The following is a 56,799-nucleotide window of genomic DNA, read 5'->3' as shown; positions in this document are numbered from 1 at the left end:
CCGCGCCGCTTGCGGCACGACTATCCAGGCCACCGTTTTCCAGGTGCTGAATCCCAGGGCCTGGGCCGCCCGTATCTGCCCCTGGCGGATGGAGAGCAGCGCCCCGCGCACATATTCGCTCTGGTAGGCCGCCGTACACAGGATAAAGCTTGTAAGGGCGGCTCCATACGGTGGAAAATAGATGCCGAGCTTGGGCAGGGCGTAATAGATCATCATCAATTGTACCAGCAGCGGCACGCCGCGCACGATAGCGGTAAACCAGTCGCCCACGCGGCGCATCCAGCGCGGGCCGAAGGCGCGGGCGCAGCCCAGCAGCACGCCGCCCACAAAGCCCAGGCTGCCTGCGGGAATGATGAGCGCCAGGGATACGAGCAGACCCCTGTTAAGGGCGGGGATAAGCTCGTGGCTGAAAAAGGCCGTGTCCAGCACGCTAAACCCCCATCTCCAGCAGGCGCTGGCAGAAGTCGCGGGTGCGCGTGGCGGAGCCTTCAGCCAGGAGAACCTCGGGCGCGCCCTGTTCAATCAGCTTGCCGTGTTCCATAAAAATGATCTCTGTGGCCAGAGCGCGGGCAAATTCCATCTGATGGGTAGCCATGATCATGGTCATGCCCCCGCTGGCAAGGTCGCGTATGACAGCGAGCACTTCGCCCACAAGTTCCGGGTCCAGCGCCGATGTCGGTTCGTCCAGCAGAATGACTTTTGGGTCCATGGCCAGGGCGCGGGCCATGGCCACGCGCTGTTTCTGGCCGCCGGAAAGCTGGGCCGGGTAGAGCAGGGCGCGGCGGGCCAGGCCGACGCGCGCCAGTTCCTCATGGGCGCGGGCTTTGGCGTCTTTGTGGTTCATGCCGCGCACCTTGCGCAGGGCAATAGCCACGTTTTCCTCGGCTGTAAGGTGATCGAACAGGTTGAAGTCCTGAAAGATCATGCCCACCTGAGTGCGAAAGGCGCACAAGGCGGCCTTGCTGGCGCGGTCAAGGCGCTGGCCTTCAAGATAGATATCGCCTTTGTCCGGGGGGATAAGACAGTTGATGCTCTGCAGCAAGGTGCTTTTGCCGGCGCCTGAAGGCCCGATGAGCACCTTGAGTTCGCCCCGGCGCACCGAAAGATTGCAATTGTCCAGAATGGGCTTGCCGCCCAGCTTCTTGGAGATGCCTTCAACACGCAGAATCGCTTGTTCGTCCACATTCATGGCTTATCCCGCACCCGTGCCTTCCATGCCCATGCCCGTGGAATATCCCGGTACATGAACTCTTTTTTCCAGACGACGCAGAAGTTTCAGCACCGCCAGTGTCAGCAGAAAATAAATGCAGCCCGCCGCCGCGTAAAGGGCCAGATGCTCGTGCGTGCGCGCGGCCACAAAAGACGTTCTTGCCATGATATCCTGTGTGCCGAGAACGTAGCAGATGGCCGAGTCTTTGAGCAGAATGGAAAATTCGTTGGCCCAGCCGGGAATGGACAGGCGCATGGCCTGGGGCAGTATGATGCTGCAAATACCCGTGCTTTCACCCATGCCCAGAGCGCGTGCCGCGTTGAGCTGTCCCTGGGGCAGGCTTTCAATGGCTCCCCGGAAGATTTGCGACTGGTAGGCCGTGCTGGTGCAGCCAAGTACGAGGCAGCATATAAGAAACGGGTCTGCCGGCAGCCCAAGACTGATGAAAAAACCGTAGCACAGAAAAAGCAGCACAAGAATGGGTACGCCCCGGAAAAACCACACATAGAGCGCGACCAGACGGCGCAGCCAGGGGCCGCCGTAAACCTGGGCCACAGCCATAGGAACGCCGAGCACAAGGCCCATGGCGAGAGAAATGGTCACGTTGCCCACCGTGACTATGCAGCCGGCCAGCATGGACGGCAGGGCGTGGTAAACTACTGAAAGTGAGTCCATATGCGGGGTTTTGCCGTAGGTTGGGCAGAACAGCGCGGACCGCCGGAATAACCGGCGGTCCGCGCCTGCCGTTCAGCGCTTTCGCGTTGCTTATTTATTCAGGTATTTTTTCTGCAGTTCCTGCCAGTACGGATCGGCCATAAGCTTTTTGTAGCCTTCATTGATGAGCTTGTGCAGGTCTTTATCGCCCTTGCGCATGGCTACGCCGAATTTGTCGGGTTCGCCGTGGACACCGGCCTTTTTGACGGCACGGCCTTTGGCAATGGCGTCGTCGGCGGGCAGTTCGTCCATAAGGGCCACTTCAATGCGGCCGTTGAGCAGGTCTTCCACAGCCAGGGGGGCGGACTCGTAGAAGCGCAGTTCAAAAGGATACCCCTTTTCCTGCTGTTCCTGCTTGATGGCGTTGGCTTCAGAGGTGCCGCGCTGCACGCCGAGCTTGACCTTTTTGGTCAGGACGTCCTGCGGGGTCAGCGTGGAGTCGGCGGGTACGATAAACACGCGCGAAACCGTCCAGTACGGTTCGGAAAATTCCACGACTCTGGCGCGCTCGGGCGTGATGCTCATGCCGGAGTCCACCATGTCGATCTGCTTGGCCACAAGGGCGGGAATGATGCCGTCCCAGGCCATGGGTTTGTGCGTGATTTCGAAGCCCATGGTCTTGGCTATCCAGTTGAGCGAATCCACGTCAAAGCCGGCGGGCTGGCCGGTTTTTTCATCCATATAGGCGAAAGGCGGATAATTGGGGTCAATGCCGTTCACATAGCTTTTTTTGGCAAAAGCGGGCACGGCGGCCATAACGGCAGCCAGCAGGGCGCAGACAAGAAATTTTTTCATGCTCGTTTTCCCCCTCGGAAATAGCAGTGGCCTTTATACGGCAGGACCGCGAAAACAGTAGCGGCAGCCGCTGAAAATGGATACGCGCCCCGTGGTTCAGGCCGCGGGGTACGCGAGCGCACACAGGCAGGGCGCATGCCCTGCCGCCGCGCTGGCTACGGCAAAACAAGGATTTTATCTAACAGAAGCTGTGCCGTGACGCAAGCCGACCGGGATGGATTGTTTTTTGCCGTTTGCAGAGGGAACGAATATGGGATAATAATATGGTTTAAAGCATGGTGCGATGCTCCAGGCCTGTTGCAGACCAAAACAATCAACCCCGGTGGTTTTGCCGCGCAAGCGGCACTGTTTTTTCCGGGATGGGTGCCATGAAAAAAACCTCGCGCTGGGTTTACCTCGCCTCTCTTTTCGGTATTTCCGCCCAGAAATTTCTGCTGTGTCTGTTTGACCTGCTGGCCCTTCTGGGGACCGCTCTTGTCGTGCTTCTTGGCAGAGCCGCTTTTGGCGGCCTTGATCCCGCACTGTATCACTGGGTTGTACCCATGCTTCTGCTCGGCCCTGTTTTGGGAGCCGGACTGGGGCTGTACCAGACAGTGAGCCTTGCGCCGCACCGTGAACTCAAGGCACTGTTTCAACTGACAAGCCTTCTGTACGCCATTATTCTGGCAGTGCTTTTTCTGTCCAAAACCGGCGATGCCTATTCGCGTATTGTCATTATGGGCAGCTGGGCCGCCACTCTCTTCAGCATGCCGCTCATGCGCAGCTTGTGCCGCCGCCTTTACGCGCGGCGGCGCTGGTGGGGCAAACCACTGGTTATTTTTGATCATTGCAGCGAAGGGCGCGAGCTGTGGCGCTATCTGAAGCGTCATCCCGACAGGGGGCTCAACCCGGTGGCCATTTACGATCTGCCCGAAGCCCCGGAGGAGATGCGCCGTCTGTTTGCCTCTGTTTCCTCCCGGCAGCCCAAGGCCATGGCCCTGCTGTTGCAAAAGGTGGGCAAGGCGCAGGATGTGGACGTGATTACCGAGGCCAGCCGGTATTTCAGCAGTACCCTTGTGGTTCCGGCCTTTGGCGGCAGTTTTCGCGTCCACTGGCTGACGCCGCGTGATCTGGGCAATGCCGTGGGGCTGCTGGTACGGCAGAACCTGCGCGACAAGCGCCGGCTTTTTGTCAAAAGATGTCTGGATATCGGCTTGTGCCTGCTTGGTTCGGCCCTTTTACTGCCTCTTGGGGCTGTTCTTGCCCTTATTATCAAGCTGGACAGCCCCGGGCCGGTTTTTTACCGCCAGACGCGCATCGGGCGGGGCGGCAAGGATATCCGGATATTCAAGTTCCGCACTATGGTGTGTGATGCGGACAAGGTGCTCAAGGATATGCTGAGCAGCGATGCCACCCTGCGCGCAGAATGGGCCTGCGACCGCAAGTTGAAATGTGACCCGCGCATTACCCGCGTGGGCCGTTTGCTGCGCAAGCTCAGCCTTGACGAACTGCCGCAGCTCATCAACGTGGTGACGGGCGATATGAGCCTTGTGGGGCCGCGCCCCATCGTCAGGGGCGAAGTGAAAAAATACGGCTCTGTATTTGACGAATACTGTATGGTACGGCCCGGTATTACGGGGTTGTGGCAGGTTTCCGGCCGCAATAACACCACCTATGAGGAGCGCGTGAATTTTGACCAGTATTATATTAATAACTGGTCCGTATGGATGGATCTGTGGATTCTGTGCAAAACCGTGCCTGTGGTTATTCTGGGGCAGGGAGCCTACTGATGGGTGAGCGCGGTAACAGATTGAACCGCTTTCTTGACCGGTGGGCGGGCATCCCGCTGACCGTCTGCACGGCGGGGCTGCGGGCCGTGGCAGGAACAGCCAGGCTGAACATGCCGTCCGAACCGCAGCGGGTAGGATTTCTCTGCCTTGGCGCCATTGGCGACCTGCTGCTTTTGTCATCCCTGATTACGGCCTTGCGCAGGCGTCTCCCCCATGCGCGCTTTTATCTGCTGACCACCAGCGGGAACGCCGCTACGGCATCGCTGATTCCAGGTATTGATGAAAGCGCCTCCTTTGGTGTGCGCAAGGTTCCGGCCATGCTGGACTGGCTGCGCGGGAAAAAGCTGGACATGCTTTTTGACAGCAGCCAGTGGCCCCGGCTCGGGGCTGTGCTGAGCAACCTGTCAGGAGCGCCCTGCACCGTGGGCTTTGATACCCCGGGGCAGAGCAGGGCCTACGGTTACTCGCACAGGGTGCCGCACTGCGCGGACAGGCACGAGGTGGAAAATTTTCTGGCTCTGGGCAAAGCGGTGTATGACGATCTGGAGGGTGAGCCATGCCTTGCCCTGCCTGTTGAGGCGCCAGCGGATGCCGCCAAGGCCGATCACATGCTGGCAGAGCTTGCGGGAGCACGCCTTCCGCGTATTTATCTGCACATGTGGCCGTCGGGCATTCATGCCCGGCTCAAGGAATGGCCTTCGGGCCACTGGGCGGCTCTGGCCCGGGAACTGGCCGGGCGCGGCTTTCAGGTCTGCCTCACCGGGGCGCCCGGCGATGCCGCACGAAACGCGGCTTTTCTTGTGGCTCACGCGGACTGTCCCGCCGTGTCCCTGGCGGGCGACCTGTCGCTTGCCGGGCTTGCCTGGATGTTTTCCAGGGCGGCAGCGGCTGTTTCGGTCAATACAGGAACCATGCATCTGGCGGCTCTTGCCGGTGCGCCCACAGTGGGGCTGCACGGGCCTACCAATCCTCTCCGCTGGGGCCCCTGGGGCAGGCAGGTGCAAAGTCTGCTGCCGCATTCGGGGGCCTGCGCCTATCTGAATCTTGGCTTTGAATATCCCGAACCGCCGGTGACCTGCCTGGAGAATCTGCCCGTGAGCGACGTGCTGGATGCGCTGGAGCGCATGGGCGTGCGCGGACCCGCAAATCTTTGAAGCTGGATGGCTGGCTGCACAGGGATAAACAGCAAACAGCCCGAGAGTCTTTGACGCTCCCGTTTATGAACAGTGCCAGGCAGGCAATATGCAAAGGCCCCGGAACGATTCCGGGGCCTTTGGTCTGTGTGGTCTGAGGTGTGGGAGGCTTAAAATTCCGGCACGTCCGCCGGTTTGCCGTCCTTGATTTTATCAAGGTAGACGGCCCAGGCCTCGCCTATGGCAAAAAGCCGTTCTTTCGGTATGGCCTTGCTGTCATAGAGAATGAGCACGGAGCCGCTTACAGGATTGCATTCCACAGAGTTTACTCCGGCAATGGTCTTCATGCGGGCTTCGGCAAGCGCGGCTACGGATTCGTTGCGGAGGGCGGGGTGGCGTATGCGCACTCTTCCGTCCACAAAACTGCGTACATATTTAAGAAGATGCAGAGTGTTCAAAATGGCTCTCCTCGCCCGGAAGGGCCTTTTTGGGCAAATGCGGTCGCATGGCGTTGAGCGCCACGCCCAGAGTCGTGACATTATGCAGCAGGGCTGAAACGCCGGGGCCGATGATCATGAAAAGTCCGCCCACAAGAAATGCGCTATTGAGCGCCAGCGTGGATACAAAGTTGAAGTGTATGCGCCGCAGGGTTCGCCTGCCCAGCAAACGGGCATTGACAATCCCTTCAAGGCTGGGATGGGTCAGCAGCACGTTGGCTACCTCGCGGGCCAGATCTGTACCGTCGCTCATGGCAACGCCCACATGTGACGCTGAAAGGGCAGGGGCATCGTTGATGCCGTCGCCCACCATGAGCACCTTGCAGCCCTGATCGGTGAGATCTTGTACAATGCGGGCCTTGTCTGCGGGCAGCACCTGAGAGCGGTACTCGTTAATGCCGACACTGGCGGCCACGGCGCGCGCGTTGCGTTCATCATCTCCGGTGAGCATGAGTATGCGCCCGAAGCCCAGGCCGCGAAGCTCTTCCACAACGCGCGCGGCTTCCGGACGCAGGGGGTCTTCAATGGAGACCATGCCCGCGAGCTTGCCGTCTTCGCTCATGAAAAGCAGCGAACGCCCCATGGCTGTCTGTTCTTCTATGCTATGCTGCAAGGGGCCGAGGTCAACGCCTTCGTCATGCTCGATGTAGTGGCGACTGCCCACGCGCATTTTTTTGCCGTAAAGGGAAGAAGCCACGCCGTGCGCCACAAGGTATTCCACATGGGCGTGTTCTTCTTCGTGTTTAAGCCCTTCCTCATCGGCTTTGCGCACCACGGCGCGCGCCACGGGGTGGGGAAAATGCTCTTCAAGGCAGGCCATGACGCGCAGAACTTCGGTGCGGTCAAAGCCCGGTGCGGGAAAGATTTCCACAACCTTGGGGCTGGCCTGGGTAAGCGTGCCGGTTTTGTCAAAGACAACGGTGTCGGCCTCATTGAGGGCTTCAAGGTAGCGTCCGCCCTTGATGGCCATGCCGTGGCGCGCGCCTTCACGCATGGATGCCAGCACCGCCAGCGGCGTGGCCAGCTTGAGCGCGCAGGAGTAATCCACAAGCAGCACAGAGGCCGCGCGGCGGAAGTCCCGCGTGAGCAGCCAGACCACGGCGGCCAGGCCAAAGGTAAAGGGTACGGCCATGTCTGCCAGGCGTTCGTATTTACCCTGTATGCCCGCCTTGAGCGTTTCCGACTCTTCAATAAATTTGACAACCTGGCGCAGGCGCGTGCCATCGCCCACATGCTTGGCACGGATGACAAGGCGGCCTTCCTCGACCACGGTGCCTGCAAAAACAGACGCTCCCACCGCCCTTCTGACGCCGAGCGGCTCTCCTGTCATGGAGGACTGGTTGACTACCGCGCAGCCTTCTTCCACCACGCCGTCCACGGGGATGCTGCCGCCGTCGCGTACAACCACAAGGTCGTCTTCTTTTACCTGGGCAAGGGGAACGGATATTTCCGTTCCATCAACGAGCAGCCAGACATTTTCCACATTAAGGGCGAGGCTTTCGGTCAGCGTGGCCATGGAGCGGCGGCGGGTCCAGTACTCCAGCGTTTCGCCCAGGCCAAGCAGCAGGGTGAGCAGGCTCACCGTGCGGAAGTCGCGCATGATGAGCGAAGCGCCAATGGCTGCCGCGTCGAGCACATCCACATTGAGCGCACCGCGCAGAACGGCCTGTATGCCCTTGAAAAGAAATGGCACAGCGCTGACTACGCTGTTGACGATGCGCAGGGCCATGGGCAGCAGGGGGCGCACAAAAACGTACTGAAAGACCGGCATAAGCCCTTCGGTAAGTGTGGCTTCGCCGGGGCCGGGAGCGTCGCCATCGGCGGTATCCATATGCGCCAGCGGGCTTTGCTCGTCGCCGGCGCCCACGAGCAGGGTCAGGGCGCTCTCGCGGCTTTGCCGGTCTTCATAGAAGAACAGCAGGCTGCCCAGGCGCGGTGTAACGCGCGCCACAATAATGCCGGGCAGGGTGGACAGGGCTCCTGCCAGTGCTTCGGCCTGCGCAGGATTGAGAGGGCAAGAGGCGCGCACGCGCATTCTGCCGGAATCGGGCGTGGCTATGCCACACAACTCATGGACAATATAAAAACGCATGCGCGCTCCTGTTCCATAAATAAAGCAAAGACTGCAAACCGCGGGGTGTGTGGCCATCGCCCGAAGAAGGGGCGGCATCGCCTGAAGGGAGCCGGACAGGCCGGGGCGCGTCGGGCGTTTTTGACCGGGTATTTCTGTCAAACAGTAATAAAGTGCGCGGACGTAAGTCCGCGCAGGGCAAACGCCTTACCGGAGGCAAGGCCGATTGCGTTAAGCTTCAGCAGCGTCCTTGCCGGCCTTGCGTTTTTCAGAGGCCAGGCGTGCTTCGGCGGTGAGGTCTTCCACATCTTCCTTGAGGGCTTCAACCTTGGTAAGCAGGGCGTCTTTGACGTCAATGCCGCGGCTGATAAGGTCAGTAGCCAAAGGCTTGAAGTCGACCTTGCCGCGATTTGCGGCAGCAACACCTACAGCGCCGACGATCAGGCCGCCCAGGAACCACAGGCCGCATTTAAAACCGCTATTCATAACTAACTCCTTTACGTGTTTGCACTATGCCGTATTTCCCGACGGGCAGGTGGCCGCCCCTCGGATATCGCTCGTGTCCTTGCCGAAAAATACGGCAGGCAGAAAAACAGTATAATAAAAGAAGTCCGATGAAAAGTCTGTAAACGACCGAAAAATGCGGTCGCTTGCGATGGGCTTCGCAGCCGCCGGGCGCGGTTTCAGCCATATTTTACAGCATGACCGGAGGCCCGGCTTCTCAGAAGCGCCGTGTGGGATGGCTGTTAGTTGCCGGAGGCCGTCAGATCAACCTTGATGTAATCCGCTTCGCTGTTGCGCAGGGAAATGGTCACCCCGGAAAGGCGCAGGGCTACGGGATCTTTGAGGGGAGCCCGCCCGACGACAGAAACTGTTGTTCCGGGGATGAGCCCCATGTCGCGAATGCGGCGGTTCATTTCACCAAGGGCTTCTACAGCGGCAATTCTGCCCTTCTGGCCTACCTGCATCTGACGCAGATTGACAATCTGGCTCATGCGTGTTCTCTCTTTTTTAGCATTACCGGGTAATGCATCTGAATACCATTCAGGCCACAGGCTCATGCCGCAACCTGATGCGGCGCTTGCGCCATATGGCGTTTTTTCAGGCTTGACAGCGATCTTGCTCCCAATAGGCAGACGTGTCAAGAGAAAAGAAAGTCAATTTCAACCGGAGTTCTTAAGCCCCGTATTCGCCAAGGAGAGAGCATGCAGCGACCATATGTTGCACATCTGATGGAAGGCAGGGCACGGTTGCGCCATCCGGCTCTGGCCGATGCTGACGCGCGTGAGACTGCACGAGTCTTGCTGCTGGATGAGGCGGGCGTTTGCGAAGTGCGCCCCGGTACGGAATCCTTGCTGCTGATTATGGATTCCGGTACGGACTTTGCCGCCGTCTGTCTGCGGCTGGAAGAAAAAATTCCGGGGCTTCTGACGCCCAGGGCCGAGGCCGCCGCGGCGCGGAGAGCCGAAAGACGCGCGCGTTTCGCCGCTGCGCAGGGCAAAGGCAAAGGTCGCAAAAAAGAGAGCCGCGGATACGGAGACATGTTGGGAGACGTGCGCCTTCCCGGTTTTTTGCAGGCCTTGGGCAAGGGCAACAGCAAAACCAAGATTATGGGCGTCAGCCCGCGTAAATTTGAGGTACGCACCATGCTTGGCGCGGGCAGCCTGTGTCTTTTGTCCGGGCTGGCCGGGGGCAAGGCCCTGTAGGCCTGCTTTCCAGGAGCCTGAAACAGGCGGGTGCTGCCGGATATGAGGGCAGCGCCGTAGTATCATGCCAAAGATCTGAGGCCGGAGCGCACAGCGTTCCGGCCTCAGATCTTTGCAGTATTATCGCAGTATTATCGGTCAGGCGTCTGCTTTGACGGCTTTTTCCCCTTCAGGGGCGTCTTCCATTTCATGACGTCCGGCCATGAGATTGCGGTGGCCGGAGATGATTTTGGGTATGACATCGGGTTCGGCCAGCGATGTGGTGTCGCCGATATCCTCGTAGCTGTCGCCAGCTATTTTTCGCAGCATGCGGCGTATGATCTTGCCGGATGTGGTTTTGGGCATGCCCTCCACAAACTGTATATATTCCGGCGTCGCCAGAGCGCCGATATCCCTGCGCACGGCCTCGCGCAGCTTGGCGCGCAGGTCTGCGCTCCAGGGGACCTCATCGCGCGTGACCACGTACACATAGATGCCTTCTCCCTTAAGGGCGTGGGGCATGGGAACCACGGCGGCTTCGCCCACCTCGGGGCAGGCGGCCAGCACTGCCTCTATTTCGGCGGTGGAAAGGCGGTGGCCGGAAACGTTGATGGAATCGTCAATGCGGCCAAGTATCCAGAAGTAGCCGTCCTGGTCGATTTCGGCGGCGTCGCCCGAAGAATAGCAGCCGAAGCGCGAAAAGTAGGATTGGTACTTTTCTTCATCATTGAAAACCCCCTGCATCATGCCCGGCCAAGGGCGACGGATCACAAGGTGGCCCGCCTTGCAGTCTGCCTCGGGTTCTTCGCCGTCGCGCGCGGCCGAGCCCATAACGGTGGCGTCAATGCCGGGCAGCGGCTTTGAGGCGGAGCCGGGTTTGAGCTTTGTGGCGTAGGGCATGGGAGCGATCATGGCGCCGCCGGTTTCCGTCTGCCACCACGTATCCACTATGGGCAGTTCGCTGCCGCCGATATGTTTGTGGTACCAGTGCCAGGCTTCAGGATTGATGGGTTCGCCCACGCTGCCGAGAATGCGCAGGCTGCGCAGGTCGTAACGCTCTGTCCACGCTTCGTTCATCCGCATGAGAGAACGGACGACCGTGGGCGCTGTATAAAGGATGTTGACGCGGAAGTTTTCCACAATGCGCCAGTACCTGTCCGGATAGGGCCATGTGGGTATGCCCTCGAACATGAGGGTGGTGGCCCCCAGGGCCAGCGGACCGTATACGCCGTAGGTGTGCCCGGTAATCCATCCGGCGTCGGCTGTGCACCAGTATACGTCGTCATCGCGCATGTCGAAGCACCACTGTGTGGTGTGAGCCGCATAGGTCAGGTAGCCGCCCGTGGAATGCATCACCCCTGTGGGCTTGCCCGTACTCCCGCTGGTGTGCAGCAGAAAGAGCGTATCGTTGGCATCCATAGGTTCGCAGGGAAAGTCGGGGTTAAGGGTAAAATCGTCAATAAGGTCATGCCACCAGATATCGCGGTTGCGTTGCATGTTGACGTTTTCAAGCCCCGCATGCCTGACCACCACCACATGGGCCACAGAGGGGCATTTTTCCAGTATGGGGTCAAGGTTGGCCTTGAGGGGTTTGAACTTGCCGCCGCGCACAGCCGCATCGGCCGTGATGACCACGCGCGCCTTGCAGCCCTGTATGCGGCTGCGCACGCCCCCTTCCGCATAGCCGGAAAAGATGGCCGTGTGTATGGCGCCTATGCGGGCGCAGGCCAGCATGGCAATAAAAAGCTCAGGTATCATTGGCATATACAGGGCAACATGGTCGCCTTTGCGTATGCGAAGTGAGCTCATGGCATGTGCTACACGGCAGACCTCTGTATAAAGCATCTGATAGGTGTAGCAGCGCACATCTGTTTCTTTTTCGCCTTGCCAGATAAGGGCAGCCTTGTTGCGTCTGCCCGAAATCAGGTGTCTGTCGATGCAGTTAAAGGAAGCATTGAGTTTTCCACCGGTAAACCACTGGTATTTATGGTTTGCTTCATCAGCTTCCAGTACTTTGTCCCAGCGTTTGAACCAATGGATCAACTGCGATGCTCGCGCTCCCCAAAAGTCATTGGGGTCTTCCAGAGCGCGGCGGCATAGTGCGTTATACTCTTCCGGGCCGCAAACCCAGGCAGACGTCTTGCCGTGCTCTGGTGGAAGATAGCTGCGATTTTCATTCAACAGTGTCGTGATCCGTTCCTGAGACATGATCCAGCCTCCATAATGCATAAAACAGTAAAATGAAAAGTTAAGACTTTGCCATGATACATGCGTAAAGAGATTTTAAATAACCGTCAAGAGGCAAGTACCTGTTTGTGCTTTCAGTCATAGTTGTGAAAAAAATATCAATATTGCAAAAATTTGATATTTTTTACGGAGGCTGGCTGATTGTAACGCCGTTACAATTGAAGATTTTTTTCACAATATGGGGGCAAAAAAATATAACTTTTTAAAGCAGACACGTGAAAGCGGGCAAAACCTTTTATGCGGAAAATAGTATTTTACTCCGTGCACCGTGGAGCATTGTGCCGTTAGGCAGTGCGGTGGGGCGGAGTGCGTTGCCCGGATGGTCTGAAGGGCCTGGCCAGGAGCAGGAGGTTCAGGTGGGAGGAAGCCGGGAAGTTGCAGCGCAGGGTGGCCGGGAAGGGGATGATGGGCGTGCACTGTGGTTTTTGCAGGCTGGCCGGGGGCCAAAGCCGGTCGGTCTCATTGCGGATGGGACACGCCGGCAGTGACAGGGGCGTCCGGGGTTTGGCCGGTATGCGGGCGGGAATGCCCCGCGATATGGGCCGCGATGCGGATCGGGATACGGGACTGGGATGACGGGCAGTGTTTGCGTCCGGCGGGAGCAGCGCAGCGGCAATGTGGGGCATGGCAGACATCTTGATGGCAACACACCTGCATGGCGTCAGGTGTTCGAGGGTACGCCAATGCCGGGCTGCCTTGTCCGGCGTAAAAAGGGCAGGTAAGCCAACTGCCCGGCAAAAGAAAAAACTGTCCCGTGCGCGGTCGTATACGGATTTTGCGTGGTCCAGCCCTGTTGCGGGATACGTGCCTTCCTGTGCGCGGATTTTTACTCTGCCTCTGGTCCGCCGCCGGGCAGCATGAGGCCGCGATGCAGCAGCAGGGCTGCCAGTTGGGTAACGGGCAGGCCCACAACCGTGCTCCACGAGCCTTCCACCCTGTCCACAAGAAAAGCCCCTTGCCCCTGAATGGCGTAGGCTCCGGCTTTGTCGCACGGCTCGTCTGTGGCCACATAGGCGCGCAGCACAGATTCAGGCCAGGGATGGAAAAAAACACGGCTTGCGTCGCTGAACACCAGTTCTTCCGTTTCGGAGGTGGCGCTCCCCGTCGTGCCGGTTTGCGTTGCGTCTGCTGCCGCCTGTCGTGTGCCGGGCAGCAGCAGGCAGACGGCGCTGATGACTTCATGCCCGCGCCCGGAAAGACGGGTGAGCATGTTCAGCGCATCCTGCCTGTCGCGGGGTTTGCCCAGAATGTCGCTGTCCACGGCGACTACGGTATCGGCAGCCAGAATAATGTTTTTTTCGTGCAGTAAAGATTGCCCCTGACCGGCAAGAAGACCGGCTGCCGCATGGGCTTTGGCAAGGGCCGCGCGCCGCGTATAGGCATCGGGCGATTCTCCGGGGCGGGGCGAAGGCTCTGCCCCGGCAGGGCTGGTCAGCTCAAAGGAAAGGCCCCATTCGGTGAGAAACTGGCGCCGCCGGGGTGAGGCCGAGGCCAGCACAAGCCTGTAGCCAGGGGCCAGAGAAAAAAGAGCGGAGCGTGGGGTGCGGTTTTCTGCCATGTTACTGTCTGTACTTATACGCGGGTTGTACCGGGCTGCCCCGGTTGAAGGCGTGAGCGGAGGTTTTATGCCTTGCTGGCGGCCGGGGCGTGACGGAGCACTTCGTGGTCCTGCATGTCCAGTACGCGAAAAACGCCGTCCTCATAAAAGCCGTAGCTGCGCGGCGAGCCGCCCTTGGGCAGCGAGAGGGAGCCGGGATTCCAGAAGTGCAGGCCGTCCAGGGTTTCTCCCCTGGGGATGTGGGTATGCCCGCGCAGAATGACCGTGCCGGGCTTCAGACCGGGGCAGGGCGGATTTTCCGGCAGATGATGCCCGTGGCTGGCGAAAATATGCAGCCCGTCAGCTTCAAGCCATGCGGTTTCGGCCACGGGAAAGGGCAGAAGGGTCAGATCCACCTCGGCATCGCAGTTACCGCGTACGGCGCTGACCGGACAGGGCAGGGACGAAAGATCGGGCATTTCGCGCAGAACAGAGGGGGTGTCATACCCCTGGGGCAGGGGGTTGCGCGGACCGTGATAAACAAGGTCGCCCAGAAGCACCAGCAGGTGGGGTTCTGTCTGTCGGGCTTTTTCTATCAGAAAGCGCAGGCTTTCAATGGAGCCGTGCAGGTCCGAGGCAATAAGCAGACGCATCAGGAGCGCTCCCTTGCCTCAGGGTGGCGGGCGTTCCAGGTGGGCCTGTCTTCGGCTTCTTCCACCAGCATGACGGGGATGTCTTCCCGCACGGGGTATACCACCTGACAGGCTGCGCAGGCAAAGCCTGCCACGGCTGTATTTTCTTCCAGGGCCGTGAGGCTGCCAAGGCATTTGGGGCAGGCCAGGATACGCAAAAGTTCTTCTGTATTGATGGGCATATGTATTCCCTTTTCATATGGGCTTGGTTCGTTATGGCCCGACAGTGTAACGTGATGCCCCCCTCAGTTCAAGGCTTGCACCCTATTGATATTTTGCGCTATCAATAACAGTCATCCCTCAAGGTAGTATTTTATGGAACTGGTTGATCTGCATACCCACACCAGGGCGTCCGACGGTACTGACTCTCCGGCGCAATTGATGGCCAAAGCCGCTGAGGCGGGCCTTAAAGCTGTTGCCGTGACAGACCATGATACGCTTGCCGGTCTGGACGAGGCCGCTGCCGCCGGGCGTGAGCTGGGGGTGGAACTCATACGCGGTTGCGAAATTTCCACAAACACAGAACTGGGCGAATTGCATATTCTGGGCCTGTGGCTGCCCGAACAGCCCGACGCCCTGTTGCAACAGCTTGCCTTTTTGCGTGAAAAGCGCGGTGAGCGCAATGAGGGCATTGTGCGCAAGCTGCAAGACCTCGGGCTGGATGTCAGCATGGAGGAAGTGCTGGCTGCGGCCATGGGCGAAAGCGTGGGGCGGCCCCACATTGCCGATGTGCTGCTGCGCAAGGGCTACGCCAAAAACATACGCGAAGTGTTCAAGGAATATCTGGGCAACCACGGCAAGGCCTATCTGCCCAAAGAAGTGCTGGAGCCGGAGGAAATCGTGCGGCTGCTGGCAGACCTTGGCGCTACAGTGAGCCTGGCGCATCCCCTGCTGTGGAAAGCGCCGACCGGCTGGCTTGAAGCGCAGGTAGCACGCCTCAAGGATTGCGGCCTGAACGCCATTGAAGCGTGGCACAGCGAGCATTCAGAAGCGGATGTGCGCACATGTCTGGCCCTGGCCAGGCGCTTTGACCTCGGCATCAGCGGCGGGTCGGACTATCACGGCGTCAACAAGCCCGCCATTCAGCTTGGGCGTGGCTACGGCGGCCTGCGTGTGGGCATTGGCGTGCTGGATGACCTGCGTGAGCGCCGCATAAAAATGGGGCTGCCTGTCTGATTTGCAGCATTACGCTGCGTTGATGCTGTGCTCGCAAGTAGTGTCTCTGCCGCCTGCGCGATGAACTGAAGCCAGTATTTTCATTTTTCTGCCGCCACCCCTCTTGCTCATGCCTTGCGAAAAAATGCCCGGCGCGTTACAGCGGGCATAAGCGCCGTTATACATTTGCCGTATTTTTCCGGCCGGAACCCGCGGCAGGCCGCGCCCACACCGGCCGGTTTCATGCATAGTCTTTACCGGGACATTCGGACATGCGAATTTTACACAAGCAGCAACACGTGCCGCCCCTTGACGGCCCCCGTCTTGAACCTCATCCGTTCCGTACTGCGGGCGCTGCCCCCAACAAAAGCAGCGGTGCGCCGCTGGTTCCCGGCAGCCGCCGCGAACGGGGGCTTGAGGCCCGCCGCGCGGCTCTGGCCGCGGAAGCCCGCGGAAAGGCCGATGCCGCCAATGCTGTGGGTGAAGGCCAGCAGCCAGGCCCCGGCCTTCATGACGCCTTTGAATTCCGGCAGCTCGGCAAGGAAGATTTTGAACAGTTCGAGGCGCTGTTGCGCTATGCTTTTCAGGTAAGCTCGTCCGAGATGGCCCGCATCGGCTGGTCGGAAAAAGAGATGAAACAGTCCAAAAAGCCCATTTTTGAAGCTTCGCACGTGATGGGCTGGTTTTATAAGGGCCGCCTGGCTTCGCAGATCGTCATCTATCCGATGGAAGTGAACGTGCAGGGCGAAATATGCAAGATGGGCGGCATTACGGGGGTGGCTACCTATCCCGAATATACGGGACGCGGCCTCATCCATTCGCTTCTGGGCAAGAGCCTCGAGCACATGCGCGCAGAGCAGCAGATCATTTCCTACCTTTGCCCCTATTCCATTCCCCTGTATCGCAAACATGGCTGGGAAATTGTTTCGGACAAGATGACGTTCACCATCAAGGATACCCAGCTTCCGGCGCGGCGGGCCGTGGATGGCCTGATAGAACGTGTGGATATCGAAAATGAAGACCTGCACAGGGTCTACAAATATTTTGCCCTGCAAGAGCACGGCGCGCTCATACGCGGCGCACTGGAGTGGGAAGAATACTGGCGATGGGATTCGGATGACGTTATGGCGGCGGTGTACTACGGCGCTGACCGCAAGCCGCTGGGCTACGTTGTGTACTACATTGAAAACGAAGTTTTCAGCATCAAGGAGATGGTCTACCTGAATCAGGAGGCCAAGTCCGGCATCTGGAACTACATCAGCGCGCATTTTTCCATGATTACCAGGGTCGAGGGCGTCAACTACACGGGCGAGGCCATTGCCTTTCAGTTTGAAGACAGTGAGATTGACGAGACCATCCAGCCTTACGGCATGGCCCGCATAGTGGACGTGCAGCGTTTTATGGAATTTTACCCCTACCAGTTCAGCGACCCCAGGCTTACGCTGGAATTTGAAGTCAGGGACCCCATTGCCCCCTGGAATAACGGCATCTTCCATATGAGCTGGCAGGAGGGAGAGGCCGTTTGCGAGCAGGTCTCCACATTCCGTTCAGGCCACCGCATCGGTCTGGATATCCAGACACTGACCACTATGTTTATGGGGTACAAGCGGCCGACATATCTCTATAACAATGACCGCATTGATATGGACTATCACCTGCTCAAGACTCTTGAGGCGCTGATTCCGCCGGACAAACCCTATTTTTCAGACTATTTTTGATATTTGAGGGCATGTATAAGAGCATTTTTTTGCTAACGATATATGTTCTCAAAACTTCACGGCGCGCACTATGGTGTGCGCCTTTTTTATGGCTGTGTCTTTAAAGCAGCTTGCTTTTGAGAACATATAGTTTCAATGGTTGATATACGTCAGATTCGGCGCTAACAGCGCAAATAACTTACGCTTGCGCCTTTACGGTGGGCATCTGCTCACGCAGCCGCCAGAGCCATTTTCAACGTGAAGATGTTTTAATGCTGCGCTGTGCGCGCTTGCAGATGCGCGCTGTAGCCTTGCAGGGGCTTTGGGCCAGCCAGCGGGCGCAGACGTCCTGCACCCATGCGGGCTGCGATTTGGCTGCATCGTTGAGCCAGTTGCCCACGCTGTCCTGCACGTAAACTGCCGGGTCTGCGTGCAACGGCTCCAGCACGGGCAGGGCAAGGGCCGGGGCCTGTTTGAGCTTTTCCATATGACTGCACCAGACCCCGCGCGGACGTATGCTTTCGCAGGCAAAGCGGCGCACCCGTTCCGAGGGATCGGTGGTCCACTGAACAAGGTGCGCCACGGCAGGTTCAAGATGCTCTGTAATATGCGGGCGCAAGGCCATCCATGCCCATTCCCGCACGCCAAAATGACCGTCGTCGGCCAGGGGACGCATGTTTTCAAGCCGTTCTTCTATGCTCAGGCCCGGAATAAGCGCCTGGGCGAAGCAGCCCCAGCCGCGCACGGTGTCTGAAGTGTGCGTTGTGACCTGATCCAGGGCGTCCGGCCCAAGGGTTGCATATACCAGATCCGCAGCCAGGCGCATGCGCTTGGAAATGCCTTGGGCTGCCATTTTTTGCAGGGCTGCCACTCCCTCTGCGGGGACGGACGGCAGGGCCGCCGCCATGAGGGCGGCAAAGTCCACGGCAAGGGCTTCGCCCAGATTGCTTGAGGCGGCCTGCCCGCTGTTGAGCAGGTGTACTCTGTGACTGTCTGTTGTCGTCATATTTTTCCTGGCAGGTTGGGGGGAGGGGATGGCTTCGCGCGGCGGTGTGTACCCGTGAAGGCCGCAAGGGCGGCCAGCGCTGAGCGCTGGATGTGCTCGCCATGCGACTGCGTTGTATAGCGCCGGAGCATTTGCTGCTGAAATGCTCCGGCGGTGCAAAAAGTGGAGCGATGACGCCGGACCTTGCGAGGGCGGATCTGCCCGGCGCGCATGGGTACGCCCGGCGTCGGGTGAGGGCGCTTTACGGCGAAACCGCCCTACACCTGGATGGCTGATTCAAAAAAGGTCCGGTAGGCCCGCACCGTGGTGTGCAGGTCGGCGCAGCTTGCCAGCTCAAAGGGGCTGTGCATGGACAGGACCGCAGGGCCGAGGTCAATGACATGCATGCCGTAGGCGGCCAGAAAAAGAGCCACCGTGCCGCCGCCGCCGTGGTCCACGCGGCCCAGCTCCGCCGCCTGCCAGGGGATGTTTTTACTGTTATAAAGAGTGCGCAGCGCGCCGAAAAATTCCGCATCGGCCTCGCTGGCTCCATATTTGCCGCGCGAGCCTGTGAACTTGGAAAAGCAGGGGCCGTAACCCATCTGGGCGGCGTTCTGCTTTTCGTGCACTTCCTGAAAATCGGGGTCCAGGGCTGCCTGCACGTCGGCGGACAGGGCGCGGGTTTCCATAAAAACACGGGATGCCGGTAAGTCCGGCGCCCAGACGCGGGCCAGATCCTCCACGCAGTACTGCAAAAAGCGCGAGGCCGCGCCGGTGGCCCCGTCCGAACCGATTTCTTCCTTGTCCCAGAAAATGACGGCCATACTCCGGCCTGTGGCTTCGGCCTCCAGCAGAGCTTCAAGAGCCGTGAACACGCAGATGCGGTCATCCTGCCCGTAGCCGCCCACCAGGGCCTTGTCAAAGCCCACAAAGCGGGCCGGGCCAGCGGGAACGGCCTGAAGTTCGGCTGTGATCAGGTCTTCTTCGGTAATGCCGTATTTTTTGTTCAGGATTTCCAGAAGCTGCGCCTTTACCGGTTCTTTGGGGGCGTCTTCTTTTTTGCCTTTGCCTGCGGCCTTGGGGCTGTGCCCAAGAATGATATTGAGCTTTTCGGCTTCAAACGCATCGCTGACGGTCTGGGTAACCTGCTTCTGGGCCAGATGGGGCAGCAGGTCGGCAATGCAGAACACAGGTTCCCCGGCTTTTTCGCCAATGGTAACCTCAATGACAGAGCCGTCGCCGCGTACCACCACGCCATGCAGCGCCAGAGGGCGCGCCAGCCACTGATACTTGCGTATGCCACCGTAATAGTGCGTTTTTGCCTGGGCAACGCCGGGCTGTTCAATGAGCGGGCGCTGTTTGAAGTCCAGACGCGGTGTGTCGGTGTGGGCGGCAATGAGGGCAAGGCCCTGTTCCAGCGGCAGCGTGCCGCGCCTTGCCGCAAAAATGGCTTTGCCGCGCATGGGCCGCATGACGCGGTCAGCAGTGAAGTCTTCAGTATAGCCGTGTTCCGCCAGGCGCTGGCGTACATAGTTCACGGTTTCTCGCTCGGTTTTGCAATGCGTAAGAAAATCCATATAGCGGACAGCCAGGGCTTCCATTTCTTTGCGCGTCTTGGCATCCGCGCCTTCCCAGGCGTTTTGGGGTTTGTAGGCCAGAGTCTTTTCCATGCTGTTTTCCTTTACGGTCTGCCTGGGCGGCAGGCCTGTCATTTTTGCGGTCAGTACCGCCTATATAATCTCTTTTGCGGCCAAAGCCAGAGCCTCGCGCAGCACGCGCAGCAGCGCGGGTCTGTCCTCGGCGGTCAGGGTGCGCGGGTCAAGGCAGAAGCAGTCGTCTTCCAGCCGTCCTATGAGGGGCGGGTCTGTACGCAGAAGGGCCGCCTTGAGAGCTGTTGCACTGCAATTTTCAGGCTTGAGGCACACAAGTGTCGTCGGCAGGTCGTACTGCGGAAACGCCCCGCCGCCCACGCGCGAAACATCGGGCCGCAGGCTTACAAGGCAGGGTGTCGACGGGTCGGCAAATCCCTTGCGCAGCGCTGCGGCCAAGGCGCGGGCCGCGCGGGCCAGTTCTTCGGCCGGGCGGCAGATCATGCGCAGGGTGGGAATTTTTTGACGGGCTTTTTCAGGGTCAAGATAGAGGCGCAGTGTGGCCTCAAGTGCGGCCAGGCAGAGTTTGTCGCAGCGCAGGGCGCGGGTGAGCGGATTGCGCTTGAGTGTGTCGATCATGTCCTTACGCCCTGCGATAATGCCCGCCTGCGGGCCACCAAGCACCTTGTCGCCGGAAAATGTGGCGATGTCTGCCCCTTGTGCCAGCACCGAGGGGACGGTTGGCTCATCGGGCAGCCCGCAGGAAGAAAAGTCTGTCAGGCTGCCGCTGCCAAGGTCTTCAATAAGGGGCAGATCATGCCGTCGCGCCAACGTTGCCAGTTCGGGCAGCGGCACGGCGGAATGAAAGCCCACAATGCGGTAGTTTGACGTGTGCACCCGCATGAGGGCGCGGGTGTTTTCGTTTATGGCCGCGCTGTAGTCGTGTAGGTGGGTGCGGTTGGTAGCTCCCACCTCGCGCAACATGGCTCCGCTTTTTTCCATCACTTCGGGGATGCGGAAGCTGCCGCCGATTTCCACCAGTTCGCCGCGTGAAACAACCACTTCGCCGCCTTTGCAGAAGGTGTCCAGCACCAGAAGCACGGCAGCGGCGTTATTGTTGACCACAAGGGCGGCCTCCGCACCGGTCAGGCGGCACAGCAGGTCTTCAACCAGGGCGTGGCGGCTGCCCCGGCCGCCGCTTTGCATGTCCAGCTCCAGATTGCAATAGCCGGTGGCGGCGGTAATGACCGCTTCACGCGCTTCTTTGGCAAGCACGGAGCGCCCCATATTGGTATGCACCACCACGCCGGTAGCGTTGAGCGCCGCCCGGAAGCGGCTGCGCAGGCCTGTACGTACATGTGTCATGAGTTCGGGCAGGCAGGCGTCAAGGGTCAGTTGTTCGGTTTTTTTGTAATGCCCTTCGCGTATTTCGTGGCGCTTTTTGTCCCAGAATTCTGTTATAAGGTCGCGCATCAGGCCGCGTGGGGCTTCCACCAGGGTAGGGTCGGTCTGGCCGAGGGCCGTAAGGCACAGATCCACCGCGGGAATGGAGCGGAAGAGATTATTCATGGGGGGGTCTCCCGTATGCGTCGGCTGCGGGCAAAAGGTGGCGGGGAAAAAGGCTGAAAAATTCGGCCAGCAGGTAGAGCGAGCCTGTGACCAGTACCGGGCGGTTGTTGCCGTCGGCCCGGGCGCAGTCGGCGGCCTGGGCCAGTGCCTGCGCAAGACTGTTGCACGCACCCTGCGTGGATTCCGCCGTGGCCGGTACGGCCAGGGCCGTGGCCGGGGGAATGGCATTGAAAAATGCGGCAATATCGCGCACATCGGCGGCCCGGGGATTATGCAGGGCCGGTATAAAAACGGGCGTATGCCCGAGTGCTTTTTTGAGCATGCCCGCAACGGAATGCCAGTCTTTATCCCCCAGACAGGAAAAAACAGCGGCAGCGGGCCGCACGTCTGCTTGCCGCAGGGCGGTGATCAGAGCGGCCATGCCATGCGGATTGTGCGCGCCGTCCAGCAGCAGGGGGGGCAGGCCGTCTGTGGCGGGAATGGCCTGTAGACGGCCGGGTACAAAAGCGCGGGCCAGGCCCTGCTGTTGCAGCGCGGCATCAGCGGGATTTTTACCCAGCATGGGAGCCAGCCGCCGCCATGCTGTGAGGGCCAGAGCAGCATTGTCACGCTGGTGAGGCCCTGCAAGCCCCGGCACGAAAGGATCTTCAAGGGCATCGGCCCAGATGAGCGGAGCCTCGCAGGCGGCAGCGGTATTTTCAAGCACGCTGGCGGCCTGCGGAAACTGCCTGGCTGCGCAGACCGGCACATTCCGGCGGATGGCCCCTGCCTTGTCCTTTGCGATGGCGGCAAGGTCTGCGCCGAGCACATCCTTGTGATCCATAGCTATGGGGGTAAAGCAGGTCAGGTCCGCGCTGACGGCCGTGGTGGCATCGTAGCTGCCGCCGAGCCCGGCTTCCAGTATGGCCACATCAACCTGTTCTTCTTTGAAAGCCAGCAGAGCCAGCACCGTAAGAAATTCAAAATAGGTCAGTTCCGGCACGGCATTCATGATTTTATCTGCCTGTGAAGGCCACCGGTCTTGCGGCCAGGGGCGGCCATCAATGCGGATGCGCTCCGTGGGGCAGACAAAGTGCGGCGAGGTGTACAGACCCGTGCGCAGCCCGTGGGATTGGCAAAGAGCGGAAAGAAAGGCCGCGGTGGAGCCTTTGCCGTTGGTACCCAGAATCTGCACCGTCACAAAAGGAGGGCGGGTAAGGCCGAGATGGGACAGGGCGCGCCGCATACGGTCAAGGCCCATGTCCATATGGAAAAGCCCCAGGCCGTCAAGGTGGCGCTGAATCTGGGAAAAATCGCTGAAAAAGTGCTTCATGCACAGTACGGTAACGCAAAGGCGTGCAACTGTCAGCGTTTTAGAGAGGTTCAATCCTGAAGCGCCGTCGGGTGGATGCGCCGCCCGCCGCAAAAGACCATCTACCGCAGTTGGCTGTCCTTGCTGCCGCGCCGGTTGTAAAGAGAAACGGCCTGTTGCTCCTTGTCGGCTTCCTGCTGGCAGACGATGCAGAGGCGTACGCCGGGGAGGGCGTCGCGCCGGGCCTGGGGTATTTCTTCGCCGCATTCCTCACAGTGGCTCAGACTTTCGCCTTTGGGCAGGTTGCGCCGGGCGCGGGCAACCTCATCGTTGATGGAGTCCTGAATCTGGTCCTGTACCGCACCGTCACCGGTCCAACCGCTTGCCATGGCGTTCTCCTTTGTCTTTTTTACAGCCTGCTGTGGCGGTAGTGTCAGTGCCGCCACAGTAGGCCGGACAGGGGTAAAATGGAAGTGCCGCGGCGCGGCACAAGTACCTGGAACAGGGCTTGTAGCAACGGCGTGATGCGCGCCCGGCATGGGTGGGCTGATTTTTCGACGCAGCGCGGCCACTGCCATGCTGGGAAAGCAGGCAGGCGTGCAGTAAAAAAATATGATTGTGTGCTCAATGAAGTTTACTCCCGTTCAGATTGGGAGTATAAAAATATGTGAAAAAAATAACAAATCCTGCGGCAGCATTACGGCCGCCACAGGAAATGCTGATACCCTAGGAGGTTATCATGTGGGATGAAAGTTGCAATTATGACACTGTTCAGGAAATACGCGTCAAGACGACGGTTTATCTCGGCGTGGGTGCCATCAACAAGATTGACGATATTCTGGCCCAGATGAAGCACGAAGGCATATCGTCCATTCTCTGTGTCAGCGGCGGCCGTTCTTACAAGGTGACCGGAGCGTGGGACAAGGTTGAGGCCGCGGCCAAAAAGCATGGCATCACGCTGGCGCTGTATAACCGCGTTACCCCCAACCCCACAACAGACAGCGTGGACGAAGCCGCCGAGCTGGGGCGCACCATCAACGCGGGCGCAGTCATCTGCATAGGCGGCGGCAGCCCCATCGACTGTGGCAAGAGCGCGGCCATTCTGCTGGCCAACCCCGGCAAGACCGGCGAAGATATCTACTGCTTCCGCTTTACGCCGGAAAAGGCTTTGCCCATCATTGCCATCAACCTGACACACGGCACAGGCAGCGAAGTGAACCGTTTTGCCGTAGCCACAGTCACCAAGCTCAACTACAAGCCCGCCATTGCCTACGACTGCATCTATCCCCGCTTTGCCATTGACGATCCGGCATTGATGACCGGTCTGTCCGAAGATCAGACCAGATATGTTTCCATTGATGCGGTCAATCATGTGGTGGAGGCCGCCACCACAACGGTTTCCAATCCCTTTGCCGTGAACCTGGCCAAAGAAACCATCCGCCTTGTACATGGCTGGCTGCCCAAGGCTCTGGAAAATCCCACCGATCTCAAAGCCCGCTACGAACTCAGCCTTGCCGCTCTTCAGGCTGGCGTGGCCTTTGACAACGGGCTGTTGCACTTTACTCACGCGCTTGAGCACCCCCTGAGCGCCGTAAGCCCGGATTTGTCTCACGGGCTGGGGCTGGCAGTGCTGTTACCAGCGGTCATCAAGGAGTGCTACGCCGCACGGGCTGGTGTGCTGGCCTATATTTTGGAACCCATCGCGCCCGGCCTTGCAGGTGTGCCAGAAGAGGCTGACGCGGCCGCCAAGGCAGTGGAGCAGTGGCTTTTTGGCCTGGGCGTGACCCAGAAGCTTCAGGACCTGGGCGTAAGCGAAGCTGATGTGGACAAGTTCTGCGACCTGGTGGAGCAGACGCCATCCCTGGGCCTGCTGCTTTCCGTGGCTCCAGTAAAGGCCACGCGCGAGCATGTTGCCCGCATCTATATGAACTCTTTGCGGCCCATGGCCTAGGGGCTCCAGGTAGTCTTTTTATCCTGTATCTGTGACAAAGTGGGGTTTGGCTTCAGTCAAATACCGTAAAGGTAAACGCCTGTTGCCAAAACCCCACTTTTCATTGTTCCTGGAGCAAACTTGTTTGGTTAAAAGCTGTTCCTAGTCCGGTAGCTGGATGTCTGTCTGGTATCCTGCGGCCATGCATTGTGCGATAAGGTCGCCGGAGCCGTCGAAAACCTTTATGTCATAATTCTGTATGCGTTGCCCGCGGCGTACCACGTGGGCTTCAGCCACCAGAGGGCCGCTTTTGCCGGGCCGCAGGAATTCGATGGTGGTGGAAAGGCTGACCACTCCCGTATCTTTACCCGCATTGGCTGCCGCCCCGAAGGCTACGTCCGCCAGAGCAAAGATAGCTCCACCGTGGGCGCAGCCCATACCGTTTCTGTGGTTTTCGGTAAGGGGCATGCTCACCCGGGCGAATTCAGGGCTGGCGCTTTCAATGGTCATTTGCAGGTATTGCATGAGCTTGTCGTGTTTTGCGACATAGTTTTTCATAAAATCTCCAATGTTGCCAAAAACAAGCCGGAAGCCAAAGGCTTCCGGCACAGTGTCTACAAACGTGTATCCGCCAGTGCGGTATGATTATTCTACTCTACCTGCTGAATGCCGTCCAGCTTCCAGCTGCCGCCCTGGACTGGGCGCATGAAGTGCCATACTTCGCGAACAGTGGACGGAGCCTGCTGGTCCGGGCTTTCGCGCAGCAGCACATCAAAGAAGACCTGGGCAAACTGCTCGTTGCCTTCATTTTCCACGCCAAGCAACTGCGCGTTCACCAGCAATATTTCGGTATTGCTCGGGCTGGGGTCGGCATCCATCTGTTCACGAACAGCGTGCTGTACCGCAGCGCTGGTGAACTGGGCGATGTCGTCCATATCGCGCTTGTCCCAGGAATTTTGCAGGCGGGTATACGCCATTTTGGCTCCGCGCAAAAATTCATCCGCATCAAATCCTTCGGGCATGGGAATATTGGGTCCGGCGGCCGCATGGGCTGCCGCCCCCTGGCCATTGCCGCGCAACACGTCCCAGCCGTTGGCCCCGGCAGATTCACGCTGCATGCCCTGCATACGGTCGTTGTAGCCGTCGGCGTGCTGCCCGTGCGCCCCTGCCGTTGCAGAAGCCTGCCGGTTGCGGAAACGGGCAAAAAGCTTGAGGCCCAGAAAAGCCAGCAGGCCGATAAGGATAATGTCCATAAAGCCGCCGCCGGCAAAGCCGTGGCCGCCCAGCAGGGAACCGATCAGCGTACCGGCCAGAAGGCCGCCGAAAAGGCCGCCCATGCCGCCGAACATGCCCGCGCGAGGGGCCTGGGGCGCGGCTTGGGCCTGAGCCGAGGGCTGGCGCGCAGCGCTGGGCGTATCCTGCCGCATGGCAGGTTTTTGCGCGGGCGTGCTCATAAAAGGTTTGCTGCCGAACGAACGTCCACCGCCCATGCGGGCGGCTTCGGCGCAATCAGGCATGGCAAGCATGATGGAACAGCAGAGAAAAAACGCAGCGGTCAGAAAGGCACTCAATTTCATGAACAGCTCCCGGGAGGGGGTTGTTGGTTGCAGGGTGCGCTGGACGCACGGTCTGATCAGCCTTTCTGACTATAAACATTGTGACAAAAAAGGCAAGAGCGCAAAATCAACTTTGCTGAAAATAGGAAGCATAAAAGGTGTATAGTGAAAATAAAACATTGCAATACTAAAAAATAAATGAATTCTGCAATGTTAAAAAATGCTATTTTACATCAAAATAGTAAAAATAATTATGATAAAAATTTATAGTGCATTCATAAATAGTATTAGTTTTATTTATTTTTCTGTGAGTATAATGGTAAGGATATTTTTATCTTAATTTTAAGGTTTTGATTTATGGTTATTATGTTGTTGGTTTGGATTTTCGTGTGCACTGTTGTTTTCAATAATAAAATAATTACAATAGAAAATATTGCCATGCACTGCAATTTTTACTCGAAACAACTGCTATGTTTTACCTGTAGTGCATGTTTTTCATGATATTGCCATGCAACATTCGTGTTGTGCGCACAAGCTTCTGGCGACAATGATGCCAATCACAATGCGGGCATCTGTACAGGTATTTGAGGCCACGGCTGTTCGGGCAGGGCAGTCAGCAGACTGCTTGCAGTGGGATGCGCCAGGCTCTCCTGAAGCGTCTGCCTCAGGAGAGCCTGAGCAATGGCGGCAATGGGGCCGGATGTTGCCCCGGATCAGCGTTTGCGGGCATCGGCGGCGCCGTCCACATAAAGCCAGAATACCGCCCCAAGGTTGAGGGCTTTGGGCTGGCCGTCAGGGCCTTTGAGGGGATCGCCGGGGGCTGTGGCTATGCAGTACCACCAGCCGGGCTGATTGAGAACAAAGGAAAACTGCCCTGCCTTGTCGGAGCGGGCCGCCATTTCTTCATGCCACTGCGTGGGAACTGTGCGCTTTTCAGTGTTGATTCTGGACATGCACACAGAGGCGTTTGCCAAAGGTTTGCCGTGCAGCAGAACCACGCCGGAGAAAAGGGCAGGGGCGGTAAGCCCGAAAGGACGGACAAGGGGCTGGATTTCAAAGGTCTGGCCCACGGGCTGGTCCCATCCCCGTTCCACGCCGTATACGGGCAGCATTGCCTTGACGTAGTGTTGCAGGAACTGCCCGTGAGTCGCATCCCACCAGGGGCGGCCTTCAATGATAAACTGGTACAGGCCGGGATGGGCAAGGGCCACGTTTGCTCCCCATGCCTTCTGGTCGAGATAGCCTATCTCTTCCACATCGCCGAGAAGGTCGCGCCGCTCGGGCTGGATGAGGCCGTCCTTGACGGGACTGGCATTGTCGTAGCGCAATGCGGCGAAAAGCTGGGGCATATCCATGACTAGCCCCTGATTCTGAAAGGGCCGCATCATGGTGATAAGCACATCCACCTGCTCATCAATGGCAGGCAGTTCGGGAGCGGGAGGCGGAGCCTGTGTCTCTTCCGCAGGCTGTGCGGCGGCCTGTCCGGCAGTTGTAGCCGTATTTTGTCCGGCGTTCTGTTCCGCAGCGGGGGGAGCGGTCTGTCCCTGGGCCGGAGCCGTGGGCTGGGGGGCCGTTTTTGCAGGCGCAGTCTTGCTTTTGCCTGTGTCCGTATTCTTTTCTGTTTTGGCGGCGGCTTGCTTGGCTTCTTGCTTTTTGTCGTCGCGTTTGCCTGCGGGCTCGGCCTTTTCTGTTTTGGCCGGAGCCTCAATGCTGGGCTGGCTCGGAACGAGCAGGGTTACCTGCGCCCCGGCGGAAGCTGCCGTGAGGCCGCAAAGGGCAGCTATGCACACTGTGGCGGAAAAAATGACGGCCGCTGTGCGCGGCAGTGTATACAAAAAAGAAATGCGCGGCATGAATGCTCCTGCTTTGCCGGAAAAGGCTGCCTGGCTGGCCGGGCATACGAATTCGGGCTTTTTTATTGGCGCAAGCATAGCAGAACGCCCCGGCATTGTCATGTGGCCGGGGCAGGGCCTTCCGGCATCTGGCCTCACGGCTTGCCCAGGGGACCTGTCGGCTGATCCGGCTGGGCTGCCGGGTCCTTCGGGGTGCGCGCCGCCACAAGAATGTCCACCCGTGCGGCTCCGGCATGGCGCAGGGCGCGGCAGGCGGCACGCAGGGTGCTGCCGGTGGTCATCACGTCGTCCACCAGCCATAAACAGCGATCTTTAACCTCGGGCGAGGAAGCAAAACTGTGCCGTACGTTATCTGGCCGTGCACGGGCATCGAGGCCTATCTGCGCCGGGCCGGGCCGCGTGCGGCGCAACAGGCCCGGCGTGAGTTCAAGTCCGGTCTGTGCGCTCAATGCCCTGGCAAGTTCGTGCGCCTGATTGTAGCCCCTGTGGCGCAGGTGGTCGGGGTATTGTGGAACAGCCACCAGGGCGTCGGGGCGGGGCAGGCAGCGGGCGGCTTCTTGCAGGAAGGCGCCGAGCAGGGGGGCCAGGTAGAGATGCCCGTCAAACTTGAGCCGCAGAAGCACATGGCGCAATGCCGCTTTGTAGAGGCCATGAAAGGCCGCGCCGGACCACGGGGGCGGAGTTGTAAGGCAATGTCCGCACAGGCTGCCCTTTTGCAGGTGAGGCTGAATGTCAGCTTCAGGCGAAGGAGCGGAGGGCAGGCCGCACAACGGGCAGCGCGGCCCTGTATACGGGGCCAGCAGGACGCGGCACTGCGGACACAGAGGAGCCAGCGGGCCGGAAATGTCCGGCACTGCGGCAGTGTGCTGGGAAAAGGATGAAGTTTCTTTGCCGGGCGTGAAGGGGCGCAGACAGTGAAAGCAGCGTGCCTGGGTAAAGCCCAGAAAGCGGGCTGCCGCCGTAAGGCCCATACCCATCCGTGCAGTCATGCCCGGTTTGCCGGACATGCTGCCTGGTCGGCCGCTGGTTTCACCAGTTTGCATAACGAAAACGAAACGATCGGCCCGGCGTTACGTTACAGATGATGGCCTGTCTGTGCCGCAGCCCTTGCCGGGGTGGGAGTCCGAAACATAGCCCGGCACCTTGCCCGCCATCAGGCGACAGCCCCAGTCGTGGCCCCAGGCGTGCAGGGCGGCGCGCACCGCGGGGCGTTCTTCAAGGTCCTTGCCTTTTTCCAGTCCTCGCAGCAACCGCGTTTCGCTGATCGTCGCATTGAGCGGGGAAAGAAAATAGCGCAGGGTAAGCAGAGAACCGGTAAAAAGCTGCTTGCCCCGGGGCCTGCCTGCCACAAGACTGACAAGGGCGGGCTTGACCGGGGGGCGAGGCATGGACGACCTGCCCGAGGGCGCGTGGTTCTGTGCAGCCCAAAAGCGCTGCGTGCGGTCGATGAGCGCCTTGAAATGCGCAGGCAGGGCGTAAAAATAAATGGGTGCAGAGATAAAAAGCAGCGGCGCGGACTCGATGAGGGTGAAGATTTCCTCGGCTCTGTCCAGCCTGCCATCACAGTTTTTGCCTGCCAGGGTGCAATGATGCGGGGGGGCGGTACAGCCGCCACAGTCGATACAGCCGTCAAAAGCATAGTCGCGCAACGGCACAAGCTGCAGTTCGGCCCCGGCTTCAGCCACGCCTGCGGCAACAAGATGTGCCACGGCATCTGAAACGCCGCCGGGGCGCGGGCTGCAAAGAAGTGCCACAGGATTGCTCATGGTCTGAACTCACCGCAAAAAGGGTTGTTGGCGGCTTCATCGCCTATTTTGGTGGCGGGGCCGTGACCGGGGTAAGCGACAGTTTCGGCGGGCAGCTTGAACAGCACGTCCCGCACGGAGTGCAGCAGCGTGTCATGGTCGCCGCCGGGAAAGTCCGTGCGGCCGATGGAGCGATAAAACAGGGCGTCTCCCGTAAAGACCACCTGCTCTTCGGGGAAATACAATGAAACGCCACCCGGGGTGTGGCCGGGGGTTTCCAGCACTTCACAGTCCATGCCGCCCATGCTTGTCTTGCCGAGGGGCATGGGGCTGCTTTTGAAATCGGGTACCGGAGGAAACCCCCATATGCCGCCTTTGCCCGATTCGGTGTCGGCAAGGCTGTCGTCACCTTGCGGCAGGTACACGGGCGCGCCCGTGGTGGCGGCCAGTTCGGCCACGCCGTACATATGGTCAAAATGACGGTGGGTTATGCATACGGCATCCAGAGTGAGCTGGTGGTTTTTCAGGTATTCGAGCATGGGCGCGGGGTCGCCGCCCACGTCAACAGCTACGGCCCTGGTGTCGTTATGGATAAGGTAGCTGTTGGTCTGCAGCGGGCCAAGGGGAAAAACGGCAACGGCCATGATGAGTTCCTTATGCGTATGAATCTGCTCGCAGGAATGGGTATACCCATTTCAGCAGTGCGGTGTGTATCTTTCGGCTACCAGATATTAACCTCTTCGCTTTCACTGGGCAAGTGTTGCCTGTGGTAGCAGCAGGAGCCGGGTGAAGCAATACCAATCTGAAACTGCCCCGGCGGCTGCGAGAGTGCGCGATAGCTGCTCCCGCAGAGGATTTTGACGCCAGACATGTATATTCCGGCACGTTCCGCCGTGAGGAGCCACGTTTTTACAGGCCGTAACGCGCGGGCGCATTGATCAGTTTTTTTCAGTGCCGATATAGAGGCCGGTTTTCATGATATTTTCTAGACAAGCGGCCACCAGCGAACTACACTTCAAGGATGAAACAGAATTTTCAGCCCGAAGGGGATACGCAGCACATGGCACAGCATACAACGCGCAAAAAAGCCGGAGCAGGCCGCAAGGCGGCCGGCCGTCCCGTTGAGGGGCAGGATTCGCGCACTGCGGCGAACAGCGTGGAAACGGCAGCCGTTCAAGACGTGCCGTCAAATGTGCCGGAAACCGCCCCCGGGCGGACTGAAGCGCCGGGCGGCGCGGCGTACCCCGAATGGGCCGGGCGGCTGGAAAGCTCGTGGGATGTTCCGGTCCGGGACGGAGCCGTGCAGGGCAGCGAGTATTCCGGTCAACGGGATGTGCGCAAGCTGGCCCGTGAAGATCTCATGGAAATGGAAGGACTGTTGTGCAGGCAACTGGCAACCTTTTTTTCTTTCAGCGGGCATGCCCTGTATTTTCCCAGAAGCCAGGCTTCAGATGAGCCACAACTGCTGGCGCGTGAACGCAAATTGCTTTTGCCCCTGATCTGGAAAGAGCAGCTTTTGGGCATGGTCATGCTGCATGGTGTTCGCGCTCGCGAGGTGCGTCCCCTGCTGGAGATTTTGCCCGCCATTACCGGGCTGATTCTTGAAAATCTGGCTCGCGCCAAGGCCGTGCGCACGGATGCGGTTACCGGGCTTGCTACGGAGGAAAGCCTTTTTGCCCGAATGGAGGGCGAGGCTGAAAGAGTGCGGGCACACCTTGAAGAACCTTCTGCCCCTGAGGGGCTTGCCGCGCCCATGCACCGCATGTGTATGGGCATTGTGCTTTTGCGCATGAATAACGGCCCGGATGTGGTGCGGCGGCACGGCTTTGCCTTTGCCGAAAACTTTATGCGCAAGTTTGCCGATGCCTGCCGCTCGGTTCTGCCGTCTGACGTGCTGGCCGCGCGGGTGGGGCGGCACGAGCTGGCCCTGCTGCTTTCGGCCAGCGGGCGGGGGGCGTGCCACAAACTGGCCCGCGCGGTGCTTGCGCGTATGGAGGCCGAACGTCCGGTTTCGCCGTTGACCAGACAGGTCGTGCACGCGCGTCTGTGTGCCGGGCACGCCCTGTATCCGCAAGACATGCAGGGCGCTGAAATGGGCCTTGGCATGTATGAACAGGCGCGCCTGCTTATGGCTCGCGCCAGATTGGCAGCCGATGTGGCAGGCCAGACCGCCGCTGCGGCCGAAGCCGCCGGAGCTGACGGAACCCGCGCCGGAGAAAGTCGCATCATGCCCTTTGCCCGTATCCTGCAAGAAGGCGGGCTGGTGCTTGAGCGTCTCCCGCTGGGCCGTTTGCGTATCAGCCTCGGGCGTCAGGCCAAAGCGCGTGAAGGCATGCGCTTTGCGGTCTGGAGTACGGATGTAGACCACAAGCCGCGCTATAAGGGCGAGGCAGTGCTGCTGCGCGTGGGCGACAGGGATTCTGTGGCTGAAATTCTGCATCTGGCGGACGCGGCCCTTCTGCCGATGCCGGGCGACAGTCTGGCACTTCTTGGGCAAAGCCCCGTGCTCAGCCCGGATCTGGACGGGCATGACCCGTCTCTGAGTATTCCCGGTGTGCAGGAAGCCCTGTTGACGCCGCCCGCCGCACCCACGCGTCAGGCGGAGGGGCGTGGCGAACCTGCCGATGCGTCTGGCCATGCAGCCGACGCGGCGGCAAACCCGGATGCGTTCCCGCAGGCCGCCGTGCCTACCCAGGCTGCGTTTTGTTCCACCGGATCTGCCGAACGCTCCGGAGCCGTCGGCAATTCTGAAAGCCCGCGGGCGGAGATGCGCGCCGTGTCGTTTCCCGCAGTGGCGGCCAGCGACTCAACAGCGCCAGATGCTGAACAAAAAGAAGGAGCAGACGCTTCCTCTGCGAAAAGCCCCCGATGCGGCCTGTGCGGGCATGGCGACTTTCTTAACCGTTTTGCGCATGACAGCGAACGTTGCGCCCGTTTTGTGCTGGCAATTGTGCGGCTGGAAAATGCCGAAGGTCATGCCCCGGCCACGGCCCTGCGCCTGTGGGGAAAACTTTTGCACAAACTCGCTCCTGCCGCCGGGCAGGCTGAGCCGCTGGCTGGTTTGTACGGCAGCAACAGCCTGATATTTTTTCACCCCGGTGTTGAAACGCCGGATGTTGCCGGGCTGTATGAACGCTTGTGCGCAGATCTGAAAAAAGAAGGATTTGATGCCGCGGCCGGTCTGGCAGCTTTTCCCTTTCTGCAGTACCGCAAGGCAGAAATGCCGGATTGCGCCCTCAAGGCTCTGGAATACGCCCTTCTTCTGCCGCAGCCACGTGTCGGCATATGCAATTCCCTGGCGCTCAACATCAGCGCCGACAGGCGTTACAGCCTGGGCGACGTGTTCGGCGCTCTGGAAGAGTACAAGCTTGCCCTGCTGGCGGACAAAGCCAATGTGATGGCCTGGAACTCTCTTGGCGTGTGCATGGCGGCCCTGGGGCGGGGGCATGAGGCCCGACGCTATTTTCTCGAAGCCCTGCGGCACAATCCCGATGCGGGCGTGGCCAAACAGATCTACTACAATCTTGGCAATATCTGCCAGAGCCTGGGAGAGCGCCGCGCCGCGGCCCGCTACTACCGGCAGTGCGCCAAGGTCGCGCCTGACCACCTTTTTGCGCATATCCGGCTGGGGCAGCTTTGTGAGCAGGGCGGCAGAAGGGCCGAAGCCCGACGCTACTATGAGCTGGCGGCGGCCATTGAAGACGCTTCGCCCGGCAGACCGGGCGTGGCCCGGCGGCATCTGGCCCGCGTGGCAGCCCGCCAGCGGCGGGGAGGCGAGGCCCGCGAGCTTCTGCATGAGGCCCTGTTGCGCAACCCGCAGGATGCGGCGTCCATGCTGCTGCTGGCAAATATCTATCTGGACGGCAACGAAGACCCGGCCGTGGCTGAACTGCTGGCGCGTAAAAGCGCTGGCCTGCATGACAGGCCGGAGGCCTGGCAGACGCTGGCGCGTGCCTTGCGCGCCCTTGACCGGGAGGATGAGGCCCGGTTGGCCGAAGCCAGAGCAGTGCTCGGCTGAGTAAAAAACATAGGTTGATGATTGCACACAGCCGCCCGATAATGGGCGGCTGTTATCGTGTGGGCCGTTGGCGTTCTCATGGAGTACAAAGATGGCGGAGGGCGTTGGCTGGGCCTCTTTGTGACATTGACTTTCATTTTCATATGAGGCAGCATCCGTGCATTCACTACCACCAGCCGACAGCGGCTTACAGGAATGCCATGACACCTTCGCAAATTGTTTCTGCCTTGAACTCTCTTATTTCCATCCGCCAGCCAGCTTTTTTATGGGGCGCGCCGGGCGTGGGAAAAAGTCAGATAGTGGCCCAGGTGGCAGAGTCCAGGGGCGTAGCCTTGCGCGATATCCGCGCCGTGCTGCTTGACCCTGTGGATCTGCGCGGCCTGCCGCGCATTACCGAACAGGGGCTTTCTGTATGGTGTCCCCCGGCATTTTTGCCCACGCCTGCAGATCCGGAAGAAGGCATAATTTTTCTGGATGAGCTGAACGCCGCGCCGCCACTTGTGCAGGCCGCCTGTTACCAGCTTATTCTGGATCGGGCCATTGGCGAATACCGCCTGCCTGACGGATGGGCCATTGTGGCTGCGGGCAACCGCGAAAAGGACAAGGCCGTGTCATACCGCATGCCCTCGGCCCTGGCTAACCGCATGGTGCACCTGGAGTTTGACGCCAACCTGGATGACTGGCTCGCCTGGGCGCAGATGGCGGGCATACGGCCTGAAGTGTGCGCATTTTTGCGTTTCAGGCCTCGTTTGCTGCACGACTTTGACCCGCAAAAATCAGAAAAGGCCTTTGCTTCGCCCCGGTCGTGGGAATTTGTCTCGCGTATTCTTGATGCCGTGCCGGACCAGGATGTGGAATATGAACTTTTTCAGGGTACTGTAGGGGCGGCGGGCGCTGCGGAATTTATGGGCTTTCTTGCTGTATGGCGTGAGCTGCCCACAGTGGAAGAAGTGCTGGCGGCCCCGGCCTCGGCCGCCGTTCCTCTGGAGCCGGCGGCTCTTTATGCCATGTGCGAGGCACTGAGCCTCAGGGCCAACGCCGAAACCATAAACGCGCTTACGGCCTACGCCGAACGGCTGCCCTCGGAATTCGGCGTTTTGCTCATGCGTGACGCCGTGTGCCAGGATACGGAACTTGTGCACACCGAGGCTTTTTCCCGTTGGGCGGAAAAAAACGCTGAAGTGCTGATGTAGCCATGAGCGAGCATGACAGCCTGCTGCGCGGGCCTTGCGACAGTTCCCCGCCGGAGGATGACCTTTCACGCCGGGCGGCGCTGGCCATGAAAAAAGCCAGAACAGCCCTGGTGCTGGACCATCCGTTTTTCGGCTCTCTGGCATTGCGGCTGCGCTTCAGGGAAGACACCGACTGCGGCGACCTGTGGACAGACGGCAAGAGCCTCGGCTTTAATCCCGCCTATGCCGCCACCCTTCCCGAAGCCCGGCTGGTGGCCGCCCAGGCGCACGAGATCATGCATCTGGCTTTCGGCCATCATCTGCGCCGCAAGGGGCGCGAGGAAAAAATGTGGAACCGGGCCTGTGATCTGGCCATAAACCACATTTTGCTCGAATCCGGCTTTGAGCTGCCCGAAGGCTTTGCCCACGACCCGGCATATGCGGGCCTGTCGGCTGACGATATTTATGAAGCGCTGGCCGTTCTTCAGGAAAGTGCCTCCAGGGGGGACGCGCGTGGCGATTCTGCCCAGGCCGACGGGCAGGATCAGGAAGGCGCGGGAGCCATGTCGTTTGACGGTGGCAAGGAACTGGGCGGAAAAAGCGCCGCAAAAGCCAGTAGCGGCACAAAGGAAAAAACCGGTCAGGAGCAGGGCGAACAAGGGGCGTCGGGCGCAACGCCCACGGCCAAAAAAGACAAGGGCAGCCCGGTGCAGGGCGAGGGCAAGACCTCCTTTACCGGAGAAGTGCGCGACCACCCTGACGTGAGCGGGCTGGAAAACGATCAGGCCCTCAAGCTGGCTGAGCAGGAGGCGGATGTAGCCCTGAATCAGGCCGTGCAGCGGGCGCGGCATATGGGCAGCCTGCCTGCGGGGCTGACGCGCCTGCTTCGCAAGGAACGGCAGCCAGAGCTGGACTGGCGCGAACTGCTGCGCCGTTTTCTGGAGCATTGCGCCAACAGCGACTATTCCTGGTCCACCCCCAACAGGCGCTATCTGTACCAGAATATTTACCTGCCCGCCCGCCGTGAGGCCCGCCTGCCCCATGTGGTGCTGGCTGTGGATTGTTCCGGCTCGGTGGATGAAAAGGTGCTGTCCATATTCTGTACGGAGCTTTTTTCAGTGCTGGATGCCTATGACACCACGCTGACCGTATTGTTTCACGATACAAAAATTCAGGGCGAAATAACCTTTAACCGCATGAGCATGCCGACCGACCTTATGCCCGTGGGCGGCGGCGGTACAGACTACCGTCCGGTCTGTGCTCATATTGCGGATCAAAACCTGCACCCCACCTGCCTCATCTGGTTTACAGACCTTGAGTGCAACCGCTTTCCCCACGAGCCGGACTATCCGGTTCTGTGGGTGTGCAGTGAGCCCAATGCGGAGCAACCGCCCTTCGGGGAACTTGTGAACCTGATGGCCGGACCAGCACAGACATGGCCGCCCACGCCTGCGGCCCAACATTGATGAAGAACCAGCGGAGCAGTTATGCGTATAGAATGGAAGATCACCAAAAAAAGAGGAAACCTGCGGCCGGTTCTCAGTTACTGCGCACAGCTTGAAGACCACGAGCGGGCGCTGGCCCTGCCGGTGGTGAGCATTGTTTCCACAATTCCCCGGCCGGAGGAAGAGCGGCAGGACTACTGCTATCCCGGCCTGTTTGAACGCGCGCCGGACTACAGGCCCGAAATGTTCCACACGCTGGAGGCTCCCTCGCACAAGGGGCATGCCTGGACGCGCACTCTTGTGCTGCCCTGGCGGGAGGATAATCTCTATCCTGAAGTGGATGCCTCGTTCGCGCTGCTGCGGCGCGCCATGGAGGATGCGCTGGAAAAGGCTTACGGCAGTGAACCCATGCAGCTTGAGGGCAGCGTGCGTACCTCGGCCGGAGCACAGGCGAAAATCGCGCCCGGCGTTATGGCTGAAAAGTTTCTGCGCATCGCGGCAAAGGCCGCCGCACACCGGGAGGGCGCGGCTTTTTGATTGCAAGGCCATGTCTGACGGACGGATCTGCGGCCAAGGGCCGCCGTGCTGCCGGCAAAACGTCCTGTCCCGCGGCCGTCGGATTGCCTGAGGGAGAGGTGTAAGGAGACGCCGCCTATCGGGCGTCAGCCGCCATAACGACCTGTATGTCCGCCGGTTTGCCCCAGTACGGCCAACTGGTTACAAGCACATCCACGCCCGTTGCGGCGTATTCCGCCGCATTGTCGCCGCCAATGCCGCCCGCGGCCAGAATGAGAATGTCGGGCCGTGCGGATTTCAGCGCGCCGACGGTGGCCGCCAGGTCCTGGCAGGAGAACTTTTCGCACTGGATGATGTCCAGCCCGGCTCCTGCCGCCAGCAGGGCGTCATCAAGGCAGTCCACCTCGATGGTGATGTTTTTTTCCGGCATGCGGGCGCGCAGGTCCCGTACTTGGCGGGCGAGGGTTTCCAGCGCGGGCTGTTTTTCACTGCCGGAAAAAAACAGCAGATGCTGCGCAAACAGCAAAACAGATTCTGAAAGGTTCTGCCTGTGTATGATGGCCCCGCCGTTCAGGGCGGCTTCGAGGCACAGGGCCTTGGCTCCGGGAAAGCTCTTGCGCGTCACGGCCACCTGCACGCCGGGGCGCACGGCGCGGGCGCGTTCCAGCATGAAGGCGCAGCGGCGGGCAATGCCCGACATGTATTCCATAAGAACCTGAGCCGCTTTCCAGCCCTTATGCAGGGCAGCGGCACGGCCCCTGGCCTCAAGAAAAACCTGACCGGCCTGAAGCATGTCGCCGTTGGCGGCCATGCGTGTGGTGGAAAGGCCGCAGCGCGTCAGGAGCTGCTCCGCTTCTTCCACACCGCTGATGATGCCGTCCGCACGAGGGCTGAAAAGCATTGCGCCGCTTTGCGGGCCGATGCCCAGCATTTCCACGGTCAGGTCCGGGCCGGGGCAATCGTCGGTTAAAAGGCTGTCAATCCATGATGCCGATTTGAAAATATGCATGAAATACCGCCTGTTGTTGTGCCGTCCCCGGCCTTGCCCTGCTGCTGTCCTGCATGTTTCGCCTGCCGAGGCAGCTTTGGGTTGCAAGTGTCACACAGTCACAGGTTGAGTGCAAGACAGGAGCGCTCGAAACAGAAATGCCTGATGGAAGAAAAGTATACTTGCGCAAAACAGCAGATATTGGCGAATATATGTAAAAAGAGATCTATAGTGCTCAGTGCTGTTTGTGCATTGCCTGACCTCAAGGCAGACTGTTTGGCTGTCGGCAGGCCTTGTGAGACAAAGGCGTTTCAGGCGGAATACGGCGCGGTGCAAGAGAGGCGGCATAAAAGGTTTTTTAGGCAGTGACAAAGCGGAGCCGCTCCGGAGGCAGGCATAATTCACCAGGCTATTTGTACAGAGTGGGTATGGGATATGCTGCGGACTCGGTAGCGGCAAAAAACAGGCGCAGGCGGGCAACGTTCCGCCTGGGCCTGTTTAGGCTAACAGTCATTTTGCTGTGCTGCGTTGGGCTGCCGTAAGGCTGTTCTTGGCCTGTCCTTTTACCCGGTAGTCCCGTCAAAACGGGCCTTGCCGCAGCGTGTGCCGTACCCGCAGCCGCCCCCCGCCACAGATGTGGCGCCAGTTGGGAGCGACAGCAGTTGCCCGGCGCAGTTCTAGCTGTAGTACTCTTCCGGCCCGCTACGGCCTTTTTTGCCGTATTTGCCGGGAGCCTGACGGCGAGGTCCCGGGGCAAAAGGTTTGCGGGGGCGCGGGTAGGCGGGTTTGCCGCTGTCCACTTTTGCCGCCACACGCATGCCTGCAATAAAGACGCCCCTGTTAAGTACGGCCAGCACGTCGTCTGCCATCTCCTGGGCTATTTCCACAACACAGAAGCTCTTGTTGATGCTGATGGCCCCGATGTGACGGCTGGAAATTCCGGTTTCGCCAGTAATGGCTCCCACCAGTTCGCGGGGTGTGGCCTTGTGCGTATGCCCCACATTGAGATGCAGCCTGGTCATGGGGCCGTCATTTTCGCGCCGTTGCGGGCGTGCGCCGGGCTTGCCGGGTTCACGCCTGCCGGGCGCGCCGTCCCTGTCCCTGTCCTTGTACTGGCGGCGGGGGTCCACGGCCAGCGGATCCTGATCCAGCGGCTTGTCCTGATCGCCAAAATCCCGCTGCATGAGCAGCTTGAAAAGGGCAGCAGAAATATCGCGGCTGGTAATTTCACCGTCAGGGAACTGTGTGGCCAGAAAATCTTCCACCAGGGTGAGCCAGCGCTCAAGCGTGCCGGATTCAACGGTCTGGCGCACTTCATCCAGCAGGCGGGAGGTGCGGATATTGTCCACATCACGCAGGCTGGGCAAACGTCCTTCGGTGATGCGCGCGCGGGTGCAGCGGATGATGTCGCGCATCTTGTAATGTTCGCGCATGGTCACAAAGGTAAAGGCGCTGCCCACACGGCCCGCCCGTCCTGTGCGCCCTATGCGGTGCACATATTTTTCCACATCGTGGGGGATGTCGTAGTTGACGACGGCGTCCACGTCGTCCACGTCAAGGCCGCGTGCCGCCACGTCTGTGGCTACCAGCACGTCCAGCCCTTCGGCACGGAAACGCTGCATCACGCGGTCGCGCTGCGACTGCGCTAGGTTGCCGTGCAGGCTGTCGGACTGATAGCCGCGTTGCTGCAGGTGTGTGGTCACTTCATCCGCGCCGCGTTTGGTGGAGCAGAAGACAAGAGCCTTGTGAAAGGCGCGGGAATCCAGCAGGCGGCAGAGGGCGTCCATCTTCTGGTGGGGGCGCACTTCATAATAAATCTGTTCAATGGCCGGAACCGTGAGCATTTTCTGGGCTACGGTGAGCATCTCCGGTTCGCGGAGAAAGCGTTTGCTCAGTTCGCGGATGGCCGGAGGAACAGTGGCGGAAAACAGCACCCGCTGGCAGCTTGCCGGGGTCTGTTCCAGAATGGACTCAATGTCTTCACGAAAGCCCATGTCCAGCATTTCGTCCGCTTCGTCCAGTACGGCCACGCGGGCTTCGCTCAGGCGCAGGGTGCCGCGTTTGAGGTGGTCCATAACGCGCCCGGGCGTACCCACCACAACCTGCACGCCCTTGGCCAGCGCGCGCAACTGCCTTTCAATGGGCTGCCCGCCGTAGATGGGCAGAATGGCGACGCCCCTTTTGTGGGCGGCAAGTTTGTTCAGCTCTTCGGCTACCTGGATGGCGAGCTCACGCGTGGGGCACAATATAAGGGCCTGTGTGTTTCTTTCGGGCGTGAGCTTGTCCAGAATGGGCAGGCCAAAAGCCGCTGTTTTTCCGGTACCTGTCTGCGCCTGGCCAAAGGCGTCATTGCCTGCCAGCAGGCAGGGGACGGCCAGAACCTGTATGGGGGAAGGCTCTTCAAAGCCCATGTCTTCAACGGCTTTCAACAGTTCGTGGGACAAGCCCAATTCTTCAAAAGATGCGGTCATGCTGTTCCTGAAAATAAAATTTTTCGGTAGGGATTTTTCCGGATGACGGAACATATCCCCATCCGGTGTAATGTACAATAAAAATGGTGCGGACCCGACGCGGCGGATCTGGCGCGGCCACGAGCCGCGTGCCAGTGCTTAATTGTTGCTTTTGCGCCGGGAGAGCGTATACTAAACAAAATTGGCTGAAATTTCGGGCCTGTTCAGGCCAGCCAACTTGGGCCCTTAACAGGAAGGATGGTTTTTGCTATGGGAGCGTTAAGTATTCAGCATTTGCTGGTTGTGTTGGTTGTGGTCATGGTGCTGTTTGGCGCAAAAAAACTGCCTGAAATCGGCGGCGGGCTCGGCAGGGCTATCAGAAACTTTAAGAAAGCCACCACCGAACCTGATGAAATTGACATAACCTCCCGAAATAACGGGAATGACAACGGCAAGCCCATGTAGCCGAAACATCGGCTTCTGAAAATTCTGGCTGCTTGTATGCCCCGGGCGTGACGTCCGGGGCTTTTATTTTCCGGGAATTTTCAGTGCGGTCTGTGCGGGAAATGTCAGCATCGGGCCGCCCCGGCTGAAGTGCGCTATTGCCCTACGGCCCGCGCCACCGCTTTCAGGTGCAGCCCTCTGGCCTTGACAGGTACGGCGGGTTGAGCCTGGATGGAGTGGCAGTCGGGACGGACGTCTGTTTGCCGTGTGAGGCAAAAAACACGCTGCGCCCCGAAAAAACGGCACATATCTCATGCCGTATATCCTGTATCCGGCAGGCCGGAGCACATTGCAGCAAAGCAAGCGCCACCTTGGGCCGCACCGCAATGGTTCATCTTTTGCGATGCGTCAGGCGCGGGCTTTCCGGCGTGTACTGACGGTGTATCGTTTATTCGGTGTATATTGGCACGAGAAATATCCGGCGTCAATCACAAGAGACATGCGAAAAGGTGGCGTGTGCACTGCCATGCTGCCGTCAAAAGCGCTACATTGATCTGTTGCTCAGGTGTTTCTGCCGGTAAATCAGCTTATTATGGAATACACCACGCCTGTACCCCGCTGTGTCTGCCGCATGCGGCGCGATTGCTGTTGCGCCGGACCGGGTATATTTGTGCGCAGGAATATTAAACTGCGGTGAATTGTTCGTTTTTACGGTCAGGCCGGGTGTGCGGGGCAGGTCCCTGAATCGGCCAGGGAGCCAGGGGGGACGTTTTTTATTCCGTCAGGCAAGTCAATGCCTATAAAAACCATATATCTTCCGGCCTCATCATCAGGAGCCTGTTCAAATTCCAGACGGCCTGCCGCGTATTGCACCACCACGGGAAGAATGCTCCCTTCGTGCCGCAGGTTGACGATGCCTTTGGCCCGGCACAGACCTGTTCCGGCGGCTTGCAGCATTTGCCTCAGACTGTGCTCATCCACCGGTGCGGGCATGGGAACGGTACGTGAGGAAAAGCCTTCATCAGCGTGTGTGCCGGAACATTCCCGCACCCGCGCCATGTCATAAAGACGGGGCTGGCGTGACGGCGCGGGATTACGCTTGTCTTGCCAGCCGGTCAAAAAGGCATCCAGCCGCGCAAAGGCAATATTGCCCTGTACGGCCGGTAAAATGCATGCCTTGCCGTTGACGGCACGCAGGGCGTGCAGAAATTCCTGAAAGCGTTTTTCCGTCACGGCATCAGCCTTGTTTGCGATGATGACGTCGGCCTGTTCGATCTGCGCCAGCCGCACCCCGTCGAAATTTTGGGCAGGGGCAATGCCGCCGCTCCATTCCAGAGCATCCGCCACGGTAATAATCAGTCCCGGCTGCACAAGGTCTGTCAATTCTGTCAGGGTTCGCAATACGTTGGCAGGGTTGGCCAGGCCGGTGGTTTCCAGAATGACCTGCTCCGCCGGAGCCGTGTCCAGCAGGCGTTGCAACCCGGGGCGCAGGGTGTCCGCCAGCGAGCAGCATACACAGCCTTCGTCCAGCGCCTCCACATGTGTTTCACTTCGGGTCAGGGCGGCATCCAGGCCTATTTTGCCGAATTCGTTCTGGATGACCGCCGCGTATTGCTCCCGCCCGTTAAGGAAGTCCAGCCAGCGGCGCAGAAAAGTGGTTTTGCCGGAGCCGAGAAAGCCGGTAAGAATGTGCATGACAGGCAAGGACGAAAGCTCATCCGGCCGGGGAGAGTAGCGACCCGGCAGCCGGGAAAGTTGCTTGTCCTCCTTTGAAGCACAGTACGGCGCGCCGCCAAGGCCGACGGTCAGGCGCATCTGCCAGCATGGTCTGGCCGTGGGGCAGGCTTTGGAGGATTGGGGCCAACCCTGAAGCGCCAGTGGCATCTTGCGCAGGTGTACGGTGGGTGTTTCATCCAGCAGGCTGCACGCCGTACCGGCCAGAGCGGCAAAAAAACGCAGCAGCAGGCGAAAGGCGGGTATATCACACTCAAGGCCGCCGGGCGGGACAATCCATTGCTGTTCATGCGCGGTATGGGCAGCATCTGTTTTGCCGGTCCCGTCGGGAACGGCAATGCCTTCCAGTGATACAATGCGTTGCCGTGCCGGAGCCGACAGGCTGAGGGAAAGCCACGATCCGTCCAGGGCTGCTGCAATGTTGACGTGCCCCAGGCAGAACGGGGACAGGGCTTCGGCATGGGCTGAAAGTTCGCGCACGGCATGTGCGTAGTCCGGCCCCAGAGCGATTGCCAGGGCCTGTAGCGGAAAACTGTCCAGCAGTGCGTCCTGCGCATCCGGAAAGACGCAGGCGGCAAAAGTGCCGTGCAGGGCGTCTTTTTCCACATATTCATCAAGAAAAACCAGGCCGAAAACATGCGGCAGCGGAGCCACCCTGCATGTCCATGCCGGTCCTTTCAGGGCCGAGGGGCGCACACCACGCCAACCAAGGGCGCGGGCCTGTCTGCGGTTCAGGTGAATGCCCGACAGCAGGGCCGTCAGTATGGAAGGGCTTTCTGGTCCGGCGTGGGGGTTCAATGGACGCGGCAGCAGGCTGTGCAGATGCATGGCGGCTCCCTGGCTGTGGCGCGGCATGCCGCGCCGGATGTCTCTGCGGGACCGGGACGGCATGCCCGGTCCCGCAGAGGGATTCAGAATCAGGAGGGGAAGGTGATAACGTCGCCGTTACCGAGATAGTTGGTGGTCTTGGAGCGGAAGCGCGCCGTCCCCTTGACCACGGGGTAGCCCGCGTCCACGAATTTTTGCGCAGTGATAAGCCCTGTGCAGTGGTTGCATCCGACCCGTTGCAGATCCCACTTTTTCAGTCCGATGACGAGGTCGTCATACTTGGGGTCCCAATCGTCAAAGGGCGATATGTGCAGCCCGCCGTAGAGGCCGTAGAACTGGTCGTTTTCATAGGCCAGTTCCTTGTAGGCGGTGTCGGCAAAAAGGATGATGCCCTGGTGGCAGCAGCCGGTAATGCTTACAAGACCCACGTCCTTTACGTTGCAGTACATGGAAAGCTCGCCGAAAACGCGGAAGATGATGGGGCAGTCAAACGTATACAGCGCCACGCCGTTTTCCAGCTTGTGCAGCCCCTTGGAAACTTCTGTAAGTTTTCCGACATGCCCGCAGTCTTTGAGGTACTGCTTGCCTTCGGGGTAGAAAGTGTTGGGTATGTATACCGGGATGTCGGGATTGTATTTGGTGACAGCCGGCAGGCCCCAGTAATGGTCCATATGCTCGTGCGTCTGGATGAATGCCTTGATCTCGTTATTGGCAAGCATGAGATCTATGCCTTCGCGCTTGTAGCAGGCGTCCATCCAGACATAGTTCCAGCCGGTATCAAACAGGTATTTGGTTACGGAGCCGTCCAGGGCTTCCACTTCGATCAGGCAGGAAAAGCCCCCTGCGTTATCGGCATGCACGCTTTTTTCACGGGTGATTTCCCAGGCTTCGTCCAGCTTTTTGGGTAAAAGATGCTTGATATGCTTGATGCCTTCCGCATAGCTGCCCTTGCCGACCCCCTTGCCGTTGCCGAAGGGCGGCCAGTTGAAGGTATACTGGTCAACCAGCAGGCCGCCGGCGCTGGTTACGTCCTGCATAAGCACGCCGTTGTCGAACCAGCTTGTTTCTGAAATGTTGGTAATGCGTATGGCCTTGCACATGCCGATATCCGTCGAACCGCGCTGCGCATCTTTGAGAAAGGCGCGGCGCATGGGCGAGTAGGAATATATGCCCATAGCGCCCAGTGTTCCTGCGCCTACACCCAGGGCGGCTCCTTTGATGAATTCACGTCTGTTCATATCAGCTCCCTGCTGGCCCCTACTGGACCAGGGTGAAGTGCGCGCTGAACCAGGGCAGCGCCGCCACGATGGCAAAGTATATAGCCACGCCGGCCACGATACCCACAACAAGGCCCGGAACCATTGCGGGGCCCCACGCGCTGCTCGCTTCAAAGGCGTGCTCGTCGGCCTTGATCTCTTCCACGCGGCGGAGCTCGCGCCGCCAGCCGGGCCAGCCATCCATGAACCACCAGTTGATAAGCCAGATATTGATGAGCCAGATCATGGGGATCATCGGGAACTGCTGCGGATGGGAAAAACCTTTCTGCGTACCCAGAACCAGATGGGCGTACTGATAATACAGGCAGTAAATGGCGATGCCGCCAACGATGACGATGAGCGTGCGAAGCAGCACATTCACCGGAGTGCTGAATTTGTTGGGGCAGTTGCCGCCATAAAACTGAAGGAACAGGGCCGGAACCAGGAAGAATATGGCGGTTTCACCCACATGCAGCCAGCGCCAGTCGGGAGCGGCATCACGCTTGTGTCCGCGGATGGCATCGCCCCACACCAGTTCCTGCATGAACCAGAAGAAGAAACACAGGGCGAGGGAAATGGCAATAATGCCGAAAAATGTGGTGAAACGCCGCAGCCACGGTGTTTTTATCAGGCAGAAGGGGTAGCGTTCCCATATGCCTTCCATAAACCAGACCACCACCGTGCAGCACATGATCCATGCTACATGAAAGTTGGCGGAAACAGTCTGGGCGAAGTTTTCCCAATAGGGCGGCGTAATGGCGGTGAAGTATTGCCAGGGGTAGTACAGGATGCCCATGTGGTTGTGCATGGTCATGAAGTAGATGATGAGGCTCAGACAGAACGTGCCGAGCCAGATGCTGAACCCCCTGACGGGCTGCTTCTGGTTTTCCCAGGGGCGGCCTTCAAGGGCCACCAGCCAGGCCGGGCTGATCCACGAAGCGATGACCGCAAACATCATGCAGGCCTGGGCCGCGTACTCCACAGCATAAAATTCCGTGAGTCCGGGCAGCTTTTGCAACTGGGCAGGGCTGAAGTAGGCAAAAGCCAGATTGCCCAGTACGCCTTCAAAGAAGCCGTGAATCAGCACAATCATCAGTCCCACCGAGACCAGAGAAAGCACGATGCCTTTCTGCAGCGGGTGGGCGTTGCGTATCCAGTTCTTTTTAAAGGGCCAGAAATCGAAAATGTAGGCCATCCAGATCAGGATAACCAGCCACCACCGGCAGTAATTGTAACCCACATAGGGTGTATAGAGGCGCATGATGCCGCGCGGGTCCTGAAACACCCACCAGGTCACAGCAAAAATGACCAGAGTAAGGGCCAGGTTTGCCAGCATGGGCAGGGGACCGCGCCAGCGTTTGAGGAGTTTGCGTTCCTCAAGATAGGGGATGTCGTGATCAGCCATCTCTTCCTCCACAGGGTTATGGCCGTTGCCGGATCAGGGGCGTCCGTGCCTGCTGGCGTCGCCTTGGGGCGGTGCGTCAGGGCAGGGCGCGTGGGGCAGGGGTGCTCCGGCGTGCATGGCCCGTAAAACGGCCCGGGCCAATTCTTCCTCTTCCATTGCCTCTGCAGGCAGTCCCAGGCGCTGCCCTTCCATACGCAGCATGGCGGACGAAAATTCCGGCGGCAGTGCCTGGAGGGCACGCGGCCCATCAGCAGCGGCCGCCGAAAAAGAGTCTTCATCCGTCACAGGCAGAGGGTGCGCGCGCCACACCCCCCGCAAGAAATTTCTTCTGCTTGTTCTGGTCATGCTTCTTCTCCCATGCCCTGTAAAAGGCAGGCAGCGTAAGCCGACAAGGCGGCAGATGATGCCTGCGGATCTGCGTGGCGCAGGCCATGCAGGGTGCGGGCAAGATGCTTGAATATTTCCTCAAGGCGTATGGGCGGGCAGTCCTGCAAAAGCCGCGCGAGGGCGTGGGCGTCCGGCAGGGTTGCCGCTCCGGCCTGGGCCAGACGGGTATTGGAAAGTCCCTGTAACAAGGTAGAGAAGAACTGAAGGTGATATTGCGCGAAAAGCCGCATGTCGGACGCATGCAGCGCCATGCCGGTTGCAGACAGCTGGCGTTCCAGCGTGAGTATGGCCGAAGGGGCAAAAGATGGCTGTGCCACCATAAGCAGGTGTGGCATCACAATGCGGAAGGCTCGCAGGCTGTCCGCCAGGCTGGCATTGTCGGAGCGGCAGGGCAGGGCCTTTACAAATGTTCCGCTGCCGCGTCTGGTTTCCAGAATGCCACGGCCCACAAGGGTGCGCAGCGCCGTGCGCAGGGTGGCGCGGCTCACGCCGAGTTTTTCCGCCAGCAGGCGTTCTGCGGGCAACCGTTCAAAAAGGTTCCAGCGGCCTTTCAGCAGTGCCTGTTCCAGGCGTCGTTCCGTAGTGGCAGGTGTAGTCATGGCCTTCCCCTGCAGGTTTGTCTTGTTGTGTTGATTCTGTCTCTTGGGGCTTTTTATGACAATATTCAGGTCTGTATTGTATGTATTTATTTTATTGCACTGTATTTATATGCTTTTTTTATGATTTCTGGTCATACCAAATAGTATGTTTCTACTTTAAAGTATACAATTAATCGGATATTAGACAGGTTCTAACGGTATTTTTGGGTAAAATATACAGATTGGTATGACCAATTATGCTGTGAAAAAGGGCTTGCCCTGTAAATGTATCTATTTTACTGGCAAGCAGACCGGCAGCAACCGGTTGTGCCCAAAAGGCTGAAGGAGTTTATATGCCGCGTTTTTCGCAGTGGCGGAGCGGATTTCCCGGATTGTTGTGGAGCATTCGGCAGCGTGAGTCTCGGCTCAAGCTTTTTACGCGCTGGCAGGTGGAGGGGCTGGATGCTCCCCAATTGCTGAAGAATGCCAGATATCGCAAGCAGGTCGTCATGCCGGAAGACTATCCCCTTCTGGTGGAATTCTGGGATATGATTCATGCCGCGCGGCCTGCTGCGGCCATTTTTCGTCTGCGGTCGGATGGAGGCCGCAAGCCGCTCATTCTGCAGGGCTGGCCCGAGCCGGGACTGGACGTCTACAGCGGCTTGCTTAAAAGCGCGTTTTTGCCTGGCGGCTACGGATCGGCATGCTATAACGCGCAGCTCGGCATGTGCGTGGGCGATGTGGATTACCCGGTGTTTACCATTGATCTGGAGGACTGCTGCCTCAAGGAGGCGAATGAGGCCGCCGGCAGACTGTTCATGCGCCAGGGGCAGGGCAGCAGTCTTTTATCGCTGGAGGATATCGCGCCGCAGAGCCTGGGTGAGCAGCTTCTCAATGCCGCGCGCCAGGCTGTGCGGGAAGATGCATGGTCGGGAAAGCTCATGCTGGGCAATGCGGAGCGCGGGCTTTTTTCAACCTCTGTGCGGCTGACGCCCTGGGGCGGGCCGCAAGGCCGGGTCGTGCGGGCCGCTCTGGTGCGCGTGGACGCCAAAACCACGATGCGCCCCTTTGATACCAGCAGCGATGAGGCATTGCGCCCCGGTGATCTGCGCCCGGCCCTGGAAGAGCTTTGGAACACATGCGACCCGGAGGTGGACGGGCTTATGCTGTCGCACATCCAGTCCGGCAGCGGCAAAGTAACCGTCTACGGAGTAGGGCGCGCGTTTGACAATCTGGAATGGGGGGCCGTTCATGCCTATGAGGGAACCATCGCCCAAGATATAGAACGCTTTGATTTGAACTCGCTGCTGGTCGAAGACACGCTGAACAGCGTAAAATCTGTAGACTGGGCATTATTTACACCCCTGGGCGTACGTTCGTATTACGCACGCCCCTTCTATGCGGAGCACGGTTTGCATGCCGTGTTCATTCTGGCCAGCCGCAAGGCAAAAACATTCGGCACTGATGCGGATGCGCGCTACGCCGATGTGGCAGAGGCTTTCGGCAGGTTGATGCAACGCTGGAGGCAGCGGGGGTGACGGCCTTGCAGGAGGGGCGGCGGCACGGCGGCGCTGCCTTGCGGGCGGGCAATGCCCTTTGGCGGCGGCAGGTAAAAATGCATGTAAAAAGCCCCTTTGAAGCACAGCTTCAAAGGGGCTATCTTGGTGAACCATATCAGAGCGCTGAAGATGCTATTTGGCGGAGACGTATAGGGGTCGAACCTACCGCAGACGGTAAAGCCTGCCACCGGTTTTGAAGACCGGGCGCCACACCGGTGACGAAACGTCTCCGCGCAAGCGTTCGTATGCTATGTGAAAAAAACGATTGCTGCAAGAGTCTGGTTTGTCAGCGGCAAAATACCGTTTTGCCCATTGCCAATCAGGTGTCAGGCATTATATGTGAAAAAACGGTTTAAGCGGCAGGCCCCCGTGGGCCTTGGCCATTTGACATTGGGCGTGCACAGGTAGTATTTCTCTGCTTGCGTGGGCCTATGTTCAGGTCCTGGCCGTGTGCCGGAGCGCACGGAAAACGTAACGGAGGCAATGTTGAACCAGATGAGTCGCAACCTGATGCTATGGGCCATTATCGTCCTGGCGATGGTTATGCTTTTTAATATGTTCCAGCAGCCACAGGGCGTAATGCAAAGAGTGCCCTATTCTGACTTTCTGAGTCAGGTGGATGGCGGCCAGATACTGTCTGTAACCATGCAGGGGCACACGCTTACAGGTAGAACATCAGACGGCAAAACCGTGCAGACCTACGCTCCACAGGACCTGGGTCTGGTCAACCGCCTTATTGAAAAAAAGGTGGAGGTCAAGGCAGAGCCGCCTGAAGAGCAGCCCTGGTACATGACGCTGCTGGTTTCGTGGTTTCCCATGCTCCTGCTTGTGGGCGTATGGATCTTTTTCATGCGGCAGATGCAGGGCGGCGGTGGAAAGGCCATGAATTTTGGCCGTTCGCGCGCGCGCATGCTCAATCAGGACAGCGCCCGCGTCACCTTTGCCGACGTGGCCGGGGTGGACGAAGCCAAGGATGAACTCGCCGAAGTGGTGGAGTTTTTGTCCAATCCCAAAAAATTTACCCGCCTTGGCGGGCGCATCCCCAAGGGCGTGCTGCTCGTGGGGCCTCCCGGCACGGGCAAGACGCTTCTGGCGCGCGCCGTGGCGGGCGAAGCCGGAGTGCCTTTCTTTTCCATTTCCGGCTCGGACTTTGTGGAAATGTTTGTGGGCGTGGGCGCTTCGCGTGTGCGCGACCTTTTTGTGCAGGGCAAGAAAAATGCGCCTTGCCTTATTTTTATTGACGAAATTGACGCTGTTGGCCGTCAGCGCGGCGCCGGACTCGGTGGCGGGCATGACGAGCGCGAACAGACGCTGAACCAGATGCTGGTAGAGATGGACGGTTTTGAAAGCAATGAGGGCGTTATCCTCATTGCCGCCACCAACCGTCCCGACGTGCTGGACCCGGCCCTGCTGCGTCCCGGCCGTTTTGACCGTCAGGTGGTGGTTCCCACTCCCGACCTTCGTGGTCGCCGCCGTATTCTTGAGGTACACACCAAGCGCACCCCGCTTTCCGGCGATGTGGATCTGGAAGTTCTGGCCCGCGGTACGCCCGGCTTCTCCGGTGCAGACCTGGAAAACCTGGTCAACGAGGCTGCCCTTCAGGCTGCCAAACTGAATCAGGACAGGCTGGACATGCACGATTTTGAATATGCCAAGGACAAGGTTCTTATGGGCCGTGAGCGCCGCAGCCTTATCCTTTCTGATGAGGAAAGACGCATCACCGCCTATCACGAAGGCGGCCATGCCCTGGCGGCACGCCTTCTGCCCGGCTCGGACCCGGTGCACAAGGTCACCATTATTCCGCGCGGGCGCGCTCTTGGCGTGACCATGCAACTGCCTGAAGAAGACCGTCACGGCTACTCGCGCTCCTACCTGCGTAATACCCTGGTAGTGCTGCTTGGCGGCCGCGTGGCTGAAGAGCTTATTTTTGACGACATCACCACCGGAGCCTCCAACGACATTGAGCGCGTCACCCGCATGGCCCGTAAAATGGTATGTGAGTGGGGTATGAGCGAGGCTGTGGGTACGCTGGCTATCGGCGAAACCGGCGAAGAAGTCTTTATCGGCCGGGAATGGGTGCAGAACAAAAACTTCAGCGAAGACACCGCTCGCCTGGTGGACTCGGAAGTCAAGCGTATTGTGGACGAAGCGCATGAGCGCTGCCGCGTGCTGCTGAAGGAAAATGAAGAAACGCTGCACCGCATTGCCCGCGCCTTGCTGGATCGTGAAACCATTACCGGCGAAGAGCTTGAACTCCTGATGGAAGACAAGGAGCTGCCCCCGCTGGACAACAACGGCAAGCCCGTCAAGTATTCCGAAGCTCCCAGCCGTCCCGGCAAGAGCGGCGGAAGCCCCAAGGGCGAGGCAGCCGTTGCCGCCGAACCTGCCGAGTTCACCCTTGAGCCGGATACAGGCAATGAAGATGCCCCGGCAGCGCAGGCCCCGGCGGAAGCGGAAAGTGCTGAAAGCGGCGAAATGGCCGCCAATAATGGTGAAGACGACAACAAGCGAAATCAGTAATGAAAAACTCATTCCCGGTGGCGCCCGTAACGGGCGCAGCCTGGCATGTCATGGGGGGGCGGGCGTTGAAGACGCCCTCCCCCTTTGGCGTTATGGGCATTGTCAATCTTACTCCTGATTCCTTTTATGACGGCGGCACGCATCATCTTCCTCCGGCCGGCCTGCGGCATGCCCTGGCCCTGCTTGAAGAAGGCGCTGATATTCTTGATCTGGGGGCCGAATCGTCCCGGCCGGGAGCGGCCGAGCTTTCGCCGGACGAAGAGATCCGCCGCCTCACGCCCGTGCTTATGGGGCTGCGCCGCAAGGCTCCCTGGGCGGCGGTTTCTGTTGATACATATCATGCCGCCACTGCCGCCGCTGTGCTGGAGCAGGGAGCGACCATTATCAATGACATTTCGGCGTGCGCGTTTGATCCGGCCCTGCTGGACGTGCTTGTGCAATACAAGCCGGGCTATGTGCTCATGCATAGTCAGGGGCGGCCCGAGACCATGCAGCACAATCCGCAGTATGGGGATGTGCGGCGTGAAGTGCGGGAGTTTTTTGAACGCAATCTCGCGCGGCTGGTGCGGGCTGGTGTACCCGAAGACCGTATCATTCTTGACCCTGGCATAGGTTTCGGCAAAACGCTGGCCCATAATCTGGAATTGCTGGCGCACCCTGAAGACTGGCTGGATCTGGGGCGGCCTGTGCTCATGGCCCTTTCAATGAAATCCGTTTTTGGCGGCCTGCTTTCACTGCCGCCGGATCAGCGCGGCACGGCTACCGTGGCGGCAACGGCGCTGCTGCGTGCGCGGGGCGTTTTCTGGCACAGGGTGCATCAGGTGGCCGCTGCCCGACAGGGGCTGGCGGTTGCCGCGGCTTTCAATCCCGGCCCCTTGCCGGGTGGCCCATCTGTAGCGTAAAATACAAAAAGGGCACGCTGGTGCGTGTCCTTTTTTTTCATGCGGCTGCGGCAGGCCGCCCAGGCTGTCAGCGGTTCTGGCCGGCAACGGCGGCATGCGCTATTTTCCGGCCGTGTGCGGGTAATTCAATTCTGTACATTTACAGAGAGTTAAGGAAAATCCCGGTAATAAGGGCTGCCGTGCCAGTGCGCCGGAAAACGCCAGTCGTATTGGGCGCGGCTTCATTTTGAACGGCAACTGCCGGAACGCTGTTTGCAGCGCATTGGCATCGGTTTTTTGCCGCGCCCAAAAGCCATAAGAGCCGACTTGAAATTCACACTGCCAAGCTCTTGACGAATCCGCCGGGCAGGCGGATAAGGCCATGTAGCGGGCAAGGGTTCGCCGGAAAATGCCATGCAGCCTGTGGCTGACCGCAGTCAGCGGGGCCGGCAGAAACGTTGTTCAATGCCCGGCGCACAGCAAGACCGCGGGCGGGCTGCGCCTGTCCGGAGCGACGCGTAACGGCGGTTTTTATATCTTCGTCCAAGGATACTACGGTGTTTGACAATATACCCATCGAATGGCGCGATCTTCTGGATATCGGCGTGGTCAGCGTGCTTCTGTACCAGCTTATCCAGATGGTGCGCGGCTCGCGTGCTCTGGCCGTACTGACCGGCCTCGGCCTGCTGACGCTGCTGTATTTTTTTTCCAGAGCCGTGGGCCTGTATACGTTGAGCTGGCTTTTACAGCATATCTTCAGCTCCATATTCATACTCATAGTGGTCATCTTTCAGTCCGATATCCGGCAGGCCCTTGGTGAAATGGGTACGCACCGGCTGTTTCGCAAAAAACAGCTTATGCAGGACGGCGTTGAGGAAGTGGTGATGGCCTGTGTGGAGATGGCCCGCCTGCGCGTGGGAGCGCTTATTGTGGTGGAGCGCAGCATCCGGCTCGGCGACATGATCAAGCGCGAGGGTGTGCGGGTTGACGCGCAGCTTTCGCGTCAACTGCTCATGAATATTTTTTACCCCAAAGCGCCCCTGCACGACGGGGCGGTGGTTATCAGCCGGGGGCGGCTTATGGCTGCGGCCTGTATTCTGCCGCTGGCTGTGGCCAAGGGGCAGAGTTTCGGCACCCGCCACCGCGCGGCCCTTGGGGTAACTATGGAAAGCGATGCTGTGGTTATTGTCGTGTCTGAAGAACGGGGCGAAATTTCAGTAGCCATAAAGGGCGAGCTTATGCGCGCCCTGGATGCCGGCCGCCTGCGGGAGGTGCTTAATGAAGTCCTCTGATATTCCCCGGCGTGCGCCGCATCTGATGTCTTTGCTGGTGGCCGTGCTTGCGGCCGTGAGCATGTGGTATGTGGTCAGCGTGCGCGAACGCCTTGAAGCCCAGTTGGAAGTAACCCTTGACTACTACGGCATACCCGCAAACCTTGTGATCACCGATGGTCTGATCAACAAGGCCGTGGTGCGCCTGCGCGGGCCGGAAACTCTTTTGCGCTCGGTTACCCAGAGCAAGCTTATTCAGGCGGTCAATCTTTCCCATATCAAAAAAGGCGTTACCATCGTGCCCCTTACGGCCGAGCATCTCGGGCCGGGGTTTCGCGCCTTTGAGCTTATCGACGTGCAGCCGCCGCGCATCGCCATTACGGCTGACACCCTGGTGGAACGGGCGGTTCCCGTAAAGCTCACTGTGGATTCACCCTTGCGCAACGGGGCGCTGACTGTGGAAAATGCCAGGGTGGACCCTGCCACGGTAACCCTGCGCGGGCCGGAAAGTGTGGTTGAAGGCATTTCCCATGTGCCGGTGACCATCATGGCCGACCCCACCGCGGCGGGAAGCACTGTGCATCAGGTCATAACCCTGGATACGCCGAGCCTTGTGACCGCGGTTCCTCCTACAGTCAAGGTGCAGTACAGCATCACCAGCGGGCGCATTACGGTGAGCCAGCGTTGCAAGGTGGAAATTTCGGCCGAAAACCGCCGCCTCTATAAAGTGGAGCCGGACGAACTGACCGTGCTTGTGGAAGTACCCGATGCGCTGGCAAAAAATGCCCGCTATCTCGGACAGCTGGAGGCTACCGTCAGCCCGCCCGACCTTGATGAAGGCGAAAGCCGTCAGGTAGAGGTGCGCTTTCGCCTGCCCGAGGGCATGACGCTCTTGAACCCCGGCACAGAAGAAGTTACGGTAAGCCGCAAGAAAAAATAGACCGTACTCCCGGCAAGTTGCGGGAAACGGAGGGCGCTTTTGCCCTTGAAGGAGATGGCATGGCCGATCGTCTTTTCGGCACGGATGGTTTGCGTGGTACGGTAAATACATACCCGATGACGGTGGATGTTGCCCTGCGTCTGGGGCTGGCCGCCGGGGTTCGTTTCCGGCGGGGCCAGCATCAGCACAAAGTGGTTATCGGCAAGGACACGCGCCTGTCGGGATATATGTTTGAGTCCGCCCTCACGGCGGGGCTGTGCGCTGCGGGCATGCACGTCATCATGACTGGCCCGTTGCCCACTCCGGCCATATCCTTTCTGACACGCAGCATGCGCGCGGATCTGGGCGTGGTTATTTCGGCCTCGCACAACCCCTTTCAGGATAACGGCATAAAGTTTTTTGATGCCGACGGGTACAAGCTGCCCGACATGGCCGAAGACGAGATCGCGGCCATGGTGCTGGATTCCGGGTTTTCCTGGCCGTATCCCGATTCGCGCGGTGTGGGCCGTGCCACAAAGATTGAAGACGCGGGCGGGCGCTACATTGTGTACACAAAAAGCTGTTTTCCTGCCCATCTGACCCTTTCTGGCCTGCGCATTGTGGTAGACTGCGCCAACGGGGCGAGCTACAAGGTGGCTCCCCTTGCCCTGGAAGAGCTTGGGGCTGAAGTGTTCCGCATCGGAACCAGCCCGGACGGAACCAATATCAACGAGCACTGCGGCTCGCTGCATCCCGACGTGGTTGCGGCCAAGGTGCGCGAGGTGCGGGCCGACATCGGCCTGGCCCTGGACGGTGATGCCGACCGCCTTATTGTGGTGGACGAGCGCGGGGTGATTCTGGACGGCGACCAGATCATGGCGCTGTGCGCCCAGGCCATGATGGCCAGGGGCGAACTGCCCGGCAACCTGCTGGTCGCCACGGCCATGAGCAATATGGCCCTGGAGCTTTTTATGTGCGACCATGGCGGGCAGCTTTTGCGCACCAAGGTGGGCGACCGTTACGTCATGGAGGCCATGCGCCGTGAAGGAGCCATGCTCGGCGGCGAACAGTCGGGTCATCTCATTTTTCACCGTTACAGCACCACGGGCGACGGCCTGCTGGCTGCGCTGCAGATATTGCGCATCATGCGGGAGAAAGAGCGGCCGCTTTCTGATCTGGCCGGGCTGCTGACGCCTTTTCCGCAAAAGCTCATCAACGTGCGGGTGGAAAAACGCCTGCCCTTTGAAGAGCGCCCCGCTATCGGTGAAGCCGTGGCCCAGGTGGAAAAAGAACTGGGTGGCCGTGGGCGGGTGCTTTTGCGCTATTCCGGCACCGAGGCGCTGTGCCGCGTCATGGTGGAAGGCGAGCATGAAGACAGGGTTCGGACATACGCCGAAGACCTGGCCCAGGTGGTGGAGCGCGAGCTGCGTTAAGGTCCTTGCGGACATCCGGTTTTTGAACGAGACTACAGACAAGCAAAGCAACAGCGGAGGCGAGCATGAAGGATATTCGCAAGGTTATTATTCCCGTGGCCGGATGGGGTACGCGTTCATTACCCGCGACCAAGAATATTCCCAAGGAAATGCTGCCCATCTACAACAAGCCGGTCATCCAGTATGTGGTGGAAGAGGCTCAGAAGGCCAATATCCAGGATGTTATTTTCGTAACCAACCGTGACAAAAGCGTCATTGAAGACCATTTTGACTATAACCTGCAACTGGAAGCTGTGCTTGAACGCGCCGGAAAGCTCGACAAGCTGGAAGAAGTGCGCAGGGTTGCGGAAATGGTCAACATCATGTCCGTGCGCCAGAAAAAGCAGCTCGGCCTCGGGCATGCCGTACTATGCGCGCGCGAACTGGTGCGGGACGATCCTTTTGCCGTTATGGTGGGTGATGACCTGATGTTTGGCGGTGTTCCCGGCATTGGCCAGCTTATTGACGTGGCCATGGCGGAAAAGATGCCCGTCATCGGTGTTATGGAAGTACCGTGGGAAAAGGTAGACCGTTACGGCATCATTGAAGGGGACGAAGTTGCCCCCGGCGTGTTCAGGGTCAAGAGCATGGTGGAAAAACCCGCTCGCGACAAAGCGCCCTCGCGCATGGCTATTGTGGGCCGTTATGTGCTTACACCCGATATTTTTGACTATCTTGAAAAGGTTACCCCGGGCCACGGCGGCGAAATTCAACTGACTGACGCTCTTCAGGCCATGGCGCAGGACAGGGGCATGATGGCGGTGCGCATGTCTGGCATGCGGTTTGACGCCGGAGACTGGGCGGAATTTTTGACGGCCAATATCTATTTTGCCCTGCAGGATGAAGAACTGCGCTACGACCTGCTGAATTTGCTCAAAAACTTTGTGCAGTTCCACTAGAGCAGATCAACTTTGAAAATATATATTTTCAAAGTTGTCATCCTGCCGAAAAATGCGATTTTCGGCAGAATCCACGCCGCGTTGCGGCGCGCGGCACTCGCGTGCAGCGTTAGAGATTTTACCTTTTTGCAAAGGTAAAATGCTCTAGAACTTTTTACTCTGAAATGTTTTGTGTGGGCGGAAACCTTTTGCAAAAGGCTTCCGCCCACACGCTCTCACGCCCCGAGGCCTTTATTCTTGTTGCAAGCCGTCAACTGCTTCAGTGGCAACCTGCTCCGGCGGCTACGTGAGCAGGCGCTCGCCGTAGAGACTTGCTTTCCCCGCCGTATTGGTTAAC

The 56,799-nt window shown here is 59.3% G+C and carries 48 protein-coding genes and 1 tRNA gene (1 of these 49 only partly in view); 18 read left to right on the top strand and 31 right to left on the bottom strand.

Features of this window, described 5'->3' with window-relative positions:
• The 4 genes from QZ377_RS04670 to QZ377_RS04655 all read right to left on the bottom strand — a co-directional run.
• Positions 1-429, bottom strand: partial view of an amino acid ABC transporter permease gene (locus QZ377_RS04670; protein ID WP_291439975.1) — the 5' portion only. The gene continues 240 nt to the left of window position 1, outside the view; the window shows 429 of its 669 coding nt (coding positions 1-429); the start codon lies at positions 427-429; the stop codon falls past the left edge of the window.
• A 1-nt stretch (position 430) separates the two neighbouring features.
• On the bottom strand, positions 431-1,189 hold the full coding sequence (locus QZ377_RS04665; RefSeq protein ID WP_291439973.1) for an amino acid ABC transporter ATP-binding protein: 759 nt from the start codon (positions 1,187-1,189) through the stop codon (positions 431-433).
• Positions 1,190-1,192: 3 nt separating this feature from the next.
• Positions 1,193-1,885, bottom strand: coding sequence for an amino acid ABC transporter permease (locus QZ377_RS04660; protein WP_291439971.1), 693 nt, complete (start codon positions 1,883-1,885; stop codon positions 1,193-1,195).
• Between the two features lie 90 nt (positions 1,886-1,975).
• Complete coding sequence (locus QZ377_RS04655; RefSeq protein WP_291439969.1) at positions 1,976-2,719, bottom strand: ABC transporter substrate-binding protein; 744 nt, start codon at positions 2,717-2,719, stop codon at positions 1,976-1,978.
• Positions 2,720-3,087: 368 nt separating this feature from the next.
• On the opposite strand from QZ377_RS04655, the gene wbaP reads away from it, so the two are divergent.
• Both wbaP and QZ377_RS04645 read left to right on the top strand, forming a co-directional pair.
• Complete coding sequence (gene wbaP, locus QZ377_RS04650) at positions 3,088-4,488, top strand: undecaprenyl-phosphate galactose phosphotransferase WbaP (protein WP_291439967.1); 1,401 nt, start codon at positions 3,088-3,090, stop codon at positions 4,486-4,488.
• On the top strand, positions 4,488-5,642 hold the full coding sequence (locus QZ377_RS04645) for a glycosyltransferase family 9 protein (RefSeq protein ID WP_291439965.1): 1,155 nt from the start codon (positions 4,488-4,490) through the stop codon (positions 5,640-5,642). Before wbaP ends, QZ377_RS04645 begins: the two co-directional genes overlap by 1 nt.
• Positions 5,643-5,791: 149 nt before the next feature.
• Here QZ377_RS04645 and QZ377_RS04640 read toward each other — a convergent pair whose 3' ends face one another.
• The 4 genes from QZ377_RS04640 to QZ377_RS04625 form a co-directional block, all read right to left on the bottom strand.
• A complete protein-coding gene (locus QZ377_RS04640) occupies positions 5,792-6,079 on the bottom strand; it encodes an HMA2 domain-containing protein (RefSeq protein ID WP_291439963.1) in 288 nt (95 codons plus the stop codon).
• Positions 6,057-8,210 (bottom strand): heavy metal translocating P-type ATPase, encoded by a 2,154-nt coding sequence (locus QZ377_RS04635; protein ID WP_291439961.1) that lies wholly within the window; start codon positions 8,208-8,210, stop codon positions 6,057-6,059. The genes QZ377_RS04640 and QZ377_RS04635 overlap by 23 nt, the downstream gene beginning before the upstream one ends.
• A 210-nt stretch (positions 8,211-8,420) precedes the next feature.
• Positions 8,421-8,675, bottom strand: coding sequence for a hypothetical protein (locus QZ377_RS04630; protein WP_291439959.1), 255 nt, complete (start codon positions 8,673-8,675; stop codon positions 8,421-8,423).
• A 260-nt stretch (positions 8,676-8,935) separates the two neighbouring features.
• A complete protein-coding gene (locus QZ377_RS04625) occupies positions 8,936-9,184 on the bottom strand; it encodes a FeoA family protein (RefSeq protein WP_291439957.1) in 249 nt (82 codons plus the stop codon).
• Positions 9,185-9,394: 210 nt separating this feature from the next.
• Here QZ377_RS04625 and QZ377_RS04620 point away from each other — a divergent pair, with 210 nt between their 5' ends.
• A complete protein-coding gene (locus QZ377_RS04620) occupies positions 9,395-9,895 on the top strand; it encodes a hypothetical protein (RefSeq protein ID WP_291439956.1) in 501 nt (166 codons plus the stop codon).
• 138 nt (positions 9,896-10,033) lie between these two features.
• On the opposite strand, the gene acs is transcribed toward QZ377_RS04620, so the two are convergent.
• The 4 genes from acs to QZ377_RS04600 form a co-directional block, all read right to left on the bottom strand.
• Entirely contained in the window at positions 10,034-12,082 is a 2,049-nt protein-coding gene (gene acs / locus QZ377_RS04615; RefSeq protein WP_291439954.1) for an acetate--CoA ligase, read from the bottom strand.
• A gap of 865 nt (positions 12,083-12,947) precedes the next feature.
• Positions 12,948-13,679 carry a Maf family nucleotide pyrophosphatase gene (locus QZ377_RS04610; protein WP_291439952.1) on the bottom strand — a complete coding sequence of 244 codons (732 nt, stop codon included), beginning with the start codon at positions 13,677-13,679 and terminating at the stop codon, positions 12,948-12,950.
• A 65-nt stretch (positions 13,680-13,744) separates the two neighbouring features.
• Positions 13,745-14,311: a phosphodiesterase gene (gene yfcE / locus QZ377_RS04605; RefSeq protein ID WP_291439950.1), complete on the bottom strand. Its 567-nt coding sequence runs from the start codon at positions 14,309-14,311 to the stop codon at positions 13,745-13,747.
• On the bottom strand, positions 14,311-14,532 hold the full coding sequence (locus tag QZ377_RS04600) for a Trm112 family protein (protein ID WP_291439948.1): 222 nt from the start codon (positions 14,530-14,532) through the stop codon (positions 14,311-14,313). The genes yfcE and QZ377_RS04600 overlap by 1 nt, the downstream gene beginning before the upstream one ends.
• A gap of 133 nt (positions 14,533-14,665) precedes the next feature.
• Here QZ377_RS04600 and QZ377_RS04595 point away from each other — a divergent pair, with 133 nt between their 5' ends.
• Both QZ377_RS04595 and QZ377_RS04590 read left to right on the top strand, forming a co-directional pair.
• Positions 14,666-15,526 carry a PHP domain-containing protein gene (locus QZ377_RS04595; RefSeq protein ID WP_291439946.1) on the top strand — a complete coding sequence of 287 codons (861 nt, stop codon included), beginning with the start codon at positions 14,666-14,668 and terminating at the stop codon, positions 15,524-15,526.
• A gap of 251 nt (positions 15,527-15,777) precedes the next feature.
• Entirely contained in the window at positions 15,778-17,223 is a 1,446-nt protein-coding gene (locus QZ377_RS04590; protein ID WP_291439944.1) for a GNAT family N-acetyltransferase, read from the top strand.
• Positions 17,224-17,455: 232 nt separating this feature from the next.
• Here the strand turns inward: QZ377_RS04590 and QZ377_RS04585 are convergent, their stop codons facing one another.
• The 5 genes from QZ377_RS04585 to QZ377_RS04565 all read right to left on the bottom strand — a co-directional run bounded on the left by QZ377_RS04585 (position 17,456) and on the right by QZ377_RS04565 (position 23,025).
• Entirely contained in the window at positions 17,456-18,208 is a 753-nt protein-coding gene (locus QZ377_RS04585) for a DNA alkylation repair protein (RefSeq protein ID WP_291439942.1), read from the bottom strand.
• Positions 18,209-18,465: 257 nt separating this feature from the next.
• Positions 18,466-19,857, bottom strand: coding sequence for an aminopeptidase (locus QZ377_RS04580; RefSeq protein WP_291439940.1), 1,392 nt, complete (start codon positions 19,855-19,857; stop codon positions 18,466-18,468).
• A gap of 60 nt (positions 19,858-19,917) precedes the next feature.
• Positions 19,918-21,345 carry an L-seryl-tRNA(Sec) selenium transferase gene (gene selA, locus QZ377_RS04575; protein WP_291439938.1) on the bottom strand — a complete coding sequence of 476 codons (1,428 nt, stop codon included), beginning with the start codon at positions 21,343-21,345 and terminating at the stop codon, positions 19,918-19,920.
• Positions 21,338-22,657 carry a cyanophycin synthetase gene (locus QZ377_RS04570; protein ID WP_291439936.1) on the bottom strand — a complete coding sequence of 440 codons (1,320 nt, stop codon included), beginning with the start codon at positions 22,655-22,657 and terminating at the stop codon, positions 21,338-21,340. The genes selA and QZ377_RS04570 overlap by 8 nt, the downstream gene beginning before the upstream one ends.
• A 101-nt stretch (positions 22,658-22,758) precedes the next feature.
• Positions 22,759-23,025 carry a DksA/TraR family C4-type zinc finger protein gene (locus QZ377_RS04565; RefSeq protein ID WP_291439934.1) on the bottom strand — a complete coding sequence of 89 codons (267 nt, stop codon included), beginning with the start codon at positions 23,023-23,025 and terminating at the stop codon, positions 22,759-22,761.
• Positions 23,026-23,375: 350 nt separating this feature from the next.
• Between QZ377_RS04565 and QZ377_RS04560 the strand changes: the two genes are divergently transcribed.
• Entirely contained in the window at positions 23,376-24,587 is a 1,212-nt protein-coding gene (locus QZ377_RS04560) for an iron-containing alcohol dehydrogenase (RefSeq protein ID WP_291439932.1), read from the top strand.
• A gap of 141 nt (positions 24,588-24,728) precedes the next feature.
• On the opposite strand, the gene QZ377_RS04555 is transcribed toward QZ377_RS04560, so the two are convergent.
• From QZ377_RS04555 to QZ377_RS04530, 6 genes are all read right to left on the bottom strand, one after another.
• Positions 24,729-25,124 carry a PaaI family thioesterase gene (locus QZ377_RS04555; protein ID WP_291439930.1) on the bottom strand — a complete coding sequence of 132 codons (396 nt, stop codon included), beginning with the start codon at positions 25,122-25,124 and terminating at the stop codon, positions 24,729-24,731.
• A gap of 92 nt (positions 25,125-25,216) precedes the next feature.
• Entirely contained in the window at positions 25,217-26,143 is a 927-nt protein-coding gene (locus QZ377_RS04550; protein ID WP_291439928.1) for a Tim44-like domain-containing protein, read from the bottom strand.
• Between the two features lie 692 nt (positions 26,144-26,835).
• On the bottom strand, positions 26,836-27,975 hold the full coding sequence (locus QZ377_RS04545; RefSeq protein WP_291439926.1) for a DUF4198 domain-containing protein: 1,140 nt from the start codon (positions 27,973-27,975) through the stop codon (positions 26,836-26,838).
• Positions 27,976-28,109: 134 nt separating this feature from the next.
• Positions 28,110-28,982 carry a ComF family protein gene (locus QZ377_RS04540; RefSeq protein ID WP_291439924.1) on the bottom strand — a complete coding sequence of 291 codons (873 nt, stop codon included), beginning with the start codon at positions 28,980-28,982 and terminating at the stop codon, positions 28,110-28,112.
• 63 nt (positions 28,983-29,045) lie between these two features.
• Positions 29,046-29,729 carry an NAD(P)H-dependent oxidoreductase gene (locus tag QZ377_RS04535; RefSeq protein ID WP_291439922.1) on the bottom strand — a complete coding sequence of 228 codons (684 nt, stop codon included), beginning with the start codon at positions 29,727-29,729 and terminating at the stop codon, positions 29,046-29,048.
• An 8-nt stretch (positions 29,730-29,737) separates the two neighbouring features.
• Positions 29,738-30,364: an MBL fold metallo-hydrolase gene (locus tag QZ377_RS04530; protein ID WP_291439920.1), complete on the bottom strand. Its 627-nt coding sequence runs from the start codon at positions 30,362-30,364 to the stop codon at positions 29,738-29,740.
• A gap of 416 nt (positions 30,365-30,780) precedes the next feature.
• Here QZ377_RS04530 and QZ377_RS04525 point away from each other — a divergent pair, with 416 nt between their 5' ends.
• The 4 genes from QZ377_RS04525 (at position 30,781) to QZ377_RS04510 (ending at position 36,892) form a co-directional block, all read left to right on the top strand.
• Positions 30,781-33,738 (top strand): tetratricopeptide repeat protein, encoded by a 2,958-nt coding sequence (locus tag QZ377_RS04525; protein ID WP_291439918.1) that lies wholly within the window; start codon positions 30,781-30,783, stop codon positions 33,736-33,738.
• Positions 33,739-33,938: 200 nt separating this feature from the next.
• Positions 33,939-34,931, top strand: coding sequence for a MoxR family ATPase (locus tag QZ377_RS04520; protein ID WP_291439916.1), 993 nt, complete (start codon positions 33,939-33,941; stop codon positions 34,929-34,931).
• A 2-nt stretch (positions 34,932-34,933) separates the two neighbouring features.
• Complete coding sequence (locus QZ377_RS04515; RefSeq protein WP_291439914.1) at positions 34,934-36,376, top strand: VWA-like domain-containing protein; 1,443 nt, start codon at positions 34,934-34,936, stop codon at positions 36,374-36,376.
• A gap of 21 nt (positions 36,377-36,397) precedes the next feature.
• Positions 36,398-36,892 carry a hypothetical protein gene (locus QZ377_RS04510; protein ID WP_291439912.1) on the top strand — a complete coding sequence of 165 codons (495 nt, stop codon included), beginning with the start codon at positions 36,398-36,400 and terminating at the stop codon, positions 36,890-36,892.
• Between the two features lie 115 nt (positions 36,893-37,007).
• Here QZ377_RS04510 and modD read toward each other — a convergent pair whose 3' ends face one another.
• Both modD and QZ377_RS04500 read right to left on the bottom strand, forming a co-directional pair.
• Positions 37,008-37,880 (bottom strand): ModD protein, encoded by an 873-nt coding sequence (gene modD / locus QZ377_RS04505; RefSeq protein ID WP_291439910.1) that lies wholly within the window; start codon positions 37,878-37,880, stop codon positions 37,008-37,010.
• Between the two features lie 656 nt (positions 37,881-38,536).
• Positions 38,537-40,330, bottom strand: coding sequence for a DEAD/DEAH box helicase (locus tag QZ377_RS04500; RefSeq protein ID WP_291439908.1), 1,794 nt, complete (start codon positions 40,328-40,330; stop codon positions 38,537-38,539).
• Between the two features lie 249 nt (positions 40,331-40,579).
• On the opposite strand from QZ377_RS04500, the gene QZ377_RS04495 reads away from it, so the two are divergent.
• Positions 40,580-40,774 carry a twin-arginine translocase TatA/TatE family subunit gene (locus tag QZ377_RS04495; RefSeq protein ID WP_291439906.1) on the top strand — a complete coding sequence of 65 codons (195 nt, stop codon included), beginning with the start codon at positions 40,580-40,582 and terminating at the stop codon, positions 40,772-40,774.
• 693 nt (positions 40,775-41,467) lie between these two features.
• On the opposite strand, the gene QZ377_RS04490 is transcribed toward QZ377_RS04495, so the two are convergent.
• The 5 genes from QZ377_RS04490 to QZ377_RS04470 all read right to left on the bottom strand — a co-directional run bounded on the left by QZ377_RS04490 (position 41,468) and on the right by QZ377_RS04470 (position 46,962).
• The gene (locus QZ377_RS04490) at positions 41,468-43,315 is read right to left on the bottom strand and encodes a GTP-binding protein (RefSeq protein WP_291439904.1); all 1,848 of its coding nucleotides are present in this window, start codon (positions 43,313-43,315) and stop codon (positions 41,468-41,470) included.
• Positions 43,316-43,404: 89 nt separating this feature from the next.
• A complete protein-coding gene (locus QZ377_RS04485) occupies positions 43,405-44,553 on the bottom strand; it encodes a twin-arginine translocation signal domain-containing protein (protein ID WP_291439902.1) in 1,149 nt (382 codons plus the stop codon).
• 19 nt (positions 44,554-44,572) lie between these two features.
• Positions 44,573-45,976 (bottom strand): hypothetical protein, encoded by a 1,404-nt coding sequence (locus QZ377_RS04480; protein WP_291439900.1) that lies wholly within the window; start codon positions 45,974-45,976, stop codon positions 44,573-44,575.
• A 33-nt stretch (positions 45,977-46,009) separates the two neighbouring features.
• A complete protein-coding gene (locus QZ377_RS04475) occupies positions 46,010-46,321 on the bottom strand; it encodes an apoptosis regulator Bcl-2 (RefSeq protein ID WP_291439898.1) in 312 nt (103 codons plus the stop codon).
• Positions 46,318-46,962 (bottom strand): GntR family transcriptional regulator, encoded by a 645-nt coding sequence (locus QZ377_RS04470; RefSeq protein WP_291439896.1) that lies wholly within the window; start codon positions 46,960-46,962, stop codon positions 46,318-46,320. Before QZ377_RS04470 ends, QZ377_RS04475 begins: the two co-directional genes overlap by 4 nt.
• 332 nt (positions 46,963-47,294) lie before the next feature.
• Between QZ377_RS04470 and QZ377_RS04465 the strand changes: the two genes are divergently transcribed.
• The gene (locus QZ377_RS04465; protein ID WP_291439894.1) at positions 47,295-48,479 is read left to right on the top strand and encodes a hypothetical protein; all 1,185 of its coding nucleotides are present in this window, start codon (positions 47,295-47,297) and stop codon (positions 48,477-48,479) included.
• Between the two features lie 158 nt (positions 48,480-48,637).
• On the opposite strand, the gene QZ377_RS04460 is transcribed toward QZ377_RS04465, so the two are convergent.
• Positions 48,638-48,731 (bottom strand) — tRNA-Sec (locus QZ377_RS04460).
• A 255-nt stretch (positions 48,732-48,986) separates the two neighbouring features.
• Here QZ377_RS04460 and ftsH point away from each other — a divergent pair.
• The 6 genes from ftsH to galU all read left to right on the top strand — a co-directional run bounded on the left by ftsH (position 48,987) and on the right by galU (position 56,462).
• Positions 48,987-51,020: an ATP-dependent zinc metalloprotease FtsH gene (gene ftsH / locus QZ377_RS04455; RefSeq protein ID WP_291439892.1), complete on the top strand. Its 2,034-nt coding sequence runs from the start codon at positions 48,987-48,989 to the stop codon at positions 51,018-51,020.
• Complete coding sequence (gene folP / locus QZ377_RS04450; protein WP_291439890.1) at positions 51,020-51,922, top strand: dihydropteroate synthase; 903 nt, start codon at positions 51,020-51,022, stop codon at positions 51,920-51,922. Before ftsH ends, folP begins: the two co-directional genes overlap by 1 nt.
• 536 nt (positions 51,923-52,458) lie before the next feature.
• Positions 52,459-53,193, top strand: a complete 735-nt coding sequence (cdaA, locus tag QZ377_RS04445) for a diadenylate cyclase CdaA (protein WP_291439888.1) — start codon at positions 52,459-52,461, stop codon at positions 53,191-53,193.
• Entirely contained in the window at positions 53,180-54,112 is a 933-nt protein-coding gene (locus QZ377_RS04440) for a CdaR family protein (protein WP_291439886.1), read from the top strand. The genes cdaA and QZ377_RS04440 overlap by 14 nt, the downstream gene beginning before the upstream one ends.
• A gap of 59 nt (positions 54,113-54,171) precedes the next feature.
• Positions 54,172-55,524, top strand: a complete 1,353-nt coding sequence (glmM, locus tag QZ377_RS04435; protein WP_291439884.1) for a phosphoglucosamine mutase — start codon at positions 54,172-54,174, stop codon at positions 55,522-55,524.
• A gap of 65 nt (positions 55,525-55,589) precedes the next feature.
• Positions 55,590-56,462, top strand: coding sequence for a UTP--glucose-1-phosphate uridylyltransferase GalU (gene galU, locus QZ377_RS04430; protein WP_291439882.1), 873 nt, complete (start codon positions 55,590-55,592; stop codon positions 56,460-56,462).
• The last annotated feature ends 337 nt before the right edge of the window (positions 56,463-56,799 follow it).

The sequence above is a fragment of the Desulfovibrio sp. genome (genome assembly GCF_019424165.1).
Classification (GTDB): Bacteria; Desulfobacterota; Desulfovibrionia; order Desulfovibrionales; family Desulfovibrionaceae; genus Desulfovibrio.
Note: the sequence above shows the minus strand (reverse complement) of the source record. Positions and strands in the feature narration are given on the sequence as shown.

Excerpts from the sequence above, each read along its gene's own strand:
- QZ377_RS04580 (WP_291439940.1), bottom strand. The coding sequence starts at position 19,857 with ATGGAAAAGACTCTGGCCTACAAACCCCAAAACGCCTGGGAAGGCGCG.
- acs (WP_291439954.1), bottom strand. The coding sequence starts at position 12,082 with ATGTCTCAGGAACGGATCACGACACTGTTGAATGAAAATCGCAGCTAT.
- selA (WP_291439938.1), bottom strand. The coding sequence starts at position 21,345 with ATGAATAATCTCTTCCGCTCCATTCCCGCGGTGGATCTGTGCCTTACG.
- QZ377_RS04495 (WP_291439906.1), top strand. The coding sequence starts at position 40,580 with ATGGGAGCGTTAAGTATTCAGCATTTGCTGGTTGTGTTGGTTGTGGTC.
- QZ377_RS04480 (WP_291439900.1), bottom strand. The coding sequence starts at position 45,976 with ATGGCTGATCACGACATCCCCTATCTTGAGGAACGCAAACTCCTCAAA.
- QZ377_RS04475 (WP_291439898.1), bottom strand. The coding sequence starts at position 46,321 with ATGACCAGAACAAGCAGAAGAAATTTCTTGCGGGGGGTGTGGCGCGCG.
- QZ377_RS04555 (WP_291439930.1), bottom strand. The coding sequence starts at position 25,124 with ATGAAAAACTATGTCGCAAAACACGACAAGCTCATGCAATACCTGCAA.
- QZ377_RS04620 (WP_291439956.1), top strand. The coding sequence starts at position 9,395 with ATGCAGCGACCATATGTTGCACATCTGATGGAAGGCAGGGCACGGTTG.
- QZ377_RS04585 (WP_291439942.1), bottom strand. The coding sequence starts at position 18,208 with ATGACGACAACAGACAGTCACAGAGTACACCTGCTCAACAGCGGGCAG.
- QZ377_RS04465 (WP_291439894.1), top strand. The coding sequence starts at position 47,295 with ATGCCGCGTTTTTCGCAGTGGCGGAGCGGATTTCCCGGATTGTTGTGG.
- QZ377_RS04590 (WP_291439944.1), top strand. The coding sequence starts at position 15,778 with ATGCGAATTTTACACAAGCAGCAACACGTGCCGCCCCTTGACGGCCCC.
- QZ377_RS04540 (WP_291439924.1), bottom strand. The coding sequence starts at position 28,982 with ATGTCCGGCAAACCGGGCATGACTGCACGGATGGGTATGGGCCTTACG.
- QZ377_RS04600 (WP_291439948.1), bottom strand. The coding sequence starts at position 14,532 with ATGCCCATCAATACAGAAGAACTTTTGCGTATCCTGGCCTGCCCCAAA.
- QZ377_RS04625 (WP_291439957.1), bottom strand. The coding sequence starts at position 9,184 with ATGAGCCAGATTGTCAATCTGCGTCAGATGCAGGTAGGCCAGAAGGGC.
- QZ377_RS04515 (WP_291439914.1), top strand. The coding sequence starts at position 34,934 with ATGAGCGAGCATGACAGCCTGCTGCGCGGGCCTTGCGACAGTTCCCCG.
- galU (WP_291439882.1), top strand. The coding sequence starts at position 55,590 with ATGAAGGATATTCGCAAGGTTATTATTCCCGTGGCCGGATGGGGTACG.
- QZ377_RS04560 (WP_291439932.1), top strand. The coding sequence starts at position 23,376 with ATGTGGGATGAAAGTTGCAATTATGACACTGTTCAGGAAATACGCGTC.
- QZ377_RS04595 (WP_291439946.1), top strand. The coding sequence starts at position 14,666 with ATGGAACTGGTTGATCTGCATACCCACACCAGGGCGTCCGACGGTACT.
- modD (WP_291439910.1), bottom strand. The coding sequence starts at position 37,880 with ATGCATATTTTCAAATCGGCATCATGGATTGACAGCCTTTTAACCGAC.
- QZ377_RS04510 (WP_291439912.1), top strand. The coding sequence starts at position 36,398 with ATGCGTATAGAATGGAAGATCACCAAAAAAAGAGGAAACCTGCGGCCG.
- QZ377_RS04550 (WP_291439928.1), bottom strand. The coding sequence starts at position 26,143 with ATGAAATTGAGTGCCTTTCTGACCGCTGCGTTTTTTCTCTGCTGTTCC.
- QZ377_RS04485 (WP_291439902.1), bottom strand. The coding sequence starts at position 44,553 with ATGAACAGACGTGAATTCATCAAAGGAGCCGCCCTGGGTGTAGGCGCA.
- folP (WP_291439890.1), top strand. The coding sequence starts at position 51,020 with ATGAAAAACTCATTCCCGGTGGCGCCCGTAACGGGCGCAGCCTGGCAT.
- QZ377_RS04530 (WP_291439920.1), bottom strand. The coding sequence starts at position 30,364 with ATGGCCGTTGCCGTTTTTCCCCTTGGCCCGCTGCAGACCAACAGCTAC.
- QZ377_RS04520 (WP_291439916.1), top strand. The coding sequence starts at position 33,939 with ATGACACCTTCGCAAATTGTTTCTGCCTTGAACTCTCTTATTTCCATC.
- QZ377_RS04545 (WP_291439926.1), bottom strand. The coding sequence starts at position 27,975 with ATGCCGCGCATTTCTTTTTTGTATACACTGCCGCGCACAGCGGCCGTC.
- QZ377_RS04610 (WP_291439952.1), bottom strand. The coding sequence starts at position 13,679 with ATGGCAGAAAACCGCACCCCACGCTCCGCTCTTTTTTCTCTGGCCCCT.
- glmM (WP_291439884.1), top strand. The coding sequence starts at position 54,172 with ATGGCCGATCGTCTTTTCGGCACGGATGGTTTGCGTGGTACGGTAAAT.
- QZ377_RS04630 (WP_291439959.1), bottom strand. The coding sequence starts at position 8,675 with ATGAATAGCGGTTTTAAATGCGGCCTGTGGTTCCTGGGCGGCCTGATC.
- QZ377_RS04635 (WP_291439961.1), bottom strand. The coding sequence starts at position 8,210 with ATGCGTTTTTATATTGTCCATGAGTTGTGTGGCATAGCCACGCCCGAT.
- QZ377_RS04470 (WP_291439896.1), bottom strand. The coding sequence starts at position 46,962 with ATGACTACACCTGCCACTACGGAACGACGCCTGGAACAGGCACTGCTG.
- QZ377_RS04565 (WP_291439934.1), bottom strand. The coding sequence starts at position 23,025 with ATGGCAAGCGGTTGGACCGGTGACGGTGCGGTACAGGACCAGATTCAG.
- QZ377_RS04525 (WP_291439918.1), top strand. The coding sequence starts at position 30,781 with ATGGCACAGCATACAACGCGCAAAAAAGCCGGAGCAGGCCGCAAGGCG.
- yfcE (WP_291439950.1), bottom strand. The coding sequence starts at position 14,311 with ATGCGTCTGCTTATTGCCTCGGACCTGCACGGCTCCATTGAAAGCCTG.
- QZ377_RS04500 (WP_291439908.1), bottom strand. The coding sequence starts at position 40,330 with ATGACCGCATCTTTTGAAGAATTGGGCTTGTCCCACGAACTGTTGAAA.
- QZ377_RS04570 (WP_291439936.1), bottom strand. The coding sequence starts at position 22,657 with ATGAAGCACTTTTTCAGCGATTTTTCCCAGATTCAGCGCCACCTTGAC.
- QZ377_RS04660 (WP_291439971.1), bottom strand. The coding sequence starts at position 1,885 with ATGGACTCACTTTCAGTAGTTTACCACGCCCTGCCGTCCATGCTGGCC.
- wbaP (WP_291439967.1), top strand. The coding sequence starts at position 3,088 with ATGAAAAAAACCTCGCGCTGGGTTTACCTCGCCTCTCTTTTCGGTATT.
- QZ377_RS04440 (WP_291439886.1), top strand. The coding sequence starts at position 53,180 with ATGAAGTCCTCTGATATTCCCCGGCGTGCGCCGCATCTGATGTCTTTG.
- QZ377_RS04655 (WP_291439969.1), bottom strand. The coding sequence starts at position 2,719 with ATGAAAAAATTTCTTGTCTGCGCCCTGCTGGCTGCCGTTATGGCCGCC.
- QZ377_RS04645 (WP_291439965.1), top strand. The coding sequence starts at position 4,488 with ATGGGTGAGCGCGGTAACAGATTGAACCGCTTTCTTGACCGGTGGGCG.
- QZ377_RS04490 (WP_291439904.1), bottom strand. The coding sequence starts at position 43,315 with ATGCATCTGCACAGCCTGCTGCCGCGTCCATTGAACCCCCACGCCGGA.
- QZ377_RS04665 (WP_291439973.1), bottom strand. The coding sequence starts at position 1,189 with ATGAATGTGGACGAACAAGCGATTCTGCGTGTTGAAGGCATCTCCAAG.